The organism is Bradyrhizobium paxllaeri, assembly GCF_001693515.2.
Classification (GTDB): Bacteria; Pseudomonadota; Alphaproteobacteria; order Rhizobiales; family Xanthobacteraceae; genus Bradyrhizobium; species Bradyrhizobium paxllaeri.
This window is the reverse complement of record NZ_CP042968.1, coordinates 7,031,167-7,086,119: the sequence shown is the minus strand read 5'-3', so window position 1 is coordinate 7,086,119 and position 54,953 is coordinate 7,031,167. Positions and strand designations below refer to the sequence as shown.

Annotated in this window: 56 protein-coding genes and 1 pseudogene (1 of these 57 running past the window's edge); 34 read left to right on the top strand and 23 right to left on the bottom strand. The window is 63.9% G+C overall.

From position 1 onward, the window contains the following. The first annotated feature begins 105 nt into the window (after positions 1-105). From LMTR21_RS33910 to LMTR21_RS33895, 4 genes are all read left to right on the top strand, one after another. Entirely contained in the window at positions 106-1,821 is a 1,716-nt protein-coding gene (locus LMTR21_RS33910; protein WP_065752243.1) for a type I secretion system permease/ATPase, read from the top strand. Beyond that, positions 1,818-3,785 (top strand): HlyD family type I secretion periplasmic adaptor subunit, encoded by a 1,968-nt coding sequence (locus LMTR21_RS33905; RefSeq protein WP_141688204.1) that lies wholly within the window; start codon positions 1,818-1,820, stop codon positions 3,783-3,785. Before LMTR21_RS33910 ends, LMTR21_RS33905 begins: the two co-directional genes overlap by 4 nt. Before the next feature lie 103 nt (positions 3,786-3,888). Beyond that, positions 3,889-5,757: a molecular chaperone HtpG gene (gene htpG / locus LMTR21_RS33900; protein WP_065751892.1), complete on the top strand. Its 1,869-nt coding sequence runs from the start codon at positions 3,889-3,891 to the stop codon at positions 5,755-5,757. Positions 5,758-5,831: 74 nt separating this feature from the next. Beyond that, positions 5,832-6,986: a DUF3095 domain-containing protein gene (locus LMTR21_RS33895; protein WP_065751891.1), complete on the top strand. Its 1,155-nt coding sequence runs from the start codon at positions 5,832-5,834 to the stop codon at positions 6,984-6,986. Positions 6,987-7,097: 111 nt separating this feature from the next. On the opposite strand, the gene LMTR21_RS33890 is transcribed toward LMTR21_RS33895, so the two are convergent. The 3 genes from LMTR21_RS33890 to LMTR21_RS33880 form a co-directional block, all read right to left on the bottom strand. Next, a complete protein-coding gene (locus tag LMTR21_RS33890; protein ID WP_065751890.1) occupies positions 7,098-7,541 on the bottom strand; it encodes a DUF2147 domain-containing protein in 444 nt (147 codons plus the stop codon). An 86-nt stretch (positions 7,542-7,627) separates the two neighbouring features. Next, entirely contained in the window at positions 7,628-9,010 is a 1,383-nt protein-coding gene (locus LMTR21_RS33885; protein ID WP_065751889.1) for an MATE family efflux transporter, read from the bottom strand. Between the two features lie 85 nt (positions 9,011-9,095). Next, the gene (locus tag LMTR21_RS33880) at positions 9,096-9,635 is read right to left on the bottom strand and encodes a GNAT family N-acetyltransferase (protein WP_065752241.1); all 540 of its coding nucleotides are present in this window, start codon (positions 9,633-9,635) and stop codon (positions 9,096-9,098) included. A gap of 179 nt (positions 9,636-9,814) precedes the next feature. On the opposite strand from LMTR21_RS33880, the gene LMTR21_RS33875 reads away from it, so the two are divergent. From LMTR21_RS33875 to LMTR21_RS40445, 6 genes are all read left to right on the top strand, one after another. Then, a complete protein-coding gene (locus LMTR21_RS33875; protein WP_065751888.1) occupies positions 9,815-10,417 on the top strand; it encodes a superoxide dismutase in 603 nt (200 codons plus the stop codon). A 218-nt stretch (positions 10,418-10,635) separates the two neighbouring features. Then, positions 10,636-11,010, top strand: a complete 375-nt coding sequence (gene crcB / locus LMTR21_RS33870; protein WP_065751887.1) for a fluoride efflux transporter CrcB — start codon at positions 10,636-10,638, stop codon at positions 11,008-11,010. A 148-nt stretch (positions 11,011-11,158) separates the two neighbouring features. Then, positions 11,159-11,755, top strand: a complete 597-nt coding sequence (locus LMTR21_RS33865) for a permease (protein ID WP_065751886.1) — start codon at positions 11,159-11,161, stop codon at positions 11,753-11,755. Beyond that, positions 11,752-12,255, top strand: coding sequence for a hypothetical protein (locus LMTR21_RS33860; protein WP_065751885.1), 504 nt, complete (start codon positions 11,752-11,754; stop codon positions 12,253-12,255). Before LMTR21_RS33865 ends, LMTR21_RS33860 begins: the two co-directional genes overlap by 4 nt. Positions 12,256-12,485: 230 nt before the next feature. Next, positions 12,486-12,818: a hypothetical protein gene (locus LMTR21_RS33855; protein WP_246174738.1), complete on the top strand. Its 333-nt coding sequence runs from the start codon at positions 12,486-12,488 to the stop codon at positions 12,816-12,818. A gap of 489 nt (positions 12,819-13,307) precedes the next feature. Beyond that, complete coding sequence (locus LMTR21_RS40445) at positions 13,308-13,445, top strand: hypothetical protein (RefSeq protein ID WP_187399259.1); 138 nt, start codon at positions 13,308-13,310, stop codon at positions 13,443-13,445. A gap of 41 nt (positions 13,446-13,486) precedes the next feature. On the opposite strand, the gene LMTR21_RS33850 is transcribed toward LMTR21_RS40445, so the two are convergent. Then, complete coding sequence (locus LMTR21_RS33850; protein ID WP_065751883.1) at positions 13,487-13,969, bottom strand: hypothetical protein; 483 nt, start codon at positions 13,967-13,969, stop codon at positions 13,487-13,489. A gap of 113 nt (positions 13,970-14,082) precedes the next feature. Here LMTR21_RS33850 and LMTR21_RS33845 point away from each other — a divergent pair, with 113 nt between their 5' ends. The 14 genes and pseudogenes from LMTR21_RS33845 to LMTR21_RS33780 all read left to right on the top strand — a co-directional run bounded on the left by LMTR21_RS33845 (position 14,083) and on the right by LMTR21_RS33780 (position 26,005). Beyond that, positions 14,083-14,274, top strand: coding sequence for a hypothetical protein (locus tag LMTR21_RS33845; RefSeq protein ID WP_065751882.1), 192 nt, complete (start codon positions 14,083-14,085; stop codon positions 14,272-14,274). Positions 14,275-14,354: 80 nt separating this feature from the next. After that, positions 14,355-15,032, top strand: a pseudogene (locus LMTR21_RS33840) (metal ABC transporter ATP-binding protein); the annotation flags it as partial. Further along, positions 15,032-15,901: a metal ABC transporter permease gene (locus LMTR21_RS33835; protein WP_065752240.1), complete on the top strand. Its 870-nt coding sequence runs from the start codon at positions 15,032-15,034 to the stop codon at positions 15,899-15,901. The pseudogene LMTR21_RS33840 and the gene LMTR21_RS33835, both read left to right, overlap by 1 nt. Positions 15,902-15,903: 2 nt before the next feature. Beyond that, entirely contained in the window at positions 15,904-16,773 is an 870-nt protein-coding gene (locus LMTR21_RS33830) for a metal ABC transporter substrate-binding protein (protein ID WP_065751880.1), read from the top strand. 51 nt (positions 16,774-16,824) lie between these two features. After that, a complete protein-coding gene (locus tag LMTR21_RS33825; RefSeq protein WP_065751879.1) occupies positions 16,825-17,877 on the top strand; it encodes a CobW family GTP-binding protein in 1,053 nt (350 codons plus the stop codon). Beyond that, positions 17,877-18,893, top strand: a complete 1,017-nt coding sequence (locus LMTR21_RS33820; protein ID WP_065751878.1) for a WD40 repeat domain-containing protein — start codon at positions 17,877-17,879, stop codon at positions 18,891-18,893. The genes LMTR21_RS33825 and LMTR21_RS33820 overlap by 1 nt, the downstream gene beginning before the upstream one ends. Before the next feature lie 84 nt (positions 18,894-18,977). After that, positions 18,978-19,316: a hypothetical protein gene (locus tag LMTR21_RS33815; RefSeq protein ID WP_065751877.1), complete on the top strand. Its 339-nt coding sequence runs from the start codon at positions 18,978-18,980 to the stop codon at positions 19,314-19,316. A 233-nt stretch (positions 19,317-19,549) separates the two neighbouring features. Then, entirely contained in the window at positions 19,550-20,488 is a 939-nt protein-coding gene (locus LMTR21_RS33810; protein ID WP_065751876.1) for a dioxygenase family protein, read from the top strand. Positions 20,489-20,572: 84 nt separating this feature from the next. Further along, positions 20,573-21,817: an amino acid ABC transporter substrate-binding protein gene (locus tag LMTR21_RS33805; RefSeq protein ID WP_065751875.1), complete on the top strand. Its 1,245-nt coding sequence runs from the start codon at positions 20,573-20,575 to the stop codon at positions 21,815-21,817. A 51-nt stretch (positions 21,818-21,868) separates the two neighbouring features. Further along, complete coding sequence (locus tag LMTR21_RS33800; RefSeq protein ID WP_246174734.1) at positions 21,869-22,735, top strand: branched-chain amino acid ABC transporter permease; 867 nt, start codon at positions 21,869-21,871, stop codon at positions 22,733-22,735. Further along, positions 22,732-23,697 (top strand): branched-chain amino acid ABC transporter permease, encoded by a 966-nt coding sequence (locus LMTR21_RS33795; RefSeq protein ID WP_057838961.1) that lies wholly within the window; start codon positions 22,732-22,734, stop codon positions 23,695-23,697. The genes LMTR21_RS33800 and LMTR21_RS33795 overlap by 4 nt, the downstream gene beginning before the upstream one ends. Further along, positions 23,694-24,428 (top strand): ABC transporter ATP-binding protein, encoded by a 735-nt coding sequence (locus LMTR21_RS33790; RefSeq protein WP_065751873.1) that lies wholly within the window; start codon positions 23,694-23,696, stop codon positions 24,426-24,428. Before LMTR21_RS33795 ends, LMTR21_RS33790 begins: the two co-directional genes overlap by 4 nt. Next, entirely contained in the window at positions 24,418-25,155 is a 738-nt protein-coding gene (locus tag LMTR21_RS33785; RefSeq protein WP_065751872.1) for an ABC transporter ATP-binding protein, read from the top strand. The genes LMTR21_RS33790 and LMTR21_RS33785 overlap by 11 nt, the downstream gene beginning before the upstream one ends. 109 nt (positions 25,156-25,264) lie before the next feature. Further along, a complete protein-coding gene (locus LMTR21_RS33780) occupies positions 25,265-26,005 on the top strand; it encodes an acetoacetate decarboxylase (RefSeq protein WP_065752239.1) in 741 nt (246 codons plus the stop codon). A gap of 49 nt (positions 26,006-26,054) precedes the next feature. Here LMTR21_RS33780 and LMTR21_RS33775 read toward each other — a convergent pair whose 3' ends face one another. From LMTR21_RS33775 to LMTR21_RS33725, 12 genes are all read right to left on the bottom strand, one after another. Beyond that, positions 26,055-26,648, bottom strand: a complete 594-nt coding sequence (locus tag LMTR21_RS33775) for a class I SAM-dependent methyltransferase (protein ID WP_065751871.1) — start codon at positions 26,646-26,648, stop codon at positions 26,055-26,057. A gap of 22 nt (positions 26,649-26,670) precedes the next feature. Continuing rightward, positions 26,671-26,916, bottom strand: coding sequence for an SDR family NAD(P)-dependent oxidoreductase (locus tag LMTR21_RS40640; RefSeq protein ID WP_210250543.1), 246 nt, complete (start codon positions 26,914-26,916; stop codon positions 26,671-26,673). Next, positions 26,913-27,578: an SDR family NAD(P)-dependent oxidoreductase gene (locus LMTR21_RS33770; RefSeq protein ID WP_210250542.1), complete on the bottom strand. Its 666-nt coding sequence runs from the start codon at positions 27,576-27,578 to the stop codon at positions 26,913-26,915. The genes LMTR21_RS40640 and LMTR21_RS33770 overlap by 4 nt, the downstream gene beginning before the upstream one ends. A gap of 5 nt (positions 27,579-27,583) precedes the next feature. Further along, a complete protein-coding gene (locus LMTR21_RS33765; protein ID WP_187399258.1) occupies positions 27,584-28,144 on the bottom strand; it encodes a TetR/AcrR family transcriptional regulator in 561 nt (186 codons plus the stop codon). Between the two features lie 294 nt (positions 28,145-28,438). Next, positions 28,439-28,666 carry a hypothetical protein gene (locus LMTR21_RS33760; RefSeq protein ID WP_065751869.1) on the bottom strand — a complete coding sequence of 76 codons (228 nt, stop codon included), beginning with the start codon at positions 28,664-28,666 and terminating at the stop codon, positions 28,439-28,441. A gap of 210 nt (positions 28,667-28,876) precedes the next feature. Further along, positions 28,877-29,866 carry a hypothetical protein gene (locus LMTR21_RS33755; RefSeq protein WP_141688200.1) on the bottom strand — a complete coding sequence of 330 codons (990 nt, stop codon included), beginning with the start codon at positions 29,864-29,866 and terminating at the stop codon, positions 28,877-28,879. 83 nt (positions 29,867-29,949) lie between these two features. Beyond that, positions 29,950-31,392, bottom strand: a complete 1,443-nt coding sequence (locus tag LMTR21_RS33750; RefSeq protein WP_065751867.1) for a homospermidine synthase — start codon at positions 31,390-31,392, stop codon at positions 29,950-29,952. Positions 31,393-31,432: 40 nt separating this feature from the next. Continuing rightward, positions 31,433-31,822, bottom strand: coding sequence for a RidA family protein (locus tag LMTR21_RS33745; protein ID WP_065751866.1), 390 nt, complete (start codon positions 31,820-31,822; stop codon positions 31,433-31,435). A 94-nt stretch (positions 31,823-31,916) separates the two neighbouring features. Further along, entirely contained in the window at positions 31,917-32,078 is a 162-nt protein-coding gene (locus tag LMTR21_RS40440) for a hypothetical protein (RefSeq protein ID WP_187399257.1), read from the bottom strand. Positions 32,079-32,083: 5 nt separating this feature from the next. Further along, complete coding sequence (locus tag LMTR21_RS33740; RefSeq protein ID WP_065751865.1) at positions 32,084-32,689, bottom strand: GNAT family N-acetyltransferase; 606 nt, start codon at positions 32,687-32,689, stop codon at positions 32,084-32,086. 121 nt (positions 32,690-32,810) lie between these two features. Continuing rightward, positions 32,811-33,953 carry a type III PLP-dependent enzyme gene (locus tag LMTR21_RS33735; protein ID WP_065751864.1) on the bottom strand — a complete coding sequence of 381 codons (1,143 nt, stop codon included), beginning with the start codon at positions 33,951-33,953 and terminating at the stop codon, positions 32,811-32,813. 652 nt (positions 33,954-34,605) lie between these two features. Beyond that, on the bottom strand, positions 34,606-34,866 hold the full coding sequence (locus LMTR21_RS33725; RefSeq protein WP_065751863.1) for a hypothetical protein: 261 nt from the start codon (positions 34,864-34,866) through the stop codon (positions 34,606-34,608). Positions 34,867-35,040: 174 nt separating this feature from the next. On the opposite strand from LMTR21_RS33725, the gene LMTR21_RS33720 reads away from it, so the two are divergent. The 4 genes from LMTR21_RS33720 to LMTR21_RS33705 all read left to right on the top strand — a co-directional run bounded on the left by LMTR21_RS33720 (position 35,041) and on the right by LMTR21_RS33705 (position 39,477). Beyond that, the gene (locus tag LMTR21_RS33720; RefSeq protein ID WP_065751862.1) at positions 35,041-37,131 is read left to right on the top strand and encodes a M3 family metallopeptidase; all 2,091 of its coding nucleotides are present in this window, start codon (positions 35,041-35,043) and stop codon (positions 37,129-37,131) included. A gap of 13 nt (positions 37,132-37,144) precedes the next feature. After that, positions 37,145-37,774, top strand: coding sequence for a DUF1007 family protein (locus LMTR21_RS33715; protein ID WP_084030539.1), 630 nt, complete (start codon positions 37,145-37,147; stop codon positions 37,772-37,774). A gap of 29 nt (positions 37,775-37,803) precedes the next feature. Beyond that, the gene (locus LMTR21_RS33710) at positions 37,804-38,868 is read left to right on the top strand and encodes a nickel/cobalt transporter (protein ID WP_141688199.1); all 1,065 of its coding nucleotides are present in this window, start codon (positions 37,804-37,806) and stop codon (positions 38,866-38,868) included. Between the two features lie 171 nt (positions 38,869-39,039). Further along, positions 39,040-39,477: an acyl-CoA thioesterase gene (locus LMTR21_RS33705; RefSeq protein WP_065752237.1), complete on the top strand. Its 438-nt coding sequence runs from the start codon at positions 39,040-39,042 to the stop codon at positions 39,475-39,477. Between the two features lie 197 nt (positions 39,478-39,674). Here the strand turns inward: LMTR21_RS33705 and LMTR21_RS41380 are convergent, their stop codons facing one another. Next, the gene (locus tag LMTR21_RS41380; protein ID WP_246174727.1) at positions 39,675-40,004 is read right to left on the bottom strand and encodes a hypothetical protein; all 330 of its coding nucleotides are present in this window, start codon (positions 40,002-40,004) and stop codon (positions 39,675-39,677) included. Between the two features lie 188 nt (positions 40,005-40,192). Here LMTR21_RS41380 and LMTR21_RS40435 point away from each other — a divergent pair, with 188 nt between their 5' ends. Continuing rightward, entirely contained in the window at positions 40,193-40,357 is a 165-nt protein-coding gene (locus tag LMTR21_RS40435) for a hypothetical protein (RefSeq protein ID WP_187399256.1), read from the top strand. Between the two features lie 326 nt (positions 40,358-40,683). Here LMTR21_RS40435 and LMTR21_RS33695 read toward each other — a convergent pair whose 3' ends face one another. Further along, the gene (locus tag LMTR21_RS33695; protein WP_065751858.1) at positions 40,684-41,082 is read right to left on the bottom strand and encodes an MAPEG family protein; all 399 of its coding nucleotides are present in this window, start codon (positions 41,080-41,082) and stop codon (positions 40,684-40,686) included. A gap of 114 nt (positions 41,083-41,196) precedes the next feature. Between LMTR21_RS33695 and hemH the strand changes: the two genes are divergently transcribed. The 3 genes from hemH to LMTR21_RS33680 all read left to right on the top strand — a co-directional run bounded on the left by hemH (position 41,197) and on the right by LMTR21_RS33680 (position 43,913). Then, entirely contained in the window at positions 41,197-42,234 is a 1,038-nt protein-coding gene (gene hemH, locus LMTR21_RS33690; protein ID WP_065751857.1) for a ferrochelatase, read from the top strand. A 186-nt stretch (positions 42,235-42,420) separates the two neighbouring features. Further along, the gene (locus tag LMTR21_RS33685; protein WP_065751856.1) at positions 42,421-43,422 is read left to right on the top strand and encodes an SPFH domain-containing protein; all 1,002 of its coding nucleotides are present in this window, start codon (positions 42,421-42,423) and stop codon (positions 43,420-43,422) included. A 44-nt stretch (positions 43,423-43,466) separates the two neighbouring features. After that, positions 43,467-43,913 (top strand): NfeD family protein, encoded by a 447-nt coding sequence (locus tag LMTR21_RS33680; RefSeq protein ID WP_065751855.1) that lies wholly within the window; start codon positions 43,467-43,469, stop codon positions 43,911-43,913. A 121-nt stretch (positions 43,914-44,034) separates the two neighbouring features. Here the strand turns inward: LMTR21_RS33680 and LMTR21_RS33675 are convergent, their stop codons facing one another. Beyond that, positions 44,035-44,370, bottom strand: coding sequence for a winged helix-turn-helix transcriptional regulator (locus LMTR21_RS33675; RefSeq protein WP_065751854.1), 336 nt, complete (start codon positions 44,368-44,370; stop codon positions 44,035-44,037). A gap of 71 nt (positions 44,371-44,441) precedes the next feature. Here LMTR21_RS33675 and LMTR21_RS33670 point away from each other — a divergent pair, with 71 nt between their 5' ends. Next, positions 44,442-44,993, top strand: coding sequence for a carboxymuconolactone decarboxylase family protein (locus tag LMTR21_RS33670; protein WP_065751853.1), 552 nt, complete (start codon positions 44,442-44,444; stop codon positions 44,991-44,993). 100 nt (positions 44,994-45,093) lie between these two features. On the opposite strand, the gene LMTR21_RS33665 is transcribed toward LMTR21_RS33670, so the two are convergent. After that, the gene (locus LMTR21_RS33665) at positions 45,094-46,107 is read right to left on the bottom strand and encodes a KpsF/GutQ family sugar-phosphate isomerase (protein ID WP_065751852.1); all 1,014 of its coding nucleotides are present in this window, start codon (positions 46,105-46,107) and stop codon (positions 45,094-45,096) included. A gap of 209 nt (positions 46,108-46,316) precedes the next feature. On the opposite strand from LMTR21_RS33665, the gene LMTR21_RS33660 reads away from it, so the two are divergent. Then, entirely contained in the window at positions 46,317-48,005 is a 1,689-nt protein-coding gene (locus LMTR21_RS33660) for an outer membrane beta-barrel protein (protein WP_246174724.1), read from the top strand. A gap of 117 nt (positions 48,006-48,122) precedes the next feature. On the opposite strand, the gene LMTR21_RS33655 is transcribed toward LMTR21_RS33660, so the two are convergent. The 3 genes from LMTR21_RS33655 to gltB all read right to left on the bottom strand — a co-directional run. Then, a complete protein-coding gene (locus LMTR21_RS33655; protein ID WP_246174710.1) occupies positions 48,123-48,488 on the bottom strand; it encodes a BA14K family protein in 366 nt (121 codons plus the stop codon). 238 nt (positions 48,489-48,726) lie between these two features. Then, on the bottom strand, positions 48,727-50,184 hold the full coding sequence (locus LMTR21_RS33650; protein ID WP_065751850.1) for a glutamate synthase subunit beta: 1,458 nt from the start codon (positions 50,182-50,184) through the stop codon (positions 48,727-48,729). 146 nt (positions 50,185-50,330) lie between these two features. Next, positions 50,331-54,953 carry the 3' portion of a glutamate synthase large subunit gene (gene gltB, locus LMTR21_RS33645; RefSeq protein WP_065751849.1) on the bottom strand. Its footprint extends 126 nt past the window's final position, so only the last 4,623 of its 4,749 coding nucleotides appear in the window; the start codon falls outside the window, past its right edge — the gene reads right to left on this strand; its stop codon occupies positions 50,331-50,333.

The following is a 54,953-nucleotide window of genomic DNA, read 5'->3' as shown; positions in this document are numbered from 1 at the left end:
GACCGCGTGCGGGCAGCGCCTGCGCCTCGCGCCGTTTCCGGTCTGTTGTCGAAGCTGGCCGGAGACGATCCCGTCAACAGCGCGCTGCGCGCCAGTGCGCGCCGCATGGTCGGCGTCGCCGTATTCAGCGGCGTCATCAACATCCTGATGCTGTCGGGCTCACTCTATATGCTGCAGGTCTACGACCGGGTGATTCCGAGCCGTAACCTCGCGACGCTGTTCGGCCTGTCATTGATGGTGCTGTTCGCCTATCTGGTGCAGGGATATTTCGACGCGATGCGGTCGCGGATGCTGAGCCGGATCGCAACGCTGTTCGATGCGGGCCTGCAGGGCTCGATCCACTCGGCGCTCGCCACGCTGCCGCTGCGCGGGGTGAAGCCGGTGCTGATGCAGCAGCCGTTGCGCGATCTCGACCAGGTGCGCACCTTCATGTCGGGCATGGGACCGACCGCGTTCCTGGACATGCCGTGGATTCCGCTGTTTCTGATCGGGCTGTTTCTGTTTCACCCGCTGATCGGCTTCACGGCAATGCTTGGCACCGCAGCCATCATTGCCATGACATTGGTGACCGAACGGATCTCGCGCGGCGCGACCAAGGCGGCGATGGACATGAACGCGCAGCGGCAGGTGCTGGCGGATGCGACCCAGCGCAACGCGGAAATCATCCGCGCGCTCGGCATGACGGACCGGCTGACGGCGCGCTGGTCACAAGCCAATGAGCGCTATTTGCAGGAAAACATCCGCTCCACCGATGTCTATGCCAATCTCGGCTCGGCCGCGAAAGTGCTGCGCTACATTCTGCAATCGGGAATGCTGGGCATCGGCGCCTATCTCGTGATCGCCGACAAGGCATCGGGCGGCGTCATGATCGCGTCCTCGATCCTGATGGGGCGCGCGCTCGCGCCGGTCGAACTCGCGCTCGGCACCTGGAAGCAACTGGCCGCCGCCCGCCAGGGACTTACGCGCCTGCGCGACATCTGCAAGGCGACGGCGCCGCCGCCGGCGCCACCGGTCATGCTGCCGCGTCCCTGCCGCGAATTGTCGGTGCAGAATCTCGCGGTGGCAGCACCTGGCTTCGACATGCCGATCGTGTCCGGCGTCACGTTTTCGCTCAAGGCCGGTGCGGGGCTGGCGCTGCTCGGGGCGAGCGCGTCGGGCAAGACCTCGCTTTCCAAGGCGCTGGTCGGCATCTGGCCGGCGCATCGCGGCGCGGTGCGGCTCGACGGCGCCTCGCTCGATCAATGGCGCAACGAGGATCTCGGCCGGCACATCGGCTATCTGCCGCAGGATGTCGGCCTGTTCGACGGCACCGTGGCCGAGAACATCTGCCGGTTCGACGAGAACGCCAGCTCGGATTCCATCCTCAAGGCCGCGCAGATCGCCGGCGTCCATGACATCATCCTGCGCCTGCCGGAAGGTTATGCGACGCGGATCGGCGCCGGCGGCATCTCGCTGTCGGCCGGCCAGAAGCAGCGGGTAGGTCTCGCGCGCGCGGTGTTCGGCGATCCCTTCCTGATCGTGCTCGACGAGCCGAACGCCAATCTCGATGCCGACGGCGAGAACGCCCTGACCCGCGCCATCGCCATCATGCGCCAGAACAAATCCATCGTCGTCGTCATCTCGCATCGCCCGAGTGCGCTCTCCGCGCTGGATATGACGATGGTGTTGTATGAGGGCAAGGCGATCGCATTCGGCCCGCGCGAGGAGGTGTTCGCGCGCGTCCGCAACGCCAATGCCAAGGGAGCGCCGGGATCGCCGCCGGCCCCGCCACAGGCAAAGGCCGAACCGCGCGCAGCACTTGCCGAGAGCGTTCCATCATGAAGGGTTTTGATCACGTGCATAGTGATGAGAGAGCCGCGCAACGCCGCTTCGGTGGAACGGATGAAGACGTGGCGGCGCCGCAGGGCCAGGCGCTGATCCTCGAGCTGCAGCGATTGCGGCAGGCGTTCGAGCAGGACAACGTGCAGGACCAGCGACTTCGCCGTCCGCCGCAGGACGAACGTCCGGGCGCGCGGCGTCCGCGCACCGCCCGGCCGAAGCGGAAGAAGAAAGGCAAGATGGGTCGGGTGCTCGATGCGTGGCTCGGGCCGTTCGGGTCCCGGTCCGACGACGCTGACATCGAGCCTCCGCCGCCACCACGCCGCGGCCGCGCCGGGCCGCAGTTCACGCCGCCTCCGGCGAGCAACGCCCGCGGCCCGGCCGGCAACTCGTGGCGGAATGATCGGCATGCGCGCGGTCCGATCATCGCGCCCGACGACCCGTCGCTGCTGAACATGCCGAGGTCGAGACCGGAGCTTTTGCAGATCGACGACAGGCGCGAGCCGCCGCGCATCGAGGCACCCCAATTGGCACCGCCGAGCCCGGCAGGCCCGGTGCCGCGCGAGCGTTCGGTGACGAACGTCGTCCGCAACGGCCTGACCGCCGGCGTTGCATTCCTTGCCAATCGCGATGCGGCCGTGGAAGCGCCGGGCGCGTCCGGCGAGAGCATCATGCAGCGGGCGGGCCGCGCCTTCGAGCGCGAGTTGCGCACCGGCTTGCGGGCGCTGCTCGTCGTCGGCGGGCTGGCGGGCGGCTGGATGGCGCTGGTGCCGCTGTCGGGCGCCGTGGTGGTGCCGGGCAATCTGGTGGTGCAGTCCAACGTCAAGGCCATCCAGCATCCGACCGGCGGCGTGGTGGCGCAGATTCCGGTCCAGAACGGCAAGCGGGTTACCGCCGGCGATCTGTTGCTGCGGCTGGATTCGACGCAGGCCCAGGCCAGCCTTCAGGTGGTAAGCAAGCAGCTCGATGAAATGCGGGCGAAGATCGCGCGGCTCACTGCCGAGCGCGACGGCCAGCCTCGACCGGCGATACCGCCGGAGTTGTCGTCCCGGCTGGAAGACAGCAATGTCAAGACGCTGCTCGCCTCCGAAGCCTCGCTGTTCAGAGCGCGGACGACGGCACGCGAGAGCCAGAAGGAGCTGCTGCAGAGCAAGGTCTCGCAGCTTGGCGAGGAGGTCGTGGGTCTCGAGGCGCAGGTCGCGTCCAAGGCCAAGCAACTGGAGCTGATCACCGGAGAACTCGGCGGCGTGCAGGAGCTGTTCGACAAGCGGCTGGTGCCGATAGCGCGGCTCACGACCCTGCAGCGGGAGAGTGCCAGAATCGAAGGCGAGCGCGGCCAGTTGATCTCCACGATCGCCGAGACCAGGGCCAAGGTTGACGAAGCGAAGCTTCAGATGGTCAGGCTCGATCAGGATGTCCGCACCGAGGTCGTCAAGGAACTCGGCGAGGCCCAGGGCAAGGAAGCCGAGCTCAGCGAGCGCAGCGTCGCCGCGCGCGACGTGCTCGAGCGCATCGAGATGCGCGCGCCGACATCGGGCGTGATCCACCAGCTTAATGCCCACACCATCGGCGGCGTCATTCGCGCCGGTGATACCATCATGGAAGTGGTCCCGGATTCCGACGATCTGCAGATCGAGGCGCGGCTGCAGCCGAACGACATCGATCAGGTGCGCAAGGGTCAGCAGGCCTTTGTCCGCTTCTCGGCCTTCAACCAGCGGGTGACGCCGCAATTGATCGGTCAGGTGTCGTATGTCTCGCCCGACACCACCCGCGACCAGCAGACCGGTACGTCCTATTTCACGGTCCGGATCATGCTCTCGGAAGAGGAGCGCCGCCGGCTCGCCGGGCTGCAGCTCGTCTCGGGCATGCCGGCGGAAGTCTTCATGCAGACCGGCAGCAGGACCATGCTGAGCTACCTGTTCAAGCCGATCCTGGATCAGTTCGAGCGCGCTTTTGTCGAGCGGTGAGGGGGCAGGGTAGGCTTTTCGGCGCGTCGTCGCAAATCTTGCCACCGCAGATGGTATCGCTATATCAGGGCTTTCCTTTGGCCTTGTTCCCAGCGAGCCCCGAATGACGACCACCACCGCCCCCGAATCCCAGCCGTTCCAGGCCGAGGTTGCCGAACTTCTGAACCTGATGGTGCACTCGGTCTATTCGGAGACCGACATCTTCCTGCGCGAGCTGATTTCGAATGCGTCGGACGCCTGTGACAAGCTACGTTATGAGGCGATATCGGCGCCCGAACTGATCGCCGACGGCGCGCCGCCCGAAATCCGCATCAGGCCGGACAAGAACGCACATACACTTTCCGTCATCGACAGCGGCATCGGCATGGATCGGCAGGAGCTGATCGACAATCTCGGCACCATCGCACGCTCCGGCACAAAATCCTTTCTCTCCCGCCTGACGGAAGCCAAGGACGGCACCAATCTGATCGGCCAGTTCGGCGTCGGCTTCTATGCCGCGTTCATGGTCGCCGAGCGCATCGTTGTGACCAGCCGCCGCGCCGGTTCCGATCAGGTCTTCGTCTGGTCGTCCAGTGGCGGCAGCGGATTTGAAATCGCGCAAGCCAGCGACGAGGATGCAACGCGCGTCACGCGCGGCACCGAGATTGTCCTGCACCTGAAACAGGACGCGTCAAAATATCTCGAGGGTTTCGAGATCGAGCGCATCGTCCGCGCCTGGTCCGACAACATCCAGTTTCCGATTCTGCTGGTGCCGGAGGAGGGCGAGCCGCGCCAGATCAATTCGGCCAGCGCGCTGTGGCAGCGGCCGAAGTCGGAGCTTTCGCCGGAAGATTACAAGCAGGCCTACCAGCAGGTCGCAGGTGCCTTCGACGAGCCCGCGATGACACTGCATTATCGCGCCGAAGGCCGGCAGTCCTATGCGGTGATGCTGTTCGCGCCGTCGACAAAGCCGTTCGACCTGTTCGACCAGGCGCGCAAGGGCAAGATCAAGCTCTATGTCCGCCGCGTCTTCATCGCCGACGACGCCGATATCCTGCCGGCTTATCTGCGCTTCGTCCGCGGCGTGATCGACAGCGAGGACCTGCCGCTCAACATCTCCAGAGAGATGTTGCAGAACAATCCGCAGCTCGCGCAGATCCGCAAAGCCGTCACCGGCCGCGTGATTTCGGAATTGGAAAATCTCGGCGAGAAGGAGCCCGAGGCGTTCGCCAAAATCTGGGACGCGTTCGGCCCCGTGATCAAGGAAGGCATCTGGGAGGACTTTGAGCGCCGCGAGAAGTTGCTGGGCCTGTCGCGCTTCACCACGACGAAGGGCGAGAACCGTTCGCTGAAGCAATATGTCGAGGATCTCAAGCCGAACCAGACCGACATCTATTACCTCACCGGCGACAGCGTCGAACGGTTGAAGGCGAATCCGAAACTGGAGTCCGCCACCGCCCGCGGCATCGAGGTGCTGCTGCTGACCGATCCGGTCGATGCGTTCTGGACCTCCGCGCCGCTCGATTTCGGCGGCAAGCCGCTGAAATCCCTGAGTCAGGGCGACATCGATTTCGCCCTGATCCCGCTGCTGGATGACAAGGCCGAGGACAAGAAGGAGGTTTCAGGCGCGGACGAGGCCACGACGATCGCGCTGATCAAGGATGCGCTCGGCGAGCGCGTCTCCGACGTGCGCGCCTCGCAGCGGCTGACCGCGAGCGCGTCATGCCTGGTCGCCGGCGGCGGCGCGCACGACCGCATGCTCGAGCGGCTCTTGGCGATGCAGAACAAGGCGCCCACGACCAAGCCGATTCTCGAGATCAATCTGCGCCATCCCCTGGTCGCGGCGATTGCCGACGACAAGGATGCCGCGAAAGACCTGTCGTTCCTGCTGCTGGAGCAGGCGCAAATCCTCGATGGCGAACTGCCGGAAGACCCGGCCGCCTTTGCCAACCGGCTCAATCAACTGGTGCTGCGGGGAATCGCCAAGGGGTAGGACGATCTGCCGCGCCAACCGATTCCAGGATCGGCCGTATCTGCTAGAAAGTTGGACCTCCAACCCGGATCGCCATGACAACGTCTGACGGCACCGATGTTTTCTACGGCGCGATCCCGGTCTTTCGCGGCTTCGGCAGCCTGATGGACCCGGCGATGTATGCGCCGTTGCCGGACGACTGGACCGTCGGCGTCGCCGACATCGTGGAATCGACCAAGGCGATCGCCAACCAGCGCTACAAGGCGGTCAACATGGCCGGCGCCGCGGTCATTGCCGCCGTCACCAATGCACTCGACGGGCGCGAGTTTCCGTTCGTGTTCGGCGGCGACGGCGCGAGCTTTGCGGTGGCGCCCAGCGACCTCGCGCGCGCCCGCGAGGCGCTGGCGGCGACCGCGGCATGGGTCAAACAGGATCTCGATCTGGTGATGCGGGTGGCGCTGGTGCCGGTAAAGGACATCCGCGCGCAGGGTTTCGATATCAAGGTCGCCCGCTTCGGCCCGTCGGCCAATCTGTCCTATGCGATGTTTTCCGGCGGGGGTTTGGGGTGGGCCGATGCCGCGATGAAGCGGGGCGAATTTGCCGTGCCGGCGGCAGAGCCGGGCACGCAGCCTGATCTCAGCGGATTGTCGTGCCGGTTCGAGGAAATTCCATCGACGCGTGGGCTCATTCTTTCCGTGCTGGTGGTGCCCACCAAGAGCGCCGATCCGCTTTGCTTCCGCAAGGTGATCGAGGATATCATCCGCTTGGTCGAACGGTCGCCGGATGCCGGGCGGCCGGTGCCGGCGGGCGGTCCGCCGTTGCGCTGGCCGCCGGCCGGCGTGGAATATGAAGCGCGCGCCGCGCGTGGCGGTCCGCTGTTGAAGCGGCGCACGGTGGTGCTGGCGGTGACCCTATGGGCGTATGTCGTGATGCGGTTCGGCATCAAGGTCGGCAATTTCGTGCCGAAGAATTACGTGCAGCAGGTGGTGGAGAATTCCGACTTCCGCAAATATGACGACGGCCTGCGGATGATCCTCGACTGCACGGTGGAGCTGGAACGCGAACTCGCCGCACTTCTGGCCAACGCGGCATCCGAGCGGATCGTGCGCTACGGCCTGCACCGGCAGGACGCCGCGATGATGACCTGCTTCACGCCCTCGGTGATGCGCAGCGATCACGTCCACTTCATCGACGGCGCCCGCGGCGGCTACGCCACGGCAGCGTCCGCGCTGAAGGCGATGGCGGCGTGATGCGAAGAAATCCGTAGGGTGGGCAAAGGCGCGACGTGCCGTGCCCACCATCTGTCCAAGCCGTTGCTATGAATGGTGGGCACGCTTCGCTTTGCCCACCCTACGAAATCGCTATCGTCCCACCCGGGTCCAGTTCTCGCCGCCGCAGATCGCGCCGACGCAGCCTTCGACGCGCAGCGTATCCGGACCCGCAACCGAAACGCTGCTCGCATAGGTGCCGCCGTCGTCGGCGTTGTAGATCTGGCCCGACCATTTGTTGGCCGCGGCAGGCTGCATGCCGCTGAACAGCGGCAGGCCGATCATCGGCCGCGTTTTCAGCGCCGGATTGGGATTCTTGTCATCGACCTGCGGCTTGCCGGTGGCCGGATCGACCGGCTCTTTCAGCCCGACGATCGTACCGCAGAGGCCGCCACCGCATTTGCTGACCTTCACCCGCGCGTCGCCGGCCTGGGTCTGCCAGACGCCCGTGGGATCACCGGCGCCTTGCGCGAAGGCCGATGGTGCGGTCAGCAACGCCGCCGAGATCGCGATGATGAAAGGTGCCTTGCAAGCCATGAATGATTCCTTCGAAAAAGCAGGCCTGCATAGCAACAAATCAGATTTGTGCAACGTCGGATTGAGCGCAACTTTCCGTGGAGCGCTCACTTTCCCCAGCGCGTGAGACGAACCGAGAGCGCGGTCGTGAGGCCGAACAGCACCATTGCGCCGCCGACCAGCGCAAACAGCGTCCAGGCGGGCGCGCCCGAGGAGGCCAGCCACCAGCCGCCGACCGCGACCAGCACCAGACGCAGCGTCCCGGCCAGTACCGGCCCGCCGACTTTTGCCGCGCCTTGCGAGGAGAAATAGAGGCACACGCCGAGGCCGAAAAAGCCGAATCCCGGGCCGGCCCAGCCGAAATAGGAACTGGCGGCCGCGGTCACGCCGGGATCGCTGGTGAACAGCGACACCCACAGCATCGGCTTGATCGCGACGATCAGTCCGACAAACCCCACGGTGAGGCCGGCTGCGGCGGCCGCCGTCCATGCCACCCGTCGGGCGCGCGCAACAAGCCCTGCGCCAACAGCCATGCCGATCATCGGGACCGAGGCGACGCCGAACGCAAAGGTGATCGGGATCAGCAAGAACTCCAGCCGCGACCCCATGCCATAGCCGGCCAGCGTCTCGGTGCCGAAGCCGGCGAGAATCTTGGTGAAGATCAGGATGGTCAGCACGCTCTGCAGCGGCGACAGGCATGCGATCGCGCCGACCTTGAGAATGTCGATGAACATGTCGCGCTGGAAGGCGAAGGCCCTGACACGCAACGTCAGCCGGCTGCGGCCGCTGAGGAGATACCACGCCAGAAAGGCCGCGCCGAGCGTGAAGGCTGCGAGCTGGCCGGCGGCGACGCCGCGCATGCCGAATTGCGGCAGGCCGAACAGCCCGAGGCCCAGGGCGCCGCCGACCGCGACCTGCACGACGGCGATGCCGATCAGCGTGATCGACGGAACGCGCATGTCGCCGGTGCCGCGCACCACGGAGGCCAGCGTGTTGACCAGCCAGATCGCGATCGCGCCGGAGAACAGCACGTGCGAATAGTGCATGGCCTGTTCGAGCACGCCGCCGCGCCCGCCGAGCATCGTGTAAAATGCACGGCCGAAGACCAGCATCGTCACCGTGAAAAACAGTCCGGCGCAGGCGCCGATCATCGCCGCGTGCAGCGCCAGCGTCGCCGCGCGGTCGCGATCGCCGGCGCCGAGCGCGCGGCTGATGGCGGAGGTAACGCCGCCGCCCATCGCGCCCGCCGACATCATCTGCGTCAGCATCGCGAAGGGAAACACCAGCGCGATGCCGGCCAGCGGCTCGGTGCCGAGCCGGCCGATATAGGAAGTCTCGGCGACCGCGACCAGCGTCGTGCCGGCCATCGCGATCGCATTGGGAAGCGCGAGCTTCAACAGCGTCGGCAGGATCGGCGAGGTGAGGAGCGCATTGGCCGGCGCGGCCGGAACGGCGGCGGGGCGCATGTCGAGCGGGGCGTCAATGGTCATGCGTCACGTCATCCAAATTCAATAGATTACGGATGACATACTATCCTGCCGATGTGTCGCAAGCCAACCCGCGCCGCTGCAGGGGTCACCACGGCAGGCCGCATAGGTCGATTATTCCATCGCGCGGCTTGCGCGTGAAATCGAACACGTATGGCGCCATCGCTTCGAAGCGAATTCTTCCCTCCGGCTGCTCGGCATAGACCTCGCCCTTGAACGTATGCCAGCCGCGCGCTTCATAGAACGCTTCATTGTGCGGCTCGCAGAACAGGAGCGCGAATCGCACCGCCTCGTGGTCGCGCAGGGTCCTGATCGCGGCGTTCAGCGCCAGCGAGGCATAGCCGCGCCCGCGGCAGTCCGGCCGGGTCGAAACGCCGCCGATGCCGCCGATCTGAACCTTGCGTCCGTCCCAGGTGGCGGTGCGGAAATAGACGCCGACATGGCAGGCGAGCCCGGGCTGGGCTGCGTCCTCCGGCGCGTCGATCAGCACGCGCAGGTCGGCATGGGCCCATTTGACGTGGCCCCAGGACAATTTTTCTACGATGTCGCGCGGCCAGACCGCCTGCATCAGGGGTTCGGCCCGCTTCCAAGAGGAATCCCCGTTCAGGACGTCGATCTCGATGCTCATTTTCATCACCATTGTCGCGCCAATGCTTGCGGCTGCCATACCCGTCATACGCTGGACGCGGAGCGGTGTTACCGGGAAGGCCGTCCCGTTCTTGCCAAATTGCGGTGTTTATGCGCAATGGAACCTTCTATAAGGGTTCCCGTTAGACCACGTTCTCCCATCAGTTCGGACATCACCCCATGACCTTCACGCTGCCCAATCTTCCCTATTCCCACGACGCCCTTGCGCCCCACATGTCCAAGGAAACGCTGGAATACCACCACGACAAGCATCACCAGGCTTACGTGACCAACGGAAACAACGCGATCAAGGGGACTGAATTCGAAGGCAAGTCCCTGGAGGAGATCGTCAAGGGTTCGTTCGGCAAGAATCCGGCCGTGTTCAACAATGCCGGTCAGCACTATAACCACCTGCATTTCTGGAACTGGATGAAGCCGAATGGCGGCGGCAGCAAGCTGCCCGGCCGTCTGGAAAAGAAGATCACCGAGGACCTCGGCGGTCTCGACAAGTTCAAGGCCGATTTCGCCGCCGCCGGCGTCGGCCAGTTCGGCTCCGGCTGGTGCTGGCTGTCGGTCAAGAACGGCAAGCTCGAAATCTCCAAGACCGCGAACGGCGAAAGCCCGCTGGTCCATGGCGCCACGCCGATTCTCGGCTGCGACGTCTGGGAGCACTCCTACTACATCGATTATCGCAACCGCCGTCCCGACTATCTGAAGGCGTTCTGCGATCATCTGATCAACTGGGACTACGTCGACGAGCTGTACGGCAAGGCCGGAGCGTAAGGCACAGTCATTCCGGGGCGCGAAGCGAACCCGGAATCTCGAGATTCCGGGTTCGTCGCTTCGCGCCGCCCCGGAATGACAATCGATTGAATTTCTAAGAGGGCGGTAGCTGCGGCTGCCGCCTTTTTCGTTGCGGTGTGCCTTCCAATCCTTGCGGTGACCGCCCTGGTGCGGCACAACCGGCATGCCGGACTTCGTGACGTGGAAAAATTGCTGCGATGAGCTATCTGCTGGTCTTTGTCGGTGGCGGCCTCGGCGCGACGCTGCGCCATCTCATCAACGTCACCTGCGCCCGCTGCATGGGCACCGGCTTTCCCTGGGGCACCTTCATCATCAACATCACGGGCTCGACCGTGATGGGGCTGATCGCGGGCTATCTCGCCTTCAAGGGCGAGGCCTCGCAGCCCTGGCGGCTGTTCCTGATGACCGGCATCCTCGGCGGCTACACCACGTTCTCGGCCTATTCGCTCGATGCGGCATTGCTCTATGAGCGCGGCGAACTCACGCTGGCGGCGCTTTACGTGATCGGCTCTGTCGTGCTCTCGATTGCCGGGTTGTTCGCCGGCCTTGCGCTGGTGCGCCAGTTCACCTGAACCAATAACCCGTACGAACACGGGCCGCGTGACATGCCCGCATGGCCATGCCTGAGAAGCGCATGGGTATCGTGCGAGCTTCCGTTTGCGTCGTCACATCAGCGGGACTAAGCAGGGTGAACGAGCATCCCCCGCCCACACGATCGCCTTGTCAGAACCTCCGATAACAGATCCGGCGCCAGCCGACGACGCCGAGCCGAAGCCGCGGCGTGCGCGCAAGCCGATCGGCTGGTCGATGATCGTGATCGGCGCGCTCGTCGCGGTCTGCGCGGCGATCGTCTGGCGGCGCGATGGCATCGATGGCGTACTCAAGATCCTCACCCATGACCTCTGGCTGTTCGGCGAAATCATTCCGCGCGTGCTGGCCGGCTGCCTGCTCGGCGCCTTCATCGCGGAAATTCTGCCGCACGAAAAAGTCTCGCGCTCGCTCGGTCCGGAATCAGGCCTGAAGGGCTTGCTGATCGGAACCGCGTTCGGCGCGATCCTGCCGGGCGGCCCCTTCACCGCCTATCCGGTGGCGGCGGCGCTGCTCACCGTCGGTGCGGATTTCGGCGCCACCATCGCCATGGTGGTGAGCTGGACGCTGATCGGCTACGGCCGCGCGGTCGCCTGGGAGCTGCCTATCCTCGGCACCGAATTCACGCTCTGGCGCGCGGTCATCTCGCTGCCGATTCCGGTATTGGCAGGCTGGCTCGGCCGTTTCGTCTATGTGCGGATCTACCCGAAGGGAGAGCCGTCCGAATGACGCTCTCCGCGCTGATCATCGACGTCACGCTGTGGGGCTCGGTCGCCATTCTCGGCTTCATGGCCTGGCGGCGCGGCCGTGTCGTGCTGGTGTCGTCGGTGCGCGAAGGCTCGATGGATTTCATCAACATCGTGCCGCGCATTGCGCTCGGCGTCATCGGTTCGGGCTACATCGCCGCCGTCATCCCGCCGGAAGTCATCACTGGCTGGCTCGGCCCCGACAGCGGCTGGTTCGGCGTGCTGACCGCTGTCATCGCGGGCGCTGCAACGCCCGGCGGCCCGGTGGTCGGCTTCTCAATCGGCGCGGTGGCGCTGAAAGTCGGCGGCGGCACGCCGCAGGTGATCGCCTATGTCGTCGCCTGGGCGCTGTTCGCCTTCCAGCGCATGATCCTATGGGAAATCCCGTTCATGCCAGCCAGGTTCGTCTGGTTTCGCGCAGCGGTGTCGGTGCCGTTTCCGTTTCTCGCGGCGGCGATCGCGATGGTGATCGGGAAACCGTGAGCGGAAAGGCTGCTCGCGAGGCGGTCGGCAAAAAGGCGGTCAGTCCAAAGTTGGCGCGTCCGCGGGGCAGAGGTCCTGCCGCATGACTTGATCTGGCGCAGCGCTACCTCCCGTACCCGCGGCCATGGCCCCAATCGAACGACCAGGACGCTTGATCTATGTCAAGCGAAGCTCAACCGGCAAAAGCACGATTGAAGCCGCGGGGACTAGCAACGCAGAGGAGCATGAAAATGACTTTGAGAACGGTTGCAGTTGCAGCGTCGACGTTCGCATGTGCGGCATTGTTTTCGCCTGGCTGGTCCGAGCAGGGCGGCGTATCGCTGTCGATCGGCAAGGCCGAGGCGCAGCAACGGGTCTATATCACACGTGGTTACGCCGCGAGGGCGGCCTATGTCGAGCCGGGCTCCTGGTACGCCGTGAGGGCCTACTATTTCGGTGGCCCCTGGAGTGGTGCTGGGTACAGCTATAGCGGCTGGCCTGACTACGCGGCGCGCAATGGCATTGGCTGCACGCCCGGTACTGCGATCAAGGGCGGCGACAGCATAATGTACGTCTGTCAGTAGGATCATTTTTATTGAAAACGTGGGGCCGGGTCGCGGTTATTGGCGACCCGGCCCAACACCTACGCTGCTCAGCCGTCGCCAACGCACTGGTGACCGCGGCGATGTCTGCTGCAAGCGTAACCCGCACGGCCAATCCGTCTCGCCGCCTCATCTCGACCTATCGGTACCTGACCCGTCTCGGTGACAACCATGTTATCGCAACGCAGGACGAGGACCGTGAGAAGCCTATCGACGATTGCCGCACTATTGCTGTTGTTGGTGGTGGGATGTTCTCGTTTTGACGAGGCAAAGGAACGTGACGGTTGCCAAAAAGCACACCCGAACGATCAGGTCGCAGCGGATAAATGTCTGGAAACCTCTGTCCTTGAGTGGGAAAAAGCCCACGCGTGGCTTCCTCGAATAACACATCGGCGGCCCCAGATGCCCTAGGGGCGGGGGTAGGAGATCGCGGCCCCGGAACTCTTTCCGTACCTCAATCGTTAACAATTCATGAAAGCCGTGGGCGCCGCATTCGTTGCCGTGTTCGTGTTGTGGGTGGTTGACGTCAACTTCAACGGCAGTCGATATACCAATGTTATCGTGCAGATGATCCGGCCGGCTGCCGCATCGATCGGCATTCGGTTTTAGGGCGGCCGCGAAGTTAGCGGCTCAAGCCGCGGTGAATGTCTTCAGTTGGGCTGCGGTGCGCGCCCGCCGGCGAGCATCGTCTTCGCAGCAATCCAGATCCCGAGCAGGGCGAGCCACGCCGCACATATCATGGCCAGCGGATGAGACGGGGCGCCTGTCGCTGGCCACAATGCCCAAAGCCAATACGCTTGTGCAATTCCGGGCAGCAGGAACGTCGCGACCATGCCAGGGAGGCTCGCCGCGGGCGCCATCACGAGCGTGCCCAGATGGATCGTTGGGGTGAGTAGGATCAGCAGGAATTCGGAAATACCGCGGAGCGATTGCCAGTTCAGCCCCTGCAGGGAATGCGTGAGCGCATAGGCGCCGACGAAGATAATGAGCCCGGCGAGGAAGTCTTCCGGCTTGTAGTGGTAAATCGCAAGGCCGCCCATGCCGAGCGCCAGCGCATCGATCAGCCATTCGCGCAGGCTGCAGCCGCGCTCGGGATCAGCAGAAGGTTTCGCTGGGGTGGCGTTCTCGGTCATCACGGGGAATTGGTCGCTTCCGTCGGCTGCCGCGTTCAAGTAGCCGGGACGGGGTCTGCCTACGGCCGTTCCGGCGCATAGACTCCCGTAATGTTATAATATAACGTTCTCTGATGCCTCACGCTCATTCCCACGACCATGCCCATCACCACCACGGCCACGCCCATTCTCACGGCCCAGCAACGCCGCATCCGGCGCAGGCCGCGCCGTGGTCGATCCTGCGGATGACCGTCACTGCCCGGCTCGCCGCGGCGTTTGCCGTCTCGGCCGCCCTGTGGGCCGTCGTGCTGCTGGCGATGAGGTGAGCATGGCCGTGGCGATCAAATTCCGGAATGTCACGCTCGGCTATGACCGCCACCCGGCGGTACACCATCTCAATGGCGAGGTCGCGCCGGGCGCACTGCTGGCCGTGATCGGGCCGAACGGCGCCGGCAAGTCGACGCTGTTGCGCGGGCTCGCCGGAATTCTGAAGCCGCTGTCGGGATCAATCGATCTCGGCGGCCTCGATAGCAGGGACATCGCCTATCTGCCGCAGAGCGTCGACATCGATCGCAGCTTTCCGATCTCGGTGTTCGATTTCGTAGGCAGCGGGCTGTGGCGTTCGACCGGGCCGTTCGGCGGCATCGGCAAGGCCGCGCGCGGAAAGATACTGGCCGCGCTCGCCGCCGTCGGGCTCAACGGGTTCGAAAACCGCGCGATCGGCACGCTGTCGGGCGGCCAGATGCAGCGCATGCTGTTTGCGCGGGTGCTGCTGCAGGATGCGCGACTGATCGTTCTGGATGAGCCGTTCAACGCCATCGACGCCAAAACCTCGGCGGACCTGATCGCGTTGGTGGGGCGCTGGCATGGCGAGGGGCGCACCGTGCTGGCGGCGCTGCATGATCTCGAGATGGTGCGAAGCCACTTCCCCGAAACCCTGCTGCTGGCGCGCGGGCCGGTCGCGTGGGGGCCGACCGCTGACGCGCTGACGCCGGAAAACCTGCTTGTCGCGATGAAGATGTGCGAAGCCTTCGACGACAGCGCCGCGGCGTGCGCCGCCGACATGCCGTCGCGAGCGGCCTGATGCTGTACGACGCGCTGTTCGCGCCCTTCCTCGAATTCGAGTTCATGCGCCGCGCGCTCGCCGCCGTGACGGCGCTCGCGCTTGGCGCCGCGCCGATCGGCGTGTTCCTGATGCTGCGGCGGATGAGCCTGGTCGGCGATGCGATGGCGCATGCGATCCTGCCGGGGGCGGCGATCGGCTTCCTCGTCTCCGGGCTCAATCTGTTTGCGATGACGACCGGCGGATTGATCGCGGGCTTTACTGTGGCGCTGCTCGCCGGCCTCGTCGCGCGCAATACCGAATTGAAGGAAGACGCCTCGCTCGCGACCTTCTATCTGGTGTCGCTGGCGCTCGGCGTCACCATCGTCTCCATCAAGGGCACCAATATCGACCTGTTGCACGTGCTGTTCGGCAACATCCTCGCGATGGATGACCAGACCCTGCTCGTCATTGCCTTCAACGCCACCATCACGCTGCTGGTGATGGCGGTGATCTACCGCCCCCTGGTGATCGAATGCGTCGATCCGGTTTTTTTGCGCACGGTCTCTCGCGCCGGCGCGCCCGCGCATCTGGCGTTCCTGGCGCTGGTCGTGATCAACCTGGTCAACGGCTTTCACGCGCTCGGCACGCTGCTCGGCGTCGGCCTGATGATCCTGCCCGCCGGTATCGCGCGGTTCTGGTCGCGCGACATCACCGGCATGATCTGCATCGCAGTCGCCAGCGCCATCGTGTCCGGCTATGCCGGGCTGGTGCTGTCGTTCCAGACCAAGATCCCCTCAGGCCCTGCGATCATTCTGGTCGCCGCAGTGCTCTACGTGGCCTCGTTGTTGTTCGGCCCTGTCAGCGGCCTGGTGCGGCAGATGTTTCCCGGCCGGCACCTCGAGGCATAGTCATGATCCGGCTCTGGCTCGTCGCTCTCGTCTTGATTGCCGCCGTCGGCCCGGTCCGCGCCGCGGATCGCCTCAACGTCGTCGCCAGTTTTTCGATCCTCGGCGACTTCGTCCGCAATGTCGGCGGTGATCATGTCGCCGTCACGACGCTGGTCGGACCCGACGGCGATGCGCATGTCTATGTGCCGACGCCGGCGGACGCCAAGAGGATGGCGGATGCCAGGCTCGTCTTCGTCAACGGCCTCGGGTTCGAGGGCTGGATGTCGCGGCTGGCGAAGTCCGCCGGCGGCAAGGCGGCCATTGTGACCGCGACGACAGGCATCACGCCGCTCAAGCTCGGCTCGCATGCCGACCCGCACGCCTGGCAGTCCGTTGCCAATGCGAAGATCTATGTCGCCAATATCCGCGATGCGCTGACGGCCGCCGATCCCGCCAATGCCGAAACCTTCAAGTCCAACGCCGGCGTCTATCTGGCGCAGCTCGACGCGCTCGACCGCGAGGTGCGCGAGGCGGTGGCAAAAATTCCGGAAGGCCGCCGCAAGGTGATCTCGACCCACGATGCCTTCGGCTATTTCGCGAGCGCCTATGGCATCGAATTCATCGCGCCGCTCGGCGTCTCCACCGAATCGGAGGCCAGTGCTCGCGACGTCGCGCGGATCATCACCCAGATCCGGGCCACCAAAATACCGGCCGTTTTTATGGAAAATATCACCGACCCCCGCCTGATGGGCCGGATCTCGGCCGAGACCGGCGCCAGGGTCGGCGGAACGCTCTATTCCGACAGTTTAACGGGCGAAAAGGGCGATTCTCCCACTTACATTGCGATGGTCAGGCACAATATAAAGGCCCTGACCGGCGCGCTGAGCCAATAGGGCAGGGGCCTCCCTGCTGCTCGCGCGCTACAATTCCGTTCCGGAGCTATTATGTCTGAATTGTCGTCCCAAAAAATTCCAGTGACCGTGCTGACGGGCTATCTCGGCGCCGGCAAGACCACACTGCTCAATCGCATCCTGTCGGAAAACCACGGCAAGAAGTACGCCGTCATCGTCAATGAATTCGGCGAGATCGGCATCGACAACGACCTCATCATCGGTGCCGATGAGGAAGTGTTCGAGATGAACAATGGCTGCGTCTGTTGCACCGTGCGCGGCGACCTCGTCCGCATCATGGACGGCTTGATGAAGCGCAAGGGCAAGTTTGACGCCATCATCGTCGAGACTACGGGCCTCGCCGATCCAGCGCCGGTGGCGCAGACTTTTTTCGTCGACGAGGACGTACAAAAGAACGCGCGGCTCGATGCGGTAGTGACGGTGGCCGATGCGAAATGGCTGAGCGACCGTCTCAAGGACGCTCCGGAGGCCAAGAACCAGATCGCCTTTGCCGACGTCATCGTGCTCAACAAGACCGATCTCGTCTCCAAGCCGGAGCTCGCCGAAGTCGAAGCCCGGATTCGCGGCATCAACCCTTACGCAAAGCTGCACCGCACCGAGCGCTGCAAGGTTGCGCTGGCGGATGTGCTGGAGCGCGGCGCGTTCGATCTGGATCGTATTCTCGAGATCGAACCGGAATTCCTCGATGCCGGCGACGATCATCATCACCATGACCACGATCATCATCACCACGGTCATGACCACGATCACGGCCACAGCCATGGCGGGCTGAAGCACTACCACGACGAGGACATGCAATCGCTGTCGCTGCGCTCGGACAAGCCGCTCGACCCGAATTTATTCATGCCGTGGCTGCAAAACCTCGTCGCCACCGAGGGGCAGAAGATTTTGCGCTCGAAGGGCATTCTCGCCTTCACCGATGATGACGACCGCTACGTATTCCAAGGCGTCCACATGATGCTGGAAGGCGATCATCAGCGGAAGTGGAAGGAAGGCGAGCCGCGCGAAAGCCGCGTCGTGTTCATCGGCCGCGAATTGCCGGAGAAGGCGATCCGCGACGGTTTTGAAGCCTGTATCGTCACGTGATGACACAGTTCGATCCGGGCGAAAGGCCCTCCATCGCTTCCCTCACCGACCAGGTGCGGCGGCTCGCTATCGGCGTAACCGCAACCGCTGTGCATTTCCTCGGCGACACCGCGGTGTTCGTCGGCACCGAGGAAAACGCAGCCCTGGTAAATCAAGCGGGCGAAATCTCGACCGTCGCCATCCATGGCGGCGGGATCCTTTGCACGACATCCGATGGAAAGCGTGTTGTCACCGGCGGCGACGACGGCAAGGTCGTCGCACTGAACGCCAAGGGCGAGACCTCGGTGCTCGCGACCGACGCCAAGCGGCGCTGGATCGACAATGTCGCGCTGCATCCCGATGGCGCCGTGGCCTGGTCGGCTGCGAAAACGGCGTTCGTCCGCAGCGGCAAGAGTGAAGAAAAAACCTTCGATGCGCCCTCGACCGTCGGCGGGCTGGCCTTCGCGCCAAAGGGCCTGCGCGTCGCAATCGCTCATTACAACGGCGTGACGCTGTGGTTTCCCAACATGGCCGCAAAACCGGAGTTTCTGGAATGGGCCGGCTCGCATCTCGCCGTCACCTTCAGTCCCGACAACAAATTCCTCGTCACCGCGATGCATGAGCCGGCGCTGCATGGCTGGCGGCTCGCCGACAACAGGCACATGCGGATGAGCGGCTATCCCGGCCGCGTCCGCTCGATGTCGTGGAGCACGGGCGGCAAGGGGCTCGCGACGTCAGGCGCTGATACCGTGATCATCTGGCCGTTCACCAGCAAGGACGGACCGATGGGCAAGGAGCCCGCGATGCTGGCGCCGCTGCAGGCGCGCGTCTCCATGGTCGCCTGTCATCCGAAGCAGGACATCATGGCCGCAGGCTATAGCGACGGCACCGTGCTGATCATCCGGCTCGAGGACGGCGCGGAAATTCTGGTGCGCCGCAACGGCAGCGAAGCGGTCTCGGCGCTGGCCTGGAACGCGAAGGGCACGCTATTGGCGTTTGGCACCGAGGACGGTGACGCCGGGATGCTGGAGTTCTAGGCAAGATTGCTGCGCTGGTTCCCGCGGGAACCATGCGCGGTACCGGCCGTTGAATCCACGAACAAACTTCGTGGATCGAACGACATGTCTGCCGATGACCGCCAACGCGAATACCGAAGGGATATGCTGGTCGCATCCATGCTGATTGCGGCGGGCCTCGTCATGTCTGCAGTGTCGCTGACCGAGATCAGGGCCGGCGATCCCGAACGAATCGCGCAGGCGACGCCGCCGACGCAATCGACGCCGGGCGCAGAAACCAAACCAACCGGGCCGCCACCCGACCCTCCCACGACCGGTCAACGTCCGTCGGACACTCCGCCGCAGCCGGCCCGTCCCGATCCAGACGCGCAGAAGTCGGGCGCCCAGCCCGTGCTGCCGCCCGCGCCGGCGGAGAAGGTTGCGCCGCCGATCCGCGAGAAGTGATCCCACTTCCGGTGCATTGATTGTGCAATCGCAAAATCGTGGGCCGCCAAAGGTGTGGCGTGCCTGCTGACGCATTCCTGTGCAGCCATGTGACCCCGTCCGCCCGTATCAATTGGTAGGAGAGCGCGGAGGCACGGCCTTCGAACGCCTTGTGTTGATCCCCAACAAGCGGTTAGGCTTGCCGCAACAAAGCCGGCAGGTAAAAAAACAGCCGGCAAGTCAGGGAGTGACGCATGCGTGAGTTAACGCCTGATACGATCACGGACGCCGTGCTCGACCAGATGGCGACGACGCCGGACCCACGCCTGAAGACGATCATGGCGTCGGCGGTCAAACACCTCCATGCTTTCGCCCGCGAGGTCAATCTGACCCCGGCGGAATGGATCAAGGGCATCGAATTCATGACCGCCGCCGGCAAGATGTGCTCGCCGGAGCGGCAGGAATTCATCCTGCTATCCGACACGCTCGGCCTCTCCGCGCTCGTCAACGGCCTGCACGACGCCACCGCCCTGGAAGAAGCCACCAATACCAGCCTGCTCGGCCCGTTTTACCGCGAGGCCACGCCCACGCTCACGGCCGGCAGTTCAATCGCCAGGAGTCCGAAGCCCGGTAGCGAATGCGTGCTGTATGGCCGCGTCACCGATGCCACCGGCAAGCCGGTCGCTAACGCTACCGTCTCGATCTGGCAGACCGGCGCCGACGGCCTCTACGACATCCAGGCCAGCGCGACCTCGGTCGATTATCGCGGCGTATTCACCACCGACGCCAACGGCGTCTATGTGCTGCGCACGGTCAAGCCGCTCGGCTATTCGATCCCGATGGACGGCCCCGTCGGCACCATGGTGAAGGCGCAGGCGCGGCATGGCATGCGGCCGGCGCATATTCATTTCCTGGTCGGCGCCGCGGGCTATCGCGAACTCGTCACCGCGCTCTATCTGCGCGACGATCCCCATCTGGCCGATGACGTCGTGTTCGGCTCGTCGGGCGATCTCGCCGTCGACGTGGTCGCCAACGACCCGGATTGCCCGATCAGGGGCATGCCGAGCATTCGATTCGACATGCGGCTGTCGCGCGAAAGCGAGGCCGACAAGAGCAGCGGGCGCGTCGGCGCTGATCCGTCGGCCATCATGAAAAAGGCCAAAAGCGAACCCGCCCCGGCGGGCGCCGGCTAGTCCGGACCTGGCACGCTCCACTTCACCACAGCCGGGCGAAGATCCGGCGGAAGCAGAACGACAACGGTACATAAGGGGGAATTGATGAAACGCAGAACTTTCCTGGGCGGTGCCATGGCTGTCGCCGTGGTTGGTCACGGTTCGAGCGCTTTTGCGCAGCAGTCGCCGATCAAGATCGGCATGTCGATGCCGCAGACCGGCGGTCTCGCCGGCGGCGGCAAGGCGTCGCTGCTCGGCATCGAGATCTGGCGCGACGACATCAATGCCAAAGGCGGCCTGCTCGGCCGCAAGGTCGAACTCGTCGTCTATGACGACAAGTCGAGCGCCTCCGAGACGCCGGCGATCTACGCCAAGCTGGTCGACGTCGACAAGGTCGATCTGTTGTTTGCGCCCTATGCGACGGTGCCGACCGCCCCGATCATGCCGTTCGTCAAGCAGCGCGGGCTGCTGCTGATGGGCAATTTCTCGTTCCAGGTGAACAGCAAGGTCGGCCACGACATGTGGTTCAACAATGCGCCCTGGGGGCCGGCGGATAGCTGGGCGGCTTCGTTCCTTGATCTGGCGCAGAAGGCCGGCGGCAAGAACATGGCGCTGCTGACGGCAGATCAGGAATTCGCGCAGAACCTCGCGCTGACAGCGCGCGACGTCGCCAAGAAGCGCAACATTCCCGTCGTCTTTGACCAGGTCTATCCGCCGAACACGGTGGAATTCTCCTCCATCATCCGCGCGCTCAAGGCCGCCAAGCCCGACATCGTCTATGTCGCGTCCTATCCGCCTGACTCCGCCGGCATCCTGCGCGCCGTGAACGAAATCGGGATCGGCGACGACGTCAAGATTTTCGGCGGCGGCATGGTCGGGCTGCAGTTTGCCGCCGTGATGTCGAACCTCGGCTCGCTGCTCAACGGCGTCGTGAACTACAATACGTGGCTGCCGGAAAAGAGCATGTATTTCGACGGCACCAAGGAATTTTTCGACAAGTACACCAAGCGGGCCATCGAGGCCAAGGTCGATCCGCTCGGCTATTATCTGGCGCCGTTCGGGTATGCGATGGGCGAGATGATCGCGGCGGCGGTCAATTCCACCAAATCGCTCGACCAGAAGGGCATCGCCAAGTACCTGCGCGAGAACGAGCACAAGACCATCGTCGGCCCGATTGCGTTCGCAGCCGATGGCGAACGCAAGGAAACCGCGACGCTGCAGGCGCAGTTCCGGGGCGTGAAGGACAAGGACATCGAACAGTTCCGGTCCTCCGGCAAGCAGGTGATTCTGTTCCCCGACAAGCTGAAGACGGGAGATCTCATCAGTCCCTTCGAGGCCGCACGCAAGTAGGCCTCGTGGCTTTTCCGGCTCGGAGCCAAGGGGGGATCTGAATTGTTTTCGATGGACCTGCTGCTTGGCGCAGTGGTGCTCGGGGTGCTGCTCGGCTGCTTCTATGCAGCCGTCAGCGTCGGGCTGTCAGTCTCGTTCGGGCTGCTCGACGTTCCCCATGTCGCGCATCCGGCGTTCCTGGTGCTCGCCTCCTACGGCGTGTACCAGCTCAACGACAGCTACGACCTCGACCCGCTGCTGGCGGGCCTTGCCATCACGCCGCTGTTCTTCCTGTTCGGCCTCTTGGCCTACCGCGTCTACTACGAGACCTTCGAGCGTCGCGGCAGCGATGCCGGCGTCCGCGGCATCGCGTTCTTCTTCGGCATCGCCTTCATCATTGAGGTCCTGATCATCCTGCAATTCGGCGTCGATCAGCGCTCGGTCACGGCGACCTATATCGGCAAGTCCTGGCGGTTCGGCGAGTTTCGGGTACCGATCCGACAGCTTGTCGCGTTCGCGGTGGCGCTGGCCCTGACGGTGGTGCTGGCGGTCTATTTGTCGAAGACCTTCATGGGCCGCGCCATCCGTGCCGTCGCGCAGGACGAGGAGGCGCTCCGGCTGATGGGCGCCAATCCGGTCCGCATCAAGCAGTTTGCCTTCGGCATCGCCACCGCCGTGCTCGGGATCGCCGGTGCGCTGCTGATCATCGTCGCCCCGGTCGAGCCGACGCTTGATCGCGCCTATATCGGGCGCACCTTCTGCGTCGTGGTCATGGCCGGGCTCGGCAGCATCAGCGGCACGCTGATCGCCGCCATCATTCTCGGCGTCGCCGAGTCCATCGTGCTGACGATGTTCGGCGCCTCCTGGGCGCCGGCGATCTCGTTCGCCATGCTGCTCGGCGTGCTCGCCGTCCGCCCGCAAGGTCTGCTCGGCCGATGAACAAGCGCAGCCACAGCATCGCATTCTGGGCCGGCGTGGCCGTCTTCCTCGTCGCCGTGCTCTCGATGACCCAGATCGTCCGCAACGAATACCCGTTCTTCGCCGGCTACGTCATCCTGCAGTTCATCGCGCTGGCGGTGGCCTGGACTATCCTCGGCGGCTATGCCGGTTACGTCAATTTCGGCACCAACGCCTTCTTCGGCGTCGGCGTCTACACGGCGGTCGCTTTGTTCAAGGCAACGGGGGCGCCGCTCGTGGTGCAGATCGCCGCTGCCGCCGTCGTCGGCATGCTGCTCGGCTTCGGCGTCGGCCTCCTGACCTTGCGCATGCGCGGCATTTTTTTCTCGATCGCGACCATTGCGCTCGCCATCATCATCGAAACCTTTGTGATGAATTGGCGCTTCGTCGGCGGTGCGGCCGGCATCCAGTTGCAGCGGCCGCCGGTGATGGCGCCGTTCGACTCTTACGTGAAGATGCTGTTCTTCGTGCAGGCCATCCTGGTGGTCATTGCCGTCGGGATCGCGCGCTATATCCAGAATTCGCGGATGGGCCGCGGCCTGCAGGCGCTTCGGGATGATGAACTTGCTGCCGAATGCACGGGTGTTCCGACTTTGAAGCTCAAGCTGGTGGCCTGCATGATCTCGGGCGCACTGATGTCGGCTGTCGGAGCGCCGGCCGCAATGTACCTGCAGTACGCCGACCCGTCCTCCGCATTCAATCTCACTTATTCCGTCTCGGCGCTTGCCATGTCGCTGATCGGCGGTACCGCGCACTGGATCGGGCCGGTGCTCGGTGCCATCCTGCTCGGCTCGACGCAGCAGTTCCTTGCCGTGACCATCTCCTCGGAAGTCAACGTGCTCGTGCTCGGCATCATGCTGGTGCTGTTCGTGGTCGGGGCGCCCAAGGGCATCATCGGGCTGTTGCGGCCGCGCTACCGTCTGCGCGCGGGAGGCAAGCAATGACGATAGCCGCACCCGACGCGCCCTTGCTGCAGGTGGGAACGCTCACCAAGACGTTTGGCGGCTTCACCGCGCTCGACAATATCAGCGTCGATATCAGGAAGGGCGAGCGCTTCGGCCTGATCGGTCCGAACGGCTCGGGCAAGACCACGCTGATCAACTGCATCTCCGGCGCGCTGAAGCCGCAGGCCGGCAACGTGGTGTTCTGCGGTGAGGACATCACCCAATTGTCGCCGCACCTGCGCGCACGCCGCGGCATCGCCCGCAGCTTCCAGATCCCGCGTCCCTTCAAGAGCATGACGGTGCTCGAAAACCTCATGGTCGGGCTCGATTTCGCCGCTGCCGGCTCTGCCGCGGCGGAGGAGGAAATCGCGATGTCGATTCTGACGCGGATGGGGCTCGCAGCCAAGGCCATGGCCCCGAGCGACACGCTGAGCCAGGTCGAACTGCGCAAGATGGAACTCGCCCGCGCCATGGCGGTGCGGCCGAAGCTCCTGATTTCCGACGAGGCGATGGCAGGGCTGTCCTCTTCGGAGGTCGACGAGGTGCTGGATCTCCTGATCAGCCTCGGCGAGGAAGACATCACCATCATCATGATCGAGCACATCATGCAGGCGGTGATGCGGTTTTCGGAACGGGTGATGTGCCTCGACGCCGGAAAGATCATCGCGCTCGGTGAACCCGCCGAGGTGATGGCCAACAAGCGGGTGCAGGAGGCCTATCTTGGCACTTAGCCTTGCCATCGAAGGCCTCGATGCCGGCTACGGCGCCGTCAAGGCGCTGCGCGGCGTCACGCTTCACGTCGAGGCCGGCGAGACCGTGGCTCTGCTCGGCACAAATGGCAATGGCAAGAGCACGCTGATGAAATGCGTCATGGGCCTGGTCCGTCCGGATAGCGGCCGGCTGGTGCTGTCGATCGACGGCGTGGCGTATGACCTCACAAGACTCTTGCCCGAGGCGATCGTCGATCTCGGCGTGGCGCTGGTGCCGGAGGGGCGGCGGCTGTTTCCGAAGCTGACGGTGACGGAAAACCTGATGCTCGGCGCTTTCAGGAAAATGGCCCGCAGCGCCATCCAGCAGAATCTCGCGCTCGTGTTCGAGACCTTCCCGGTGCTGAAGGAGCGGCGTAGCCAGCTCGCCGGCACCATGTCCGGCGGCCAGCAGCAGATGCTGGCGATTGCGCGCGCGCTGATGTCCTCGCCGCGGCTGCTTCTGATCGACGAGCCGTCGGTCGGGCTGTCGCCGCTACTGGTGTCGCAGACCATTTCCAAGATCGGCGAACTCAAGCAGCGCGTCGGATTGACTGTGCTGATGGCGGAGCAGAATTTCAACCAGGCGATCCGGATCGCCGACCGCGGCTACATCATCGTCCATGGCGAGATCGCGGTCGCCGCGCAGTCGGTCGACGAGTTGAAGGCCAACGACATCGTCAAGCGGCTCTATCTCGGCGGCGTCGCCTGACGGATATGACGGCATCGTGACGTTCTGCCGCTTCTTCGGTCTCGCTTGCCGCTATCGTCTGCCCCATAATCCCGCATTGCATCCATGCAGATGACAGATGGGGCAGGCCATGAAGATCGACGACGTCAGGCGAACCGCTTATTCGATGCCGCTGACCAACCCGTCGTTCCCGCCGGGGCCGTACCGTTTCTTCAACCGCGAATTTTTCGTCATCACCTACCGCACGGACCCTGAGGCGCTTGCCGCTGTTGTGCCCGAGCCGCTCGAGGTCGCGGACGCCGTCGTCAAATACGAATTCATCCGCATGCCCGACTCGACCGGGTTCGGCGATTACACCGAGACCGGCCAGGTCATCCCGGTCCGTTTCAAGGGCGAGGAGGGCATCTACGTTCATTCGATGTATCTGGACGACGAGGGGCCGATCGCCGGCGGCCGCGAGCTCTGGGGCTTTCCCAAGAAGCTGGCGAAGCCGAAGATCGCCGTCGAGAGCGACGTGCTGGTCGGCACCTTGCATTACGGCTCGGTCCTGTGCGCTTCCGCGACCATGGGCTACAAGCACCGGCCGGTCGATCATGACGCAGTGCTGAAGGGAATGAAGGCGCCGAACTTCATGCTCAAGATCATCCCGCATGTCGACGGCACCCCGCGGATCTGCGAACTGGTGCGCTATTATCTGGAGGACATCACGCTGAAGGAGGCCTGGACCGGCCCCGCCGCGCTCGGCCTGTTCCCGCATGCGCTCGCCGACGTCGCCCGGCTGCCGGTGCGCGAAATAGTCTCCGCGCTGCATTTCAAGGCCGATCTGACGCTGGGGCTCGGAACGGTGGCGTTCGATTACATGGCGAAGTGATCTTACCAGCGGAGCAACGACGTTTTCATAATGTTAGGTCCCGAGCTGGCTAGGTCATGTAAGCAACCGGTTGCCGACGACGGATGCGGTAGACCGATGCTGGAGGGATGTTGAGCGCCGTTCGTCCGACCAAACTCGCCTTGAGCCCCAGACGGTCCAGGATAGGCCGGGGCACTGGGCAGCTCACGCCATAAGTGAACTGATAGAAAGTGCCGCCCTCCTTCATATGCCGAAACGCTCCGGTCAGGATCGCCATCACTTTGCGCGGCGTCATCGACAGCAACGGCAAGCCGCTAACGACGGCCCCGGCTGGAGCCATAAAGGGTTCGTATTGGGTGAGTTGGGAAGCATCCATCCATAGTACCCGCGCACTGGGAAAGCGCTGCTGCAGCAGGCGCATGAAGTCAGAACCGTATTCAATGAGCAGCAGATCTGACTCGGCAACGCCCTGTCGCAGAAGCGCTTTGGTGAAGACGCCTGTGCCTGGTCCCAACTCAATGACCGGCCCGTCGTCGGGCTTGATTTCGCTGGTTATCAGGCGTGCCAATGTCTGCCCGGAGGGCGCAACGGCGGAAACACGCTTCGGATTTTCAATCCAGGCTCGGAAAAAGCCGACAAAGTCGTTGCATGTGATGGCGGTCATTTGAATACCCTCTTTCTCAGCCTTACAGTGCGAAACGTATCCCTGACATGCGTTCAAGCTCATCGAAGAGGATGCGAGCGGCCGCAACGTCATCGGCTATAGGCGCCGTCTTGGATTCGACAGGGTGTCCCCGAAGCTCCGCAAATCCGCCTGGCCCGTAGTAGCCGCCGGGCTTGGCGTCCTTTAGCGTTGCGGCCATTAGTGTCGGTTCAGCGCCCATGGCCGCGCTTTGCAGCAGCGGGTACATGGCTAAAGCCGAGAGCTTCATGAGGAAGCTTGTGTCCGCAAATAGATTCGTCTTCGATCCCCCGGGTGGCTAATGGTCGACAGCAAGCGGCCTCCGGCACGCCTCTGCAATTCTCTGGCGAAGAGAATGTTGGCGAGCTTCGTCTTCGCGTATGCCTTTATCGGCTTATAGTTTTGCTTTGAATCGAGATCCGGAATGGGGACCGGTCCGCCGATCGCGTGTGTGCCGGACGCGACGGTGACGATGCGCGGTGCTGCCGATTGAAGCAGCGCCGGAAGCAGCAAGCCTGTCAGGCGATATGGCCCCAGGACGTTGGTCGCAAATTGCATTTCATGGCCGTCTTGGGTCTCGCGTCGATCCGGAAGCGCCATGACGCCTGCATTGTTGATCAGTATGTCGAGTGGCCGAGACAGCGTCAGTTGGCTGTCTGCAAACGCTTTGACGGACGCCGGATTCGACAGGTCAAGCGTACCGGCGTGGATGCTGGCGCCAGGCGCTATGGCAAGGATACGGTGGACTGCATCTGCGGCCTTGGCCTCGTTGCGAGAGGCGATTGTCACCTCCGCCCCTGCGCGTGCCAGTTCTAATGCCGCGTGCCAGCCAATGCCACTGTTGGCTCCGGTCACGATAACGCGCTTTCCGGTCTGTGAAGGGATGTCCTTCACCGTCCATGCTTTGGTCATACTCACTACTTTCGCTTGTTGCTGAACGGTGCAAAGCGTGCAGTGAGAAGCTGCACCCGTCGCTCCAATACTGTCGTGGTGGGCTCGTCGGTAAGAAGTCCATCAAGGGCGAGCAGGAAAACCTCGGCAGCTTTATCGTCGCCGGCAAGGATCCTCGCCACGCATTGGCGCGCGACCTGCCGGTGAAGCGCCTCAATCTCCGGGTCCAGGCGCTCACAAACGTCGAAGAACTCACCCGCCATGGGTGCCCCGACCATATCTGCATAGGGCTCGATGACCATGAGCCGGCACACATCAAGAAGGCGATCGCCCGGTGTGCCGGCACCGGCCGCAGCTGCCTTCGCCGCGGGGTGACGCGACACCAGCCAGTCTGCAAAGACTGCAGTGAAGATGTCCTCCTTATCCTTGAACGTCCGATACAGGAGTGTGCGCGAGATGCTCGCGCGTTTGGCGATATCGTCGAGAGAGGTTTTCGAGAAACCGAAATTAAGGAAGCACCAGCGCGCGGCCGTGAGGATTTTCAGCCGTCGCGCCTCCGCCTCTTCCTGGGTCAGTTTATTCGTCATTGAATAGCTTTGACATAAAATGCTTATAATGTCAATGTGTGTCGATAAGGAGAATATCAGACCGTCGCAGAAGCGAAGGGAACGCCCAAAATGGCGTTGCTTTCCGCCACATCGTGTCGAATGAGCTCGCAACCGCCACTGCTCGGCCGCGGCATTCTTGGGTCTTGCTATGAGGAAGTCGGCTCCCGAGCGCCTAGCTAAGCGAACAAATGCTGGCGTAGTCGGACGAGGCAGGTTGCCGTAAGCGACTTTGTGGATCGGCGCGCGGAGTGAGGCGCCGCTATCTGTCCGCCGTTACTGCGCGCCCCTCAGCGTGCAGGCGGTGGAGCAGGTCGTCACCACGCCGCGTTCGCAGGCGATGCACACGGCGACGCACTGCTTCTTGTCCTTGGGATTGTACTGGCTGTAGAGCTTGCGCGCGCAATTGTCGATCGAGCCCGTGACGTCAGCATGGCTGCTGCTCTCGGGCGTGCACGCGGCCAGGGCCACGGTCGACAGGACGATGACAAAGATGACGCGCATATCGGTTGCTCCAACCGGAGCCGTCGCGCGGCTAAAGCGGCGACGGCCATCGGCCCTCGCAGGAAATCATCCTTTCAGGATTGCGCGATTGAATTAATCGAGTGTTACAGGGAATTGGAGTTCTCGTGGGTAGTTCTACGCCGGTTGGGCCGCCGAGATGTGCGCTGCAGCGGGAACCCGCCCAGAGCCCAGAACTCACAGCGGCCCTGTCTATTTTTTGAGCCCCTGGAATGGCTCAAACGCGTCGTTGCCCGATCCAAGGTTTTCGTAGATCGAAGCGGACTTGCTCATCAGTTCAAAGGTCCTGTCCTGGTCCGTTCCGGTGCGGTCCTTCCGGAAGGTCGATACCAGCATGATGGCAGTCATGTAGTTTCCAAAGGCGGCCTGCTCGGCGCCGAACAGGTTCTTGAGGCGCGCATCGCGGGAAAAGAATTCCGACAGCGTTTTCTTGATACCCTCATCCTGCGCCGACAGCGACTGCAGCGACCAGAGCGCCGTACCGAGCGTCATCACCCGAAGGAATTTGGTCTGATCCGTCTTGCACTCGTATTTTTCACAGAGCGCCTTTGCCATCACGGCGTCGCGCCCTTTCGCGGCGAGGCCTGGCCCGAATTTGCTCATCATGAAGCCGACGCGCAAACCGTGGCTCACCATGGCATCGTCGGCGCTGGCGTAATTGTCGAGAATTCGCCGGATCAGTGCCGGGTCGCCTGACGCCATGTAGGCGCCGATCAAGAGATCATTGTCGCTTGGAATCGAGGATGGCTTCACCGCATCCAGCGGCGCAATTCGCGCCGCGCGCAATTTGTCGGACAGACTAGAAAGATTGTTGGTGGCGGCGAACTTTTGCGCCTCGTCCGGCAGGCCCGCCCGGTACAGGCTGACGACTTCCACCGACTTGACGTAGTCCGAGGGTTCAGCACCGAGAATGCGCTCGCGCTCCCGCGGGGAGGTCCTGAACAACTCGGCGAGGAAGCCAATGATGGTGCTGGGCTCGGCCTGCCGGTTCGCGGCCATTTGCCGGAGTTGCGCCAGCGTGTCGTCAACGCAGGCGGGTGACTTGGCGCGGTAGTAGCTCGCCATGCATCCGTCCCCGGCGGCGAAGGCAGCGCCGGGGCAGAGCTGCACGATCATCGGGGCGATCGCGACGCGGGCAGCGGTCAGTTTTGGGAAACGAACGGAGACTGGATTTCGGCTCATTGCTCACCGGCGCGGCTGTCAGGGGCTCGTTGTAGTTGTGTACCCTATCAGCCGCACCTCGATTCGAACAATGGCCGGTGCCGTTACCGCACCAGCACGTTCTTGAACTGCCAGGGATCGCTCGTGTCGATGTCTTCCGGGAACAGGCCGGGACGGTCGGTCAGCGGTGTCCAGTCGGTGTAATAGCCCTTCACCGGACCGAGATACGGCAACTGGATTTCCAGCAGACGATCGAAATCCATTTCGTCGGCTTCGACGATGCCTTCGTTCGGGTTTTCCAGCGCCCACACCATGCCGCCGAGCACGGCGGAGGTCACCTGCAGGCCGGTGGCGTTCTGATAAGGCGCGAGCTTGCGGGTCTCTTCGATGGAGAGCTGCGAGCCGTACCAGTAGGCATTGTTGTCGTGGCCGAACAGCAGCACGCCGAGCTCGTCGATGCCATCGACGATTTCGTTCTCATCGAGGATGTGGTGCTGTTCCTGCATCTTCGCGGCGCGGCCGAACATCTCATGGAGCGACAGCACGGCATCGTCAGCCGGGTGATAGGCATAGTGGCAGGTCGGCCGATAGATCACCTTGCCCGATGCGTCGCGCGCCGTGAAGTAATCGGCGATCGAGATCGACTCGTTGTGGGTGACGAGGAAGCCATACTGTGCGCCGCGGGTCGGGCACCAGGTGCGCACGCGCGTGTTGGCGCCGGGCTGCATCAGATAGATGGCGGCGCCGCAGCCGGCCTCGTGGGTACGCGCATTCTCGGGCATCCATTTTTCATGGGTGCCCCAACCGAGTTCGGACGGCTGCACGCCTTCCGACAGGAAGCCTTCCACCGACCAGGTGTTGACGAAGACATCAGGCTCTTTCGGCGACTTCGAGCGCTGGGTGTCGCGTTCGGCGATGTGGATGCCCTTGACACCTGCCTGCCGCATCAAATCCGCCCATTCGGCTTTGGTCTTCGGCTTGGGAGCATTGAGCTTCAGATCGGCGGCGACATTGAGCAGCGCCTGCTTGACGAAAAACGAGACCATGCCGGGATTGGCGCCACAGCAGGAGACGGCCGTCGTCGAGCCCTTGGGCCGCGCCTTCTTGGCGGCCAGCGTCACTTCGCGAAGGGCGTAGTTGGAGCGCGCTTCCGGGCCCTTCGACGAATCGAAATAGAAGCCAAGCCAGGGCTCGTTGACGGTGTCGATATAGAGAGCGCCCAGTTCGTTGCAGAGCTCCATGATGTCGGTGGAGCCGGTATCGACCGAGAGATTGACGCAAAAACCCTGGCCGCCGCCTTCGGTGAGCAGCGGGGTCAGCAATTCGCGATAATTGTCCTTGGTCACGCCCTTCTGAATGAAGCGTACATTGTGCTTCTCGCAATGTGCCTTGCGGCCTTCGTCCTTGGGATCGATCACGGTGATGCGCGATTTGTCGTAATCGAGATGCCGCTCGATCAGCGGCAATGTGCCTTTGCCGATGGAGCCGAAGCCAACCATGACGATGGGGCCGGTAATCTTCGCGTAGATCTGCGCAGGCGGGTTCATCAGTGGGTCTCCGGAAAACGGTATCGATCTTGGATGCGGATCAGGTGCTGCGGCGCTTCGCGGTCACTTCGATCTCGACTTTCATCTCGGGCTTGTAGAGCCCCGCGACGACGAGGAGGGTGGTGGCCGGGCGGATCTCGCCGAATGTTTCGCCGCAGACCGCGAAGAAAGCGTCCGCATCCGCGAGGTCGGTGATGTAATAGGTCGCTCGGACGATATCGGCCATCGCGAAGCCGCCTTCTTTCAGCGCCGCCTCGATGTTCCTAAAGCAGTTGCGTGCCTGGCTTGTGACATCGGCCGGGATGACCATGGTCGTGTAGTCGTAGCCGGTGGTGCCGGCGACGAAGGCGAAGTCGCCGTCGATGACGGCGCGGCTGTAGCCGGCGGTCTTCTCGAAGGGTGAGCCGGTGGAGATCAGGCGACGGGGCATCGGAACCTCGATCGTGGAAGGAATGGGCGTGATCCGGGACGGGTTTGGCGCGGTTTAAGGGCTTTTGCCCGGTGCGTGCAACCCCTCATGGGGGCTACGGGGATGGCCTGACGATGTCGGAGGCGGGCGCCGTGGGGCCGCTCCAGCGCCGCACCAGGATATCCCTGACGATCATGACCGAGATCATGATCAGAAGGGCCGTGGTGACGGCGCTGCGCCAGCGCGGACGCGCGTCTGCGGGAAAGCTCGCGGCCATGGTCTTCAGGCCACGCGCGGCACGAGCAGGGCCTTCGCCTTCCTCGGCCGCGCTGCCCTGATTTTCGGCAGCGGCGCACCGGTCGCGGTAATCATCCCCCAGGCGCCGTCGAGCGCGCCGTCGCAAAACTCCAGGCCGAGCAGCCGCTCGCGCTCGAACGCGCCCGGCAGCGACAGCTCGCAGGTCTTGGCGGCCGAGAAGCCGAAGCGGGCATAATAGGGCGCGTCGCCCAGGAGGATTACCGCGCGATGGCCACGCGCCTTCGCCGCCGCGAGCGCGTGGTCCATCAGCGCAGCCCCGAGCCCGAGCTGGCGGGAGGAAGCCTCCACCGCCAGCGGGCCGAGCATGAGCGCCAGGATGCCCCCGGCGCTGACGTGCCACAACCGGACGGTCCCGACCAGCCGGCCCTCGCGCACTGCCGACAGGCTGAGGCCTTCGGCGGGCGCTCGTCCGTCGCGCAGGCGCTGGCAGGAGCGCATATGGCGGTTGTCGCCAAAGCAGGCATCCAGCAGCGCTTCACGCGCAACGACGTCCGAGGCTCGCTCCGCACGGATCGCGAACGGAGCGGCCTTCGGGGTGAGGGCGATCTTGGTCTTCCGCAAAGCAGTCATGGCACGTCAGTCCCCGCTCGCAACGGCAAGCCTGCCGCGCAAAGCGTTGTCAAAAATTCGCAAATGACGGGGAGGGAGCCGGTGCACCGGCTCCCGTTATTCAAGCCTCAAACGAGGCCGATCAGATGTGGTAGGTCCGCAGCGGCGGGATGCCGTTGAACGCCACCGACGAGTAGGTCGACGTATAGGCCCCGGTGCCTTCGATCAGCAGCTTGTCGCCGATCTCGAGCGTCACCGGAAGCGGATACGGCATCTTTTCGTACAGCACGTCGGCGCTATCGCAGGTCGGACCTGCGAGCACGCACGGCGTCATGTCCGCGCCGTCATGCGGCGTGCGGATGGCGTAGCGGATCGACTCGTCCATCGTCTCGGCGAGACCGCCGAACTTGCCGATGTCGAGATACACCCAGCGCACCTCGTCCTCGTCGCTCTTCCTGGAGATCAGGACGACTTCGGTCTCGATAATCCCCGCGTTTCCGACCATGCCGCGGCCCGGCTCGATGATCGTCTCCGGGATCTGGTTGCCGAAGTGCTTGCGCAGCGCACGGAAGATCGACCGGCCGTACTGCACGACCGGAGGAACGTCCTTGAGGTACCTGGTCGGGAAGCCGCCGCCCATGTTGACCATGGACAGGTTGATCCCGCGCTCCGCGCAGTCCCGGAACACCGTCGAGGCCATCGCCAGCGCGCGGTCCCACGCCTTCACCTTGCGCTGCTGCGAGCCGACATGGAACGAGATGCCGCACGGCTCCAGGCCCAGACGCTTGGCGAGGTCGAGCACCTCGACCGCCATCTCCGGGTCGCAGCCGAACTTGCGCGACAGCGGCCACTCGGCGCCGGCGCAGTCATAGAGGATGCGGCAGAACACCTTGGCGCCGGGGGCCGCGCGGGCGATCTTCTCGACCTCGGCGGCGCAGTCGACCGCGAACAGGCGAATGCCGAGCGCGAAGGCGCGCGCGATGTCGCGCTCCTTCTTGATCGTGTTGCCATAGGAGATGCGGTCCGGCGTCGCGCCAGCGGCCAGCGCCATTTCGATCTCGGCCACCGTCGCGGTGTCGAAGCACGAGCCCAGCGAGGCCAGCAGCGACAGCACTTCCGGCGCAGGGTTCGCCTTCACCGCGTAGAACACGCGGCTGTCCGGCAGCGCCTTCGCAAAGGTCTGGTAGTTGTCGCGCACGACTTCGAGGTCGACGACGAGGCACGGCTCGGTGTCGAGGCCCTCGCTGCGGCGGTTGCGCAGGAATTCCTGAATACGTTCGGTCATGGCACTCTCCCAAACGGCCCAGCGACGGGCGCGTTCAAACAGTTCCCGGACCTGAGCGCTTGGCCTTGCCGCACGATGGAGACGCGACAAAGCCTCGAACTCGAGGACCGAATTGTGCTGCCGTGGATTGGTTGGGAGATTTCCCGCCCGCTCACCTGGCAATGAAGGACAAGCCTTTTCAGTAGCCCGCGCCGGCGGTGGAATGCCGGTAGAGACCAAAAAAGCCCGATCCGTCGTTGCTTTAAGTCGCGTCCCCCGTTGAGAGCGGAGTACGCCGGTTCGCCTCCGGCTGCCAGTCACGGTTGCAAGGAGTGGTGAGACCTTCAACGGCATCCCTGGAGAGAGATGCTGGCCGCTTGTTAGACGACCCTCGGTTCTTCCATCCCTTGGCGGCTGTCCGGCCTCTTGTCCGGATACCTACCGACTGACACACGACCACAGGCACGTGCGAAATTGGGCAAATTGGGAAATAAGTCTTTTGACTCGGCTTCGCAACAATTTTTTTAGGGTGGGGACAAATTTCGCGCGCGCGTGATTACGAAAGCGTTCGCGGTGCGCGCCGCTGACGACAAATCTGAATGGCTGTTAAGATTTCTCGCGAGGCGTTGAGCGCTTTAACGCCTGTGCCGCAGCACTTTCTTGAACGCGCGCGTCAGCCGCGCCTGAAGAACGGCTCGATGCGCTGCGCGCCGCGGATGAACGCCACCATGATCAGCACGCCGATGCCGAACAGCACGGCTTGCAGGATGTGCGCCGAGGTGTCGTTGAGGCCGAACAGAATCGCGAGCGCCCAGCCGCCGGCAAACGCCGCGCCGAACACTTCAGCGCCGATCAGGATCGCCGCCGAGATGACGGTGATGACGCTCGGCCAGTAGATCTGGCGGGAGGATGTGGAAGCGGGCTGTTGGCTCATGGAAAAAGGTCCTGTTCAGGGGGCGCAATCTCTCCGAAAAGGCCCCATCTATCAAGCGTAAAAGGCCCAAAAACGCCGCATCGCGTGATATAGATTGCCGCATCTTCTGGAACGTTTTCGAGCGAAATCGGTACCGGTTTACGTCAAGAAAACGAGGCAAAAACGGGAATTGTGATGTCAGAAACCCTGCATACGGCGGCCCCCTCGGAAGCTGGCGAAAACCCGCTGCTTCGGCCGTGGCAGACGCCGTTCGAGACGCCGCCCTTTGCCGAAATCGAGCCGGAGCACTTCCTGCCGGCCTTCGAGCAGGCCTTTGCCGACCATGCCGCCGAGATCGCGGCAATCACCCATGATCCGTCGGCACCGGACTTCGCCAACACGATCACGGCGCTGGAGCGCTCGGGCAGGCTGCTCTCCAAGGTCGCAGCCGTGTTCTACGACCTGGTTTCGGCGCACTCCAATCCGGCGATCCTGGAGATCGACAAGGAAGTCTCCTTGCGGATGGCGCGGCACTGGAACCCGATCATGATGAACGCTGTGCTGTTCGGCCGCATCGCGATGCTGCACGAGAACCGCGCGACACTCGGTCTCACCGGTGAGCAGAACCGGCTGCTGGAGCGCACCTACACCAATTTCTACCGTGCCGGCGCCGGCCTCGACGAAACTGCCAAGAAGCGCAGGGCCGAGATCAACGAGCGGCTGGCCCAGCTCGGCACCTCCTTCAGCCACCATCTGCTCGGCGACGAGCAGGACTGGTTCATGGAGCTCGGCGAGGACGACCGCGGCGGGCTTCCTGAGGCCTTCGTTGCCGCGGCCAAGGCCGCCGCCGAAGAGCGGGGCATGGCAGGCAAGGTGATCGTGACACTGTCGCGCTCGTCGGTGGAGCCGTTCCTGAAGAGCTCCTCCCGCCGCGATCTGCGCGAGAAGGTCTACAAGGCCTTCACCGCCCGCGGCGACAATGGCAACGACAACGACAACAACGACACCATCGTGGAGATCCTGGAGCTCCGCGAGGAGGCCGCCAAGATCATGGGCTTTCCGACCTACGCCGCTTACCGGCTGGAGGATTCCATGGCCAAGACGCCGGACGCCGTCCGCGGCCTCCTGGAGCGAGTCTGGAAGCCGGCCCGGGAGCGTGCGCTCGCCGACCGCGACGCCTTGCAGGGACTGATCGCGGAGGAGGGCGGCAACTTCACGCTGGCACCGTGGGACTGGCGCTACTACGCCGAAATCCTGCGGCAGCGGAAAGCCGATTTCGACGACGCCGCCATCAAGCCATACCTGGTGCTCGATCACATGATCGAGGCCGCCTTCGACTGCGCCACCCGCCTGTTCGGCATCACCTTCGCCGAGCGGAAGGACATCCCGGTCTGGCATCCGGACGTCCGGGTCTGGGAGGTCAAGGGTCCCGACGGCCAGCACAAGGCGCTGTTCTATGGCGACTACTTCGCCCGGCCCTCAAAGCGCTCCGGCGCCTGGATGACCTCGCTGCGCGACCAGCAGAAGCTCGACGGCGAGATCGCCCCGCTGATCATCAATGTCTGCAATTTCTCCAAGGGCTCGGACGGCCAGCCCTCGCTGCTGTCACCCGATGACGCGCGGACCCTGTTCCACGAGTTCGGCCACGGCCTGCACGGCATGCTGTCCAACGTGACCTATCCCTCACTGTCGGGGACCTCCGTGTTCACCGATTTCGTCGAACTGCCCTCGCAGCTCTACGAGCACTGGCAGGAGCAGCCGCAGGTGCTGCGGCAGTTCGCCAAACACTATCAGAGCGGCGAGCCGCTGCCGGACGACCTGCTGCAGCGCTTCCTAGCCGCGCGAAAATTCAATCAGGGCTTTGCCACCGTGGAGTTCGTCTCCTCGGCGCTGATCGACCTCGAATTTCATACCCAGCCGGCCGAAGCCAGCCGCAACGTCGCTGCCTTCGAGAAGGCGGAACTGGAGAAGATCGGCATGCCCGCGGAAATCGCGCTGCGGCACCGGCCCACCCAGTTCGGCCATATCTTCTCCGGCGATCACTATGCGTCCGGCTATTACAGCTACATGTGGTCGGAGGTGATGGATGCCGACGCGTTCGGCGCCTTCGAGGAGGCCGGTGACATCTTCGATCCCGCGGTGGCAAAACGCCTGCACGACGACATCTACTCGTCGGGCGGCTCGCGTAACCCCGAGGAGGCCTATGTCGCTTTCCGCGGCCGCGAGCCGGAGGCCGATGCGCTGCTGCGCCGCCGCGGCCTGCTCGAAACGACGCCGGCGGCCTGAGATGCGTGTGGTCATGCAGCGATTGCTCGGCTTTGTCTTCCTGGTCACCGCGCTCGGCACAGCCGCGGCCGAGGCGCATCCCCATGTCTGGATCACCGCTAAAAGCGAGGTGGTCTACGCGCCCGACGGTTCGATGACGGGCGTACGCCACGCCTGGACCTTCGACGACATGTTCTCGACCTATGCGCTGCAGGGCATCGAGACCAAGACCAAGGGCGTCTACACCCGCGAGGAGCTGGCGCCGCTGGCGCAGACCAATGTCGAGTCGCTGAAGGATTTCGCCTACTTCACCTTCGCCAAGGCCGATGGCAAGAAGGAGAAGTTCAACGAGCCCATCGACTACTACCTCGAATACAAGGACAGCGCGCTGACGCTGCATTTCGTGCTGCCGCTGAAGGCGCCGGTGACGTCAAAGCAGCTGGCGCTGGAGGTGTTCGATCCCTCCTATTTCATCGACTTCAAGTTCGACGACAAGGATCCGATCAAACTGGTCGGCGCGCCGGCCGCCTGCCAGATGAAATTCCAGCGGCCGAATGACGAGACAGCGAACACCCAGCGGCTGAACGAGCAGAATTTTATGAACGGCGACAATTCCAACTATGGCGCAATGTTCGCCAACAAGATCACGGTGAACTGCCCGTGAAATCATTGCCTGCAAGGCTAGCACAGGGCATGGCGATCACGGCCGCGGCGCTCGCGGCCGTGATGGTTTTCGATGCCTCGTGGCACGCGCTGATGGCGCAGAACCCGTTCGGCGGGCCGCGGCCCGCCGCCGAGCCCCAGGTCGGCGGCGTCATCGGATGGATTCTGGCCAAGCAGTCCGAATTCTATCGCGAGATGTCGCAGACAATCCGCGCGGCGAAATCGGACGGCAGCGCGGTCTGGACGCTGCTCGGGATCTCGTTTGCATATGGCATCTTCCACGCCGCCGGGCCCGGCCACGGCAAGGCGGTGATCTCGTCCTATCTCGTCGCCAACGAGGAGACCGCGCGGCGCGGCATCGTGCTGTCGTTCGCCTCGGCGTTCCTGCAGGCCTTCGTGGCGGTGGCGATCGTGGCCGTGTTCGCCTGGCTGCTCTCCGCCACCGCCAAGACGATGTGCTCGGCGGAGAAGGCGATCGAGATCGTCAGCTACGGCCTGATCGCGGCCTTCGGCGCCCGGCTGGTCTGGACCAAGGGCGGCGGTTTCATGCGCGCGCTGCAGGCGAAGCCGGAGCCTGTGATGGCGGTAGCCACGGCCGGTCATCATCACGATCATCATGATCACGGGCACGCGCATCACCATCATGATCACGGCCATCATCATCACGACCATGGTCACGGCCATGACCACGCCCATGTTCATGACGAGCATTGTGGCCATTCGCATGGGCCGACCCCGGATCAACTCGCCGGCCCCGGCGGCTGGCGGCGCGGCCTGGGGACGATCTTTGCGGTGGGCATGCGGCCCTGCTCGGGCGCCATCCTGGTGCTGGTGTTCTCGCTGGCGCAGGGCCTGTTCCTGGCCGGCATCGCCGCCACTTTCGTGATGGGGCTCGGAACCGCCATCACGGTCGCCACCATCGCCATCATTGCCGTCTCGGCCAAGGGCCTCGCCCGCCGGCTTAGCGCCGGCCGCGAGGGCGGCGGCGCACTGATCATGCGCGGCATCGAGTTCGGCGCCGCCGGCCTCGTGCTGCTGTTCGGCCTCGGCCTGCTGTTCGGCTACCTCGCCGCCGAACGCGCGACGTGTCTCTAGGTCCACGCCGTCATTCCGGGGCGATGCGAAGCATCGAACCCGGAATCTCGAGATTCCGGGTCTGGTCCTTCGGACCATCCCGGAATGACGGCCGAGAGCGCGGAACGCCGGCTTTGTGAAACGCGTCCGCTGCGTTATGCAAACAGCCGCACACGCAAAGCCGGGAATCCCATGTCACGCGAGCAATTCTGGTTCTTCCACCCGTTCCGGGTGCGCTATTCCGAAATCGACGGCCAGGGCGTCGTCTTCAACGCGCACTACCTGACCTATTTCGACACCACCATCACCGAGTATTTCCGCGCGCTCGGCTACGATCAATATGCCGATGCCAAGAAGAGCGGCGTCGATTTTCACGTCGTGAAATCCCTCATCGAATACAAGGCGCCGGTCCGGTTCGACTGGGAGCTCGACGTCGGTGCGCGGGTGGCGCGGATCGGCAATTCGAGCCTGACCTTCGAACTCGCGATCTTCCTTAAAGGCAGCGGCGACGCGCTGGTGACCGGTGAGAGCGTCTGGGTCAACACCGATCAGAAGACGCATCGCCCGGTCCCGATATCGAAGGAGATCCGGGACTTGATCGCGACGCGAGAGCGGCATCTGGTGGCGTGAGATTTGCGTTGCGAGAGCGTGACTATCTCCACCGTCATTGCGAGCGAAGCGAAGCAATCCATCCATCCGCGCACGTGGTGACAATGGATTGCTTCGCTTCGCTCGCAATGACGTGGACGGGCCACGGCGCAGATGTTGTAACGCTATCGACCGTCGCGCGCGCCGGCAGCGCAGCAGCGCACCGCGATGCACCCGAACTACAATAACCTCGGCGAGCGGCTCAGGCCGTCTGTCGAAAAGAACTTATGCCTGAAGAACAGATCAAGCTTCACAGGTTCGCCGGTATCTCGCCAGAACAGTCTTTGACCGAGGCTGGCCGCCACCGCGAGGCGATGGTGGCCGCCGATGAGAGTATGGTCATCCGTTGCTTTGGCGATGACCTCGCCGGCTTCGTCAACGATGGTTTTCATGCGCCACCTCCAATGCACCGCGCCGGTCAGCGCAGCCGCGATGGTACGCAAGCTATCTAACCTCGTGCCGGCTCCGGCGTTCCAACCCATGAAGATCACCGCGTCCGTATTCGACATGCGCCACATCGCGCAACGTCCTTGTGTACGGTGTGGTGCATAATCCAGCTGTCTTGGCAGCGTGCCCCATGATCCTTGCAAGGGTTCCTTCACCTTGATCCAGGGAACACCCGAACGGGCTATAGCCGAGGCTCGCTTCGCGTTGAAAAATTAGACCGCTGCTGCTGGGGGCCAAACGGAGATATCCAATGGGTGTGGCAGGCTTGCGCTTCGCGCATGTGAAGAGAACTCTCCGCGTCCGGGCGGTCCTTGTTGGCCTGCTGGAAGAGTTGCCGTATATCTGCCCGGTGGTGGTCGCAGTCGGCTCGACGGTCATGATCGCAATCAAGCTCTGCAAGGATTGGCCGCAGTGAGGTGGCCCGACCATCAAGGCGGGCTCGATCATCTACCGGATTATCTCGATGTGAGCCGTGCCGGCCGCAGGGTGGGCAAAGGCACTTGAGCGCCGTGCCCACCATTCCATCACCGATCGAGTCTCTTGATGGTGGGCACGCTTCCGTCTTCGCTCGTTGAGCCGCGGCGGACACGTTACTTTGCCCACCCACAGACTGTGCGAGCTGCCGTCATTGCGAGCGCAGCGAGGCAATCCACGGCGCCGCATGCCGTGACATGGATTGCTTCGGTCGCTGCGCTCTTCGCAATGACGGTGAGAGAGCGCGGCATGACCACCAGCCCCACCCTACGCCGGCAGGTACCCCTTGATCGCCGGCAGAAAGAAAATCGCGATGTTGATCGCAAAGCCGAGGCTCCAGAGGATCGAGCGCAAGGTTGGGCGGTCGCCGAGATAGGTGAAGACGTAAGCGATCCGCACGATCACGAAGAGGATTGCAAGTTCGTCGATCAGGTGTTGCGGGGCCAGCCGGAATTCCGCCAGCAGCACGGCGACGGCAAAGAACGGAAAGGCCTCGATGCCGTTCTGATGGGCGCCCAGCGCGCGGGCGCGGATCGGGTCCTGGTAGAAGCTGGGATCGCGCGGCTTGGCATTGTCGAAACGTGCGTGGGCGGCCCATTTGACCGAGGCGATCGTCAGCAGATAGAGCAGCAGCGTTCCGAAAATGCACCATTCGGCGATCGTCATGGTTCGTCTCCCCGCGCGCAACTCTCGCGCGCGCGCCCCGCGGCAATTTGGGAAGCGTACCGAACCGGCGGTTGTCTTGACAAGGATGGTGCAACGCGCGAAGCCATCGAAATCATGACCGTGGTCGTCCCCTTTGGCAACGCGAAGCAGGCATCGGCAACCCCGCCGCAGCGCATCGGCGTGCTGCTGGTCAATCTCGGCACGCCCGATACCGCCGATGCCCAGGGCGTGCGGGTCTATCTCAAGGAATTTTTGTCCGATCCGCGCGTGATCGAGGATCAGGGCCTGGTCTGGAAGCTGATCCTCAACGGCATCATTTTGCGCGTGCGGCCCGCTCGCAAGGCGCGCGACTACCGGAAGATCTGGAACGCCGAGCGAGACGAATCCCCGCTGAAAACGATCACCCGCTCGCAGGCCGAAAAGCTCGCCGAAGCGATCTCGGATCGCGAGCATGTCGTGGTCGATTGGGCGATGCGCTACGGCAATCCGTCGATCCGCTCGCGCATCGAGGCGCTGGCCGCGAAAGGCTGCGACCGCCTGCTGGTGGTACCGCTCTATCCGCAATATTCCGCGGCGACCTCGGCGACCGTCTGCGACGAGGTGTTTCGCGCGCTCGCCGGCATGCGCGCGCAGCCGACGCTGCGGGTGAGCCCACCTTACTACGACGATCCCGACTACATCGAGGCGCTTGCCGTTTCGATGTCAGAACATCTCGCGACCTTGCCGTTTAAGCCCGAACTCATCGTGGCGTCGTTTCATGGCATGCCGCAGAAATATGTCGACAAGGGCGATCCCTATCAGGCGCAGTGCGTCGCAACAACGGAAGCCCTGCGCAAGCGCATGGGGCTTGATGCCTCCAAGCTGCTGCTTACATTTCAATCGCGCTTCGGCAACGATGAGTGGCTGCAGCCCTATACGGACAAGACCATCGAAAAACTCGCGAAAGATGGCGTGAAGCGCATTGCGGTCGTGACCCCCGGCTTCTCCGCCGATTGCCTGGAGACGCTGGAGGAGATCGCGCAGGAAAACGCCGAGATTTTCAAGCACAACGGCGGCGAGCAATTTTCCGCGATTCCCTGCCTCAACGACAGCGAGCCCGGCATGGATGTCATCCGCCAGCTCGTTTTGCGTGAGCTGCAGGGGTGGATTTAGTCTGCCGAAGAATTTCCCATAGCTTGCCGCCGTTCGGCTCTAGAGAACATCTGGTGGCCGGCAAATTGTTCCCCAGCTATATAGCGGTAACTCGAGAACAGCCGGCCTGAACCGGCGCCGCAGCTTTGCTGACAAAATGAGAGACCGCGTCCGGCAACGCTCACCTTGCCGTATCTGGAGGACTTTATGACTGGTTTCGATATTTTCGCGATCGCCTTTGTTCTGCTCGTCATTGTCACGCTGTTCGCAGGCGTCAAGACGGTGCCGCAGGGCTATGACTGGACCATCGAGCGGTTCGGCAAATACACCCGCACGCTGTCGCCGGGACTAAACCTGATCGTGCCTTATTTCGATCGCGTCGGCCGCAAGATGAACATGATGGAGCAGGTGATCAACATTCCCGAGCAGGAAGTGATCACCAAGGACAACGCCACCGTGACGGTGGACGGCGTCGCCTTCTTCCAGGTGTTCGACGCGGCAAAGGCGAGTTACGAAGTCGCCAATCTCGAGCAGGCGATCATCGTCCTGACCATGACCAACATCCGCTCGGTGATGGGCTCGATGGATCTCGACCAGGTGCTGTCGCATCGCGACGAGATCAACGAGCGGTTGCTGCGCGTCGTCGACGCCGCGGTGTCGCCGTGGGGGCTGAAGGTCAACCGCATCGAGATCAAGGATATCGTGCCGCCCGCCGATCTGGTCGAAGCGATGGGCCGGCAGATGAAGGCCGAGCGCGTCAAGCGCGCCGATATCCTGCAGGCCGAGGGTCAGCGCCAGTCGGAAATCCTGCGCGCGGAAGGCGCCAAGCAGGGGCAGATCTTGCAGGCCGAAGGCCGTCGCGAAGCCGCCTTTCGGGACGCCGAGGCGCGCGAGCGTCTCGCCGAAGCGGAGGCCAAGGCAACGCAGATGGTCTCCGAATCGATCGCCAAGGGCGATATTGCCGCGCTGAACTATTTCATCGCCGACAAATACATCAAGGCGTTCGGGCAGTTCGCGGAGTCGCCGAACCAGAAGATCCTGATGATCCCGGTGGAAGCCACCAGCGTGCTGTCCTCGCTCGCCGGCATCGGCGAGATCGCCAAGGCGGCGTTCGGCGAGAGCGCGGCCTCCGCGACATCAGCCGCGCGGCGGACGTCCTCGGTGCCGAGCAGCGGCCCGACACCGCCGCCGATTACGCCGCAGCAGTGAGGTCAGGTTTGGAAGATCACTTTGCTTGTTGAGAGGTTCGTGTCATGGCCGAGATGTTTTCGACGTTAGGCACCTGGAATTGGCTGATCTTCGGCTTCCTCCTGATGGCGCTGGAATTGCTGGCGCCGGGTGTCTTCATGTTCTGGCTCGGGCTCGCGGCGCTCCTGACCGGGCTGGTTTCGTTTGCGTTCAACCCGACCTGGCAGACGCAATTGTTGATGTTCGCGATATTCGCCATCGCCGCCGTTCCGGCCTGGCGGTATTTTGCGCGCAGCGCCGGAAGCCGTAACCTGAGCAGCCCGTTTCTCAACAGGCGGACCGAGGCGCTGATCGGCCGCGAATTCACGCTGGAGAAGCCGATCGTCGACGGGACCGGCACGGTGCGGATCGACGACACGATCTGGCGCGTTGCCGGCCCCGACGCGCCCGCCGGCAGCCGCGTCAAGGTGGTGCGAGCCGACGGGGCGAGCTTGACGGTGGCGGCGGCCTAGACTGGTGCGCTCCCTCGCCCCGCTCTTGCGGGGTCGAGACGAGCGAAGCTCGCTCTTAGAGGGTTGGGGTGAGGGGCTCTATCCACAAAGTCGGTGCGAGTTGATGGATCTGCAACTCCGATCAACCTCGCCGGCTCCACCGCTCGGCGAAGTGATGCAGCGGCAGGAAGCTGTCCATCAGTTCCCTGCCGAGCGGCGTCAGGTGATAGCCGTCGCCGGAAAGGAGCTCGACGAGCCCGGCCTCGCGCAGTTCCGACAGGCGGGCCTGCATCACCGTCGGCGAGGCGTCGTCGCAGGCGGTGCGGAGCGCACGCGAGGTTAAGGGGCCGTCGCGCAGCTCCCAGGCGATCCGCAAGGTCCAGCGGCGGCCGAGCAGGTCGAGCAGCGCCATGATCGGGCGCCCGGTCCTGGAGCCGCGAACGGCGCGTCGTTTCGTTCTGGCGGCCGGTTTCGGCATCGGACCCCTCTTGCGTATTGCTACAAATAATGTAGCGTTGTGCTACGTTATTTGTAGCACAGGAGCTCGCCGTGTCCCAGACCGCGCCGCGTATCGCGCCGCTTGAGCCGCCTTATGCAGCGGAGATTCAGAGCCAGTTCGACCGCATCATGCGCGGCGCGCCGCCGCTGATGCTGTTCCGCGTCATCGCCGGCAATGTCCGCGCCTGGGAGAAATTCCGCGCCGGCAGCCTGCTGGACCGCGGCCCGTTGTCATTGCGGGAGCGCGAGATCGTCATCGACCGCACCTGCGCGCGCAACGGCTGCGAATATGAATGGGGCGTGCACGTTGCCGCGTTCGCGGAAGGCGCGCGGCTGACGGAAGCGCAGGTCCGCGCCACCGTGCACGGCGATGCCGGCGATGAATGCTGGTCAGCCGCAGAGCAGGCGCTGATCGCCGCCGTCGATGCGCTGCATGCGCGAGCCACGCTCGATGACGCCGAATTCGCGGCGCTGTCGGCGCATTACGACGAGGCAAGAATATTCGAGGTCATCCTGCTATGCGGATTCTATCGCACGGTGTCCTATCTCGCGAACGGACTGGCGCTGCCGCTGGAGGAGAGCGCGGCGAGATTTCCGAGGTGACGGTGCCGTAGGGTGGGCAAAGCGCAGCGTGCCCACCATCTCCATCGCGTCGTGTCGCGGTGGGCACGCTGCGCTTTGCCCACCCTACGAGACCGTCGAGCTACGCCACGCCTGCGCGGAGAAAATCGTGCAGGTGCACGATGCCGACCGGCTTGTTGGCATCTGTCACGATCAGCGTCGTGATCTTCGAGGAGTTGAGAATCTCCAGCGCCTCGCCGGCCAGCACGTCGCGGTCGATCGTCTTGGGATTTCTGGTCATCACCTCGTCGACGGTGGCCGTCATCAGATCGGGACCCATGTGGCGGCGCAAATCGCCGTCGGTGACGATGCCGACAATATGCCCACGCGCATCGACAATGCCGACGCAGCCAAAACCCTTCGAGGTCATCTCGACCAGCGCCTCGGACATGCTGGTGCCGAGCGGTTTCAGCGGCACCGCGTCGCCGGAATGCATGAGGTCGCCGGTATATTTGAGCATCGCGCCCAGCTTGCCGCCGGGATGCAGCACGCTGAAATCGGTCGAGGTGAAGCCGCGGCCTTCCAGCAGCGCGATCGCCAGCGTATCGCCGAGCGCGAGCATCATCAGCGAGGAGGTGGTCGGCGCGAGATTATGCGGACAGGCCTCGCGCGCCTTCGGCAGCGTCAGCGCGATGTCGGCCGCCTTGGCGAGCGTCGATTCCCGCTCCGCCGTCATCGCGATCACGGAAATCCGGAACCGCGCGGCATAACTGATCAGATTCTTCATCTCCGGCTGCTCGCCGGACCAGGACAGCGCCAGGATGACGTCGTCGGCGGTGATCATGCCGAGGTCGCCGTGGCTGGCTTCGGCGGCATGAACGAAGAAGGCCGGCGTGCCGGTGGAGGCAAAGGTCGCGGCGATCTTGCGGCCGATATGGCCCGACTTGCCGAGCCCGGTGACGATCAGCCGCCCCTTGGCGTTGCGGATCAGGTCGGCGGCGGCGGTGAAGGGGGCACGGAGATCGGATTGCAGCGCCGCCGTGAGCGCGGCGATGCCGCTGCCCTCGGCATCGAGCGTACGCAAGGCCGACTGAACGGCGGAGTCAGCGGGGTCGGTGCCGGATGATTTTGCCATCAGCTGATACGAATGAGCCATGTCTGTTCCAGGGAGGAAGGGGCCACGCCCCAAAACTCTCCATAGCATGGCCCGTCCAGCAATGCGACGCGCGCCGCAGAACTCTCAACGGCTCATTAACCATAATTGTTTTAACTCCATTAACGACATGTGCCGCGAGCCTCGCGGAATGCGTCGAGTAAGTTGCTGTTTTTGTTGGGGTATATTCCATCGTGATGGCGGGGCCAGTAATGGGCCGGAACAGCCGCGCGCGCGTTCTCCGCGCTGCCTTGCCATGCCTTGCGCTGATCGCGCTCTCGGGAACCGCGGCGCAAGCGCAAACCGTCACGCCGGACCTGTTCAGCTCGAGGCGCGCCAGCCAGGTGACCTCGTCGGATTCGCCGCTGCGCCGGACCGCGGCTGAGGTGAACGATCCACTCGCCAGTCCGAAGCTGCAGGAGGATGAGAAGCGCGCGCCATCGCGGATCGGACAGATTCCGAAATACGGCCTGCCGGCCGCAAGCGGCGCCGCCGATATCGGCTACGACTCGCTCAACCGCAAGCGCAAGAAACCGAAATACTATCCGGGGCAGGCGAGGCCGAAGCCGCCGGTCGGCCCCGGCAGTCCGCCGCCGCCGATTGCGTCGAACACGCCGCTGCGGCTCTCGATCCCGCCCTCCGAATCCGCCAACAAGACGCGCCTTGCGCCGGCCATGGCGGGCACCGTGGTCGGTCAGCCGCCGCGCAAGCGCCTCAGGATCGACGACGATCCGTTCGGCGCCGTCGGCGATTACGCCGGCAGTTTCCTGATCAAATCAGCGGTCGAATTGTCAGGCGGCTACGACACCAATCCGGGCCGGCTCGCCGCCGCGCAAGGCAAGCCGTTCTACGTGATCGCGCCGGAATTCCTCGCCGTCTCCGACTGGGAGCGCCACGCGCTGGTCGCCGATCTCCGCGGTTCCTTCACCGGCTACGGCAGCACTCTCACGCCGAACGCGGACGGCACGCCGCTATCGGCGCCGCTCGATATCGACCGGCCGAATTTCGTCGGCCATGTCGACGGCCGGCTCGACGTCAGTCGCGACACCCGCGTGGGCGCGCAGGCGCGGCTGTTCGTCTCAACCGACAATCCCGGCAGCCCGAACGTGCAGACGGGGCTCGCCAGATATCCGATCTACACCACCCTGGGCGGCACCATCGGCGTCGACCAGACCTTCAACCGCCTGCAGGTTTCCGCCGGCGCCACCGTCGACCGCACCGACTACACCTACTCAAAGCTCACCGACGGCACGTCCAGCAGCAATGACGACCGCAACTTCAACCAGTACGGCGGCGTCGGTCGCGTCAGTTATGATTTGAAGCCGGGCATAAAGCCGTTCGTCGAAGTGCAAGGGGACAGCCGCGTGCATGACCTCAGGCTCGACCGCAACGGCTATGCGCGCGACTCCAGCGGCGGCTACGTCAAGGGCGGCACCAGCTTCGAATTCTCGCGGCTATTGACCGGCGAAATCGGCGTCGGCTACGCCGCGCGCGACTATGTCGATCCCAGGCTTGATCGCCTGGCAGGCTTGCTCGTCTCGTCCTCGCTGGTGTGGACCGCGACGCCGCTGACGACGGCAAAATTCTATTCCGACACCACGATCACGGAAACCACGCTGCCGGGCACGTCGGGCGTGCTGACGCACATCTACACCGTCGAAGTCGACCACGACTTCCGCCGCTGGTTGACCGCGATCGGCAAGTTCACGTGGGGCTCGCTCGACTATCAGGGCAATCCTCGGCGCGACAAGATTTACATGCTGTCAGGCGAAGCCATCTACAGGATGAACCGCAACCTCTGGCTCCGCGGCACGCTGCGGCGCGACTGGCTGGATTCGAACCTGCCGGGGAACAGCACGGCATCGACGGTGGTGATGCTGGGGGTCAGGGTGCAGAACTGAGGGACGCATAATTCCTTTCGATTCCGGGAAGGCGATTCTTTGGCCCACGGCGAAATGCAAACAAGAACCCCGGCACTTCGGCCGGGGTCCTGAAATATCGTGACAGGCAGTCGTCCTTTACGGGCAGGGACGGCGGAGGCCGTCGCGGCCCAGATAGGTCATGCTATTGGGATCGAACGAACGGTAGCGCTGCATGCAATAGCTGATGGCATCGCGCCGCTGCTGCTCGGCGGCGCTCGCCGCGATCGCGCCGCCGATGATGGCCGCGCCGACGCCGATGCCGACTGCGGCGCCGACACCGCTACCTCGACCGCGTCCCCAACCGCCGCCCCGGCCTCGACCCCAGCCGCGCTGTGCGAAGGCCGGAGAGACGCCCGCTGCAACAAAGGCGCCGGTCGTGGCAACCATGCCGAACGCGTACATGAATAGCAGGGCACCGGCCGCCAATACGCGTGTGATGCGCTGGCGTACGGAATGGCCCATTCCTTGAGTTCTCATATATTGCCGCCTTTCTCCATGCTTCCAGATAATCATGCCCACCTGAGGAGAGATGGGCGTTGATCCGGATCCAGCGAGGTTGCGGGCAATCCGATGAAGTGTCCATACACATCGCGGAATACGTGGGCTGACCCGCGCATCCATCAACCCTCGTCAGATGCCCGTTCGAGGTTCGAGCGAAAGAAGGCCATCACTGCCGGGCTGAGCCCGGCGATGGCGGCCGTTACCGCGGCAGCGTCGTCGACCCCATCAGATACTGATCGATCGCCCGCGCACACAGGCGACCCTCGCGGATCGCCCAGACCACCAGCGACTGGCCGCGGCGCATGTCGCCGGCGGAGAAGACGTTGGGCAGCGAGGTCTTGTAATCGGTCAGATTGGCACGGACGTTGCCGCGCTGATCGAGGTCGACGCCGAGCGTCTTCAGCATGCCTTCGTGCACGGGGTGCACGAAGCCCATGGCCAGCAGCACGAGCTGTGCATCGAGCTCGAATTCGGTGCCGGGCAGCGGCTTGAACTTGTCGTCGACCTTCACGCAGTGCAGCTTCTGCACCTTGCCGTCGACGCCGGAGAATTTTTGCGTCAGCACGGCGAATTCGCGCACGGCGCCTTCGGCCTGGCTCGACGAAGTCCGCATCTTCAACGGCCAGTTCGGCCAGGTCACGCCCTTGTTCTCATGCTCGGGCGGCGCCGGCATGATCTCGAGTTGCGTCACGGACTTGGCGCCCTGCCGGAATGACGTTCCGATGCAGTCCGAGCCGGTGTCGCCGCCGCCGATCACGACGACATGCTTGCCGCCGGCCAGGATATCCCTGACAGCGCCGAGCGGTTCGGAGGAAACGCGGCGGTTCTGCTGCGGCAGGAAATCCATCGCAAAGTGGATGCCGTCGAGCTCGCGCCCGGGAATCGGCAGATCGCGGCCGGCTTCGGCGCCGCCGGTCAGCGCTACGGCGTCATACTGGTTGAGCAGTTCGCGTGGATCGATCGCGCCTTCGGAAGTGCCGCCGACATGGACGCCGTAATGGAACGTCACGCCCTCGGCCTCCATCTGCGCCACGCGGCGGTCGATGACGTGCTTTTCCATCTTGAAGTCGGGAATGCCGTAACGAAGCAATCCACCGGCCTTGGCGAACTTCTCGTAGACATGAACGTCATGGCCGGCGCGCGCGAGCTGCTGCGCGGCCGCAAGGCCGGCGGGGCCGGAGCCGACGATCGCGACCTTCTTGCCGGTCTTTTCCGGCGCGACTTCCGGCTTCAGCCAGCCATTGTCCCAGGCACGGTCGACGATGGCGCATTCGATGGTCTTGATGGTGACCGGGTTGTCATCGATGTTGAGCGTGCAGGACGCCTCGCACGGCGCAGGGCAGATGCGGCCGGTGAACTCCGGGAAATTGTTGGTCGAGTGCAGGTTGCGCGAGGCCTCTTCCCAGTTGTCCTGATAGACGAGGTCGTTGAAGTCGGGGATCTGGTTGTTGACCGGGCAGCCCGGCGTGCCCGGCGCCACCGAACCGGTGCCGTGGCAATAGGGAATGCCGCAGTTCATGCAGCGCGCGGCCTGCTCGCGGGTGTCCTTCTCGCTCAGGGGAATGACGAATTCGCGATAGTGCTTCAGCCGCTCTTCGACCGGCGTGTACTTGCGGTCGTGCCGGTCGATCTCGAGAAAACCTGTGATCTTACCCATTAAACCTGACGTCCCTGCGTCTCTCGTTCGTATTCGTTTCCCGTCGCTCCCCCGTCATTGCGAGGAGCGCAGCGACGAAGCAATCCATATTTGCGGTGCGGAGGGATGGATTGCTTCGCTGCGCTCGCAATGACGGGCGTGTGTAACTAGGCCCCGATCGCGATTTTCGGCTCGGCGTCGGCGTTCGCCTTCATTTCCTTCAGCGCGCGGCGGTATTCCACCGGCATCACCTTGCGGAATTTCGGCAGCCAGGCCTTCCAGTTCGCGAGGATCTCGGCGGCTTTCTTCGAGCCGGTCAGTTTGGCGTGGCGCGTGATCAGCACGTGCAGCCGCTCGACGTCGGAATCGAGCAGGTTCTGGAACACGTCGACACGGCCATGCGCTTCGAGATCGCCGGAGTGGTGATAGGTGTTGGCGTTGATCAGCTCTTCCGACAGCACCGGCTCAAGCTCGACCATCGCCATGTTGCAGAGCTTGGCGAAGTCGCCGGCTTCGTCCAGCACATAGGCGATGCCGCCCGACATGCCGGCCGCGAAGTTGCGCCCGGTCTTGCCGAGCACCACGACGATGCCGCCGGTCATGTATTCGCAGCAATGATCGCCGGCGCCTTCGACGACCGCGACCGCGCCCGAGTTACGCACCGCAAAGCGTTCGCCGGCGATGCCGCGGAAATAGCATTCGCCCTCGATCGCGCCGTACATCACCGTGTTGCCGACGATGATGGATTCTTCCGGCACGATGCCGGAATTCCTCGGCGGCTTGACGATGATGCGGCCGCCGGAAAGACCCTTGCCGACATAGTCATTGCCTTCGCCTTCGAGGTCGAAGGTAACGCCGCGCGCCAGCCACGCGCCGAACGCCTGGCCCGCGGTGCCCTTCAGGCTGACATGAATGGTGTCATGTGGCAACCCGGCATGGCCGTAGATCTTGGCCACTGCGCCCGAGAGCATCGCACCCGCAGAGCGGTCGGTGTTGTTGATCTCTTCCTCGATTTTCACCGGCGCGCCGCGATCGAGCGCAGCCTGCGCCCGCTCGATCAGGCGGCGGTCGAGCACCTTCTCCAGATGATGGTCCTGGGCTTCGGCGTGATAGATCTTCTGGCCCTTTTCCTCCTTCTGGCGGACGAAGAGCTTTGAGAAATCGAGCCCCTTGGCCTTCCAATGCGCCACCAGCGTGGACTGGTCGAGCATCTGGGTCTGGCCGACCATCTCGTCGAACTTCCTGTAACCGAGCTGCGCCATGATCTCGCGGACTTCCTCGGCGACGAAGAAGAAGTAGTTAATGACGTGCTCGGGCTGGCCGGTGAAGCGCTTGCGCAACACCGGATCCTGGGTCGCGACACCGACCGGGCAGGTGTTGAGGTGGCACTTGCGCATCATGATGCAGCCAGCCGCGATCAAGGGCGCGGTGGCGAAGCCGAACTCGTCGGCGCCAAGCAGCGCGCCGATCACGACGTCGCGTCCGGTGCGGAAGCCGCCGTCGACCTGGACCACGATGCGGCTGCGCAGCCGCTCGCGCACCAGCGTCTGGTGGGTTTCGGCGAGGCCGATCTCCCACGGCGAGCCCGCATGCTTGATCGAGGTGAGGGGAGAGGCGCCGGTGCCGCCCTCGAAGCCTGCGATGGTGACGTGGTCGGCGCGCGCCTTGGCAACGCCCGCGGCCACCGTGCCGACGCCGATTTCGGAAACCAGCTTGACCGAGACCTGACCGTCCGGATTGACGTTCTTGAGGTCGTAGATCAGCTGCGCCAGATCCTCGATCGAATAGATGTCGTGATGCGGCGGCGGCGAGATCAGGCCGACGCCGGGCGTCGAATGCCGCACGCGGGCGATCGTCGCGTCGACCTTGTGGCCGGGCAACTGGCCGCCTTCGCCGGGCTTGGCGCCCTGGGCCATCTTGATCTGCATCATGTCGGAGTTGACGAGATACTCCGTCGTCACGCCGAAGCGGCCCGAGGCTACCTGCTTGATCGCCGAGCGCATCGAATCGCCGTTCGGCATCGGCTTGAAGCGATCGGCCTCTTCGCCGCCTTCGCCGGTGTTCGACTTGCCGCCGATCCGGTTCATCGCGATCGCAAGCGTGGTGTGCGCTTCGCGCGAGATCGAGCCGAACGACATGGCTCCCGTGGCGAAACGCTTGACGATTTCGCTGGCCGGCTCGACCTGGTCGAGCTTCACGGGCTTGCGCTTCTCGTCCTCGGCGGTCTTGAGCCGGAACAGGCCGCGCAGCGTCAGCAGCCGCTCGGACTGCTCATTGAGGATCTTTGCGAACGCGCGGTAACGCTCCTGCGAATTGCCGCGCACGGCATGCTGCAGCGTCGAGACGGATTCTGCCGTCCAGGCATGGTCCTCGCCGCGGGTGCGGTAGGCGTACTCGCCGCCGACGTCGAGCGCGGTCTTGTAGACCTGCGCATCGCCGAACGCGTCGGTGTGGCGGCGCGCGGTTTCCTCGGCGATTTCGGCCAGGCCCACGCCCTCGATGCGGGTGTGGGTGCCGGCAAAATACTTGGCGACGAAATCGGCCTTCAGCCCGACCGCGTCGAAGATCTGCGCGCCGCAATAGGACTGGTAGGTCGAGATGCCCATCTTGGACATCACCTTGAGCAGGCCCTTGCCGATCGACTTGATGTAGCGCTTGACGATTTCATAGTCGTCGAGCGAGCCCGGCAGGCGGTCCTTCATCGCGATGATGGTTTCGAACGCGAGGTAGGGATTGATCGCCTCGGCGCCGTAGCCGGCGAGGCAGGCAAAGTGATGCACTTCGCGCGGCTCGCCCGATTCGACGACGATGCCGACCGAGGTGCGCAGGCCCGTGCGGATCAGATGGTGATGCACGGCGGCGCAGGCGAGCAGCGAGGGGATCGGAATCCGGTCCGTGCCCGCCATGCGGTCGGACAGGATGATGATGTTGACGCCTTCGCGCACCGCGCCTTCGGCGCGCGCGCAGAGTTCGTCGAGCACCTGCTCCATCCCGGCCGCGCCGAAGCCGGCATGGAAGGTGGTGTCGAGCGTGCGCGACTTGAAATGCGTGTCCGCAACTTCCGAGATCGAGCGGATCTTTTCCAGATCCGCGTCGGTGAGGATCGGCTGGCGCACCTCGAGACGCTTGGTCGAGGCCATGCCCTGCAGGTCGAACAGGTTCGGCCGCGGCCCGATGATCGAGACGAGGCTCATCACGAGTTCCTCGCGGATCGGATCGATCGGCGGGTTGGTGACCTGCGCAAAATTCTGCTTGAAATAGGTAAATAGCGGCTTCGGCCGGTTCGACAGCGCCGAGATCGGCGTGTCGTTGCCCATCGAGCCGGCGGCTTCCTCGCCGGTCGCCGCCATCGGCGTCATCAGGATGCTGATGTCTTCTTGCGAATAGCCGAACGTCTGCTGCCGATCGAGCAGCGGCAGGTTTGAGCGCATGCCCTTGACGGGCGCGGCGGGCAATTCCTCCAGCACGAGCTGGGTACGATGCAGCCAGTCGCTATAGGGATGGCTCTTGGCCAGCGTCGCTTTGATCTCGTCGTCGGGAATGAGGCGTCCCTGTTCGAGATCAACCAGGAGCATCTTGCCCGGCTGCAGCCGCCACTTGGTGACGATCTGGTCCTCGGGGATTTTCAGCACGCCCATTTCGGACGCCATCACGATGCGGTCGTCCTTGGTGACGAGATAGCGTGCCGGACGCAGGCCGTTGCGGTCGAGCGTCGCGCCGATCTGGCGACCGTCGGTGAAGGCGATGGCGGCGGGGCCATCCCACGGCTCCATCAGCGCGGCGTGATATTCGTAGAAGGCGCGGCGCTGCTCATCCATCAAGGGATTGCCGGCCCACGCTTCCGGAATCATCATCATGACCGCGTGCGGCAGCGAGTAGCCGCCCTGCACCAGGAATTCGAGCGCGTTGTCGAAGCACGCGGTATCGCTCTGGCCTTCATAGGAGATCGGCCACAGGCGGCTGATGTCCTTGCCGTAGAGCTCCGAATGCACGGAAGCCTGCCGCGCCGCCATCCAGTTGACGTTGCCGCGCAGCGTGTTGATTTCGCCGTTATGGGCGATCATCCGGTAGGGATGCGCCAGCGACCAGGTCGGGAAGGTGTTGGTCGAGAAGCGTTGATGCACCAGCGCCAGCGCGCTGTCGAAATCCGCTTCATGCAGGTCGGGATAGTACTTGCCGAGTTGGTCGGCGAGGAACATGCCCTTGTAGATCACGGTACGGCACGACAGCGAGACCGGGTAATAGCCGGCCATGCCGCGGTCGCGGCGCTGATAGATCGCCTGCGAGATCGACTTGCGCAGGATGTAGAGTCGGCGCTCGAACTCGTCCTCGGACTTCGCCGTGCCGTTGCGGCCGATGAACACCTGCATGTGATAGGGCTCGGTCGGCTTGACGGTGACGCCGAGCGAAGCGTTGTCGGATGGCACGTCGCGCCAGCCGAGCAGCACGAGGCCTTCTTCCTTGATCTGTTCGGCGATGATGCTCTGGATCACCTTTCGCCACGCCGTTTCCTTCGGCATGAACAGCGCGCCGATCGCGTAGTGGCCGGGCTCCGGCAGCTTGAAGCCGATCTCGGCGGCCTTGCGCGAAAAGAACGCGTGCGGGATCTGCACCAGGATGCCGGCGCCGTCGCCGGCGCGCGGATCGGCACCGACGGCGCCGCGATGCTCGAGGTTGCAGAGAATGTTGAGCGCGTCGGAGACGATCTGGTGCGACTTGCGACCCTTGATGTTGGCGATGAAGCCGACGCCGCAGGAATCCTTCTCCATGCCGAGGTCGTACAGGCCTTC

What these genes read in the sequence shown, in the direction of transcription:
- LMTR21_RS33910 (WP_065752243.1), top strand. Translation starts at nt 106, where the DNA reads ATGGTCGGCGTCGCCGTATTCAGCGGCGTCATCAACATCCTGATGCTG.
- LMTR21_RS33905 (WP_141688204.1), top strand. Translation starts at nt 1,818, where the DNA reads ATGAAGGGTTTTGATCACGTGCATAGTGATGAGAGAGCCGCGCAACGC.
- htpG (WP_065751892.1), top strand. Translation starts at nt 3,889, where the DNA reads ATGACGACCACCACCGCCCCCGAATCCCAGCCGTTCCAGGCCGAGGTT.
- LMTR21_RS33895 (WP_065751891.1), top strand. Translation starts at nt 5,832, where the DNA reads ATGACAACGTCTGACGGCACCGATGTTTTCTACGGCGCGATCCCGGTC.
- LMTR21_RS33890 (WP_065751890.1), bottom strand. Translation starts at nt 7,541, where the DNA reads ATGGCTTGCAAGGCACCTTTCATCATCGCGATCTCGGCGGCGTTGCTG.
- LMTR21_RS33885 (WP_065751889.1), bottom strand. Translation starts at nt 9,010, where the DNA reads ATGACCATTGACGCCCCGCTCGACATGCGCCCCGCCGCCGTTCCGGCC.
- LMTR21_RS33880 (WP_065752241.1), bottom strand. Translation starts at nt 9,635, where the DNA reads ATGAGCATCGAGATCGACGTCCTGAACGGGGATTCCTCTTGGAAGCGG.
- LMTR21_RS33875 (WP_065751888.1), top strand. Translation starts at nt 9,815, where the DNA reads ATGACCTTCACGCTGCCCAATCTTCCCTATTCCCACGACGCCCTTGCG.
- crcB (WP_065751887.1), top strand. Translation starts at nt 10,636, where the DNA reads ATGAGCTATCTGCTGGTCTTTGTCGGTGGCGGCCTCGGCGCGACGCTG.
- LMTR21_RS33860 (WP_065751885.1), top strand. Translation starts at nt 11,752, where the DNA reads ATGACGCTCTCCGCGCTGATCATCGACGTCACGCTGTGGGGCTCGGTC.
- LMTR21_RS33855 (WP_246174738.1), top strand. Translation starts at nt 12,486, where the DNA reads ATGACTTTGAGAACGGTTGCAGTTGCAGCGTCGACGTTCGCATGTGCG.
- LMTR21_RS40445 (WP_187399259.1), top strand. Translation starts at nt 13,308, where the DNA reads ATGAAAGCCGTGGGCGCCGCATTCGTTGCCGTGTTCGTGTTGTGGGTG.
- LMTR21_RS33850 (WP_065751883.1), bottom strand. Translation starts at nt 13,969, where the DNA reads ATGACCGAGAACGCCACCCCAGCGAAACCTTCTGCTGATCCCGAGCGC.
- LMTR21_RS33845 (WP_065751882.1), top strand. Translation starts at nt 14,083, where the DNA reads ATGCCTCACGCTCATTCCCACGACCATGCCCATCACCACCACGGCCAC.
- LMTR21_RS33835 (WP_065752240.1), top strand. Translation starts at nt 15,032, where the DNA reads ATGCTGTACGACGCGCTGTTCGCGCCCTTCCTCGAATTCGAGTTCATG.
- LMTR21_RS33830 (WP_065751880.1), top strand. Translation starts at nt 15,904, where the DNA reads ATGATCCGGCTCTGGCTCGTCGCTCTCGTCTTGATTGCCGCCGTCGGC.
- LMTR21_RS33825 (WP_065751879.1), top strand. Translation starts at nt 16,825, where the DNA reads ATGTCTGAATTGTCGTCCCAAAAAATTCCAGTGACCGTGCTGACGGGC.
- LMTR21_RS33820 (WP_065751878.1), top strand. Translation starts at nt 17,877, where the DNA reads ATGACACAGTTCGATCCGGGCGAAAGGCCCTCCATCGCTTCCCTCACC.
- LMTR21_RS33815 (WP_065751877.1), top strand. Translation starts at nt 18,978, where the DNA reads ATGTCTGCCGATGACCGCCAACGCGAATACCGAAGGGATATGCTGGTC.
- LMTR21_RS33810 (WP_065751876.1), top strand. Translation starts at nt 19,550, where the DNA reads ATGCGTGAGTTAACGCCTGATACGATCACGGACGCCGTGCTCGACCAG.
- LMTR21_RS33805 (WP_065751875.1), top strand. Translation starts at nt 20,573, where the DNA reads ATGAAACGCAGAACTTTCCTGGGCGGTGCCATGGCTGTCGCCGTGGTT.
- LMTR21_RS33800 (WP_246174734.1), top strand. Translation starts at nt 21,869, where the DNA reads ATGGACCTGCTGCTTGGCGCAGTGGTGCTCGGGGTGCTGCTCGGCTGC.
- LMTR21_RS33795 (WP_057838961.1), top strand. Translation starts at nt 22,732, where the DNA reads ATGAACAAGCGCAGCCACAGCATCGCATTCTGGGCCGGCGTGGCCGTC.
- LMTR21_RS33790 (WP_065751873.1), top strand. Translation starts at nt 23,694, where the DNA reads ATGACGATAGCCGCACCCGACGCGCCCTTGCTGCAGGTGGGAACGCTC.
- LMTR21_RS33780 (WP_065752239.1), top strand. Translation starts at nt 25,265, where the DNA reads ATGAAGATCGACGACGTCAGGCGAACCGCTTATTCGATGCCGCTGACC.
- LMTR21_RS33775 (WP_065751871.1), bottom strand. Translation starts at nt 26,648, where the DNA reads ATGACCGCCATCACATGCAACGACTTTGTCGGCTTTTTCCGAGCCTGG.
- LMTR21_RS40640 (WP_210250543.1), bottom strand. Translation starts at nt 26,916, where the DNA reads ATGAAGCTCTCGGCTTTAGCCATGTACCCGCTGCTGCAAAGCGCGGCC.
- LMTR21_RS33770 (WP_210250542.1), bottom strand. Translation starts at nt 27,578, where the DNA reads ATGACCAAAGCATGGACGGTGAAGGACATCCCTTCACAGACCGGAAAG.
- LMTR21_RS33765 (WP_187399258.1), bottom strand. Translation starts at nt 28,144, where the DNA reads ATGACGAATAAACTGACCCAGGAAGAGGCGGAGGCGCGACGGCTGAAA.
- LMTR21_RS33760 (WP_065751869.1), bottom strand. Translation starts at nt 28,666, where the DNA reads ATGCGCGTCATCTTTGTCATCGTCCTGTCGACCGTGGCCCTGGCCGCG.
- LMTR21_RS33755 (WP_141688200.1), bottom strand. Translation starts at nt 29,866, where the DNA reads ATGAGCCGAAATCCAGTCTCCGTTCGTTTCCCAAAACTGACCGCTGCC.
- LMTR21_RS33750 (WP_065751867.1), bottom strand. Translation starts at nt 31,392, where the DNA reads ATGAACCCGCCTGCGCAGATCTACGCGAAGATTACCGGCCCCATCGTC.
- LMTR21_RS33745 (WP_065751866.1), bottom strand. Translation starts at nt 31,822, where the DNA reads ATGCCCCGTCGCCTGATCTCCACCGGCTCACCCTTCGAGAAGACCGCC.
- LMTR21_RS40440 (WP_187399257.1), bottom strand. Translation starts at nt 32,078, where the DNA reads ATGGCCGCGAGCTTTCCCGCAGACGCGCGTCCGCGCTGGCGCAGCGCC.
- LMTR21_RS33740 (WP_065751865.1), bottom strand. Translation starts at nt 32,689, where the DNA reads ATGACTGCTTTGCGGAAGACCAAGATCGCCCTCACCCCGAAGGCCGCT.
- LMTR21_RS33735 (WP_065751864.1), bottom strand. Translation starts at nt 33,953, where the DNA reads ATGACCGAACGTATTCAGGAATTCCTGCGCAACCGCCGCAGCGAGGGC.
- LMTR21_RS33725 (WP_065751863.1), bottom strand. Translation starts at nt 34,866, where the DNA reads ATGAGCCAACAGCCCGCTTCCACATCCTCCCGCCAGATCTACTGGCCG.
- LMTR21_RS33720 (WP_065751862.1), top strand. Translation starts at nt 35,041, where the DNA reads ATGTCAGAAACCCTGCATACGGCGGCCCCCTCGGAAGCTGGCGAAAAC.
- LMTR21_RS33715 (WP_084030539.1), top strand. Translation starts at nt 37,145, where the DNA reads ATGCAGCGATTGCTCGGCTTTGTCTTCCTGGTCACCGCGCTCGGCACA.
- LMTR21_RS33710 (WP_141688199.1), top strand. Translation starts at nt 37,804, where the DNA reads ATGGCGATCACGGCCGCGGCGCTCGCGGCCGTGATGGTTTTCGATGCC.
- LMTR21_RS33705 (WP_065752237.1), top strand. Translation starts at nt 39,040, where the DNA reads ATGTCACGCGAGCAATTCTGGTTCTTCCACCCGTTCCGGGTGCGCTAT.
- LMTR21_RS41380 (WP_246174727.1), bottom strand. Translation starts at nt 40,004, where the DNA reads ATGTCGAATACGGACGCGGTGATCTTCATGGGTTGGAACGCCGGAGCC.
- LMTR21_RS40435 (WP_187399256.1), top strand. Translation starts at nt 40,193, where the DNA reads ATGGGTGTGGCAGGCTTGCGCTTCGCGCATGTGAAGAGAACTCTCCGC.
- LMTR21_RS33695 (WP_065751858.1), bottom strand. Translation starts at nt 41,082, where the DNA reads ATGACGATCGCCGAATGGTGCATTTTCGGAACGCTGCTGCTCTATCTG.
- hemH (WP_065751857.1), top strand. Translation starts at nt 41,197, where the DNA reads ATGACCGTGGTCGTCCCCTTTGGCAACGCGAAGCAGGCATCGGCAACC.
- LMTR21_RS33685 (WP_065751856.1), top strand. Translation starts at nt 42,421, where the DNA reads ATGACTGGTTTCGATATTTTCGCGATCGCCTTTGTTCTGCTCGTCATT.
- LMTR21_RS33680 (WP_065751855.1), top strand. Translation starts at nt 43,467, where the DNA reads ATGGCCGAGATGTTTTCGACGTTAGGCACCTGGAATTGGCTGATCTTC.
- LMTR21_RS33675 (WP_065751854.1), bottom strand. Translation starts at nt 44,370, where the DNA reads ATGCCGAAACCGGCCGCCAGAACGAAACGACGCGCCGTTCGCGGCTCC.
- LMTR21_RS33665 (WP_065751852.1), bottom strand. Translation starts at nt 46,107, where the DNA reads ATGGCTCATTCGTATCAGCTGATGGCAAAATCATCCGGCACCGACCCC.
- LMTR21_RS33660 (WP_246174724.1), top strand. Translation starts at nt 46,317, where the DNA reads ATGGGCCGGAACAGCCGCGCGCGCGTTCTCCGCGCTGCCTTGCCATGC.
- LMTR21_RS33655 (WP_246174710.1), bottom strand. Translation starts at nt 48,488, where the DNA reads ATGGGCCATTCCGTACGCCAGCGCATCACACGCGTATTGGCGGCCGGT.
- LMTR21_RS33650 (WP_065751850.1), bottom strand. Translation starts at nt 50,184, where the DNA reads ATGGGTAAGATCACAGGTTTTCTCGAGATCGACCGGCACGACCGCAAG.